39 protein-coding genes are annotated in these 46,493 nt (G+C 60.8%); 22 read left to right on the top strand and 17 right to left on the bottom strand.

Features of this window, described 5'->3' with window-relative positions:
* A partial coding sequence (locus ACKVY0_RS27380; RefSeq protein ID WP_409218055.1) for a sugar phosphate isomerase/epimerase family protein occupies positions 1 to 775 on the top strand: 775 nt, incomplete at its 5' end.
* Positions 776 to 1,203: 428 nt separating this feature from the next.
* Here ACKVY0_RS27380 and ACKVY0_RS27385 read toward each other — a convergent pair.
* The 8 genes from ACKVY0_RS27385 to ACKVY0_RS27420 all read right to left on the bottom strand — a co-directional run bounded on the left by ACKVY0_RS27385 (position 1,204) and on the right by ACKVY0_RS27420 (position 11,706).
* Positions 1,204 to 2,643: a DUF1501 domain-containing protein gene (locus tag ACKVY0_RS27385; RefSeq protein ID WP_409218056.1), complete on the bottom strand. Its 1,440-nt coding sequence runs from the start codon at positions 2,641 to 2,643 to the stop codon at positions 1,204 to 1,206.
* Positions 2,644 to 2,654: 11 nt separating this feature from the next.
* Positions 2,655 to 5,720: a PSD1 and planctomycete cytochrome C domain-containing protein gene (locus tag ACKVY0_RS27390; protein WP_409218057.1), complete on the bottom strand. Its 3,066-nt coding sequence runs from the start codon at positions 5,718 to 5,720 to the stop codon at positions 2,655 to 2,657.
* Between the two features lie 280 nt (positions 5,721 to 6,000).
* A complete protein-coding gene (locus ACKVY0_RS27395) occupies positions 6,001 to 6,396 on the bottom strand; it encodes a response regulator (RefSeq protein ID WP_409218058.1) in 396 nt (131 codons plus the stop codon).
* Positions 6,393 to 7,202, bottom strand: coding sequence for a sensor histidine kinase (locus tag ACKVY0_RS27400; RefSeq protein WP_409218059.1), 810 nt, complete (start codon positions 7,200 to 7,202; stop codon positions 6,393 to 6,395). The genes ACKVY0_RS27395 and ACKVY0_RS27400 overlap by 4 nt, the downstream gene beginning before the upstream one ends.
* Positions 7,203 to 7,211: 9 nt before the next feature.
* Positions 7,212 to 7,907: a hypothetical protein gene (locus ACKVY0_RS27405; RefSeq protein WP_409218060.1), complete on the bottom strand. Its 696-nt coding sequence runs from the start codon at positions 7,905 to 7,907 to the stop codon at positions 7,212 to 7,214.
* 15 nt (positions 7,908 to 7,922) lie between these two features.
* Positions 7,923 to 8,672: a sugar transferase gene (locus ACKVY0_RS27410; protein WP_409218061.1), complete on the bottom strand. Its 750-nt coding sequence runs from the start codon at positions 8,670 to 8,672 to the stop codon at positions 7,923 to 7,925.
* 25 nt (positions 8,673 to 8,697) lie between these two features.
* A complete protein-coding gene (locus tag ACKVY0_RS27415; protein WP_409218062.1) occupies positions 8,698 to 10,227 on the bottom strand; it encodes a lipopolysaccharide biosynthesis protein in 1,530 nt (509 codons plus the stop codon).
* A 15-nt stretch (positions 10,228 to 10,242) separates the two neighbouring features.
* On the bottom strand, positions 10,243 to 11,706 hold the full coding sequence (locus tag ACKVY0_RS27420; protein WP_409218063.1) for an outer membrane beta-barrel protein: 1,464 nt from the start codon (positions 11,704 to 11,706) through the stop codon (positions 10,243 to 10,245).
* Positions 11,707 to 11,797: 91 nt separating this feature from the next.
* Between ACKVY0_RS27420 and ACKVY0_RS27425 the strand changes: the two genes are divergently transcribed.
* A complete protein-coding gene (locus ACKVY0_RS27425) occupies positions 11,798 to 12,427 on the top strand; it encodes a polysaccharide biosynthesis/export family protein (RefSeq protein ID WP_409218064.1) in 630 nt (209 codons plus the stop codon).
* 17 nt (positions 12,428 to 12,444) lie between these two features.
* On the top strand, positions 12,445 to 13,542 hold the full coding sequence (locus ACKVY0_RS27430; protein ID WP_409218065.1) for an ATP-binding protein: 1,098 nt from the start codon (positions 12,445 to 12,447) through the stop codon (positions 13,540 to 13,542).
* A gap of 6 nt (positions 13,543 to 13,548) precedes the next feature.
* Here ACKVY0_RS27430 and ACKVY0_RS27435 read toward each other — a convergent pair whose 3' ends face one another.
* Positions 13,549 to 14,193 (bottom strand): hypothetical protein, encoded by a 645-nt coding sequence (locus ACKVY0_RS27435; RefSeq protein ID WP_409218066.1) that lies wholly within the window; start codon positions 14,191 to 14,193, stop codon positions 13,549 to 13,551.
* A gap of 127 nt (positions 14,194 to 14,320) precedes the next feature.
* Here ACKVY0_RS27435 and glpK point away from each other — a divergent pair, with 127 nt between their 5' ends.
* The 6 genes from glpK (at position 14,321) to ACKVY0_RS27465 (ending at position 23,122) form a co-directional block, all read left to right on the top strand.
* Positions 14,321 to 15,811 (top strand): glycerol kinase GlpK, encoded by a 1,491-nt coding sequence (glpK, locus tag ACKVY0_RS27440; protein ID WP_409218067.1) that lies wholly within the window; start codon positions 14,321 to 14,323, stop codon positions 15,809 to 15,811.
* Entirely contained in the window at positions 15,808 to 16,893 is a 1,086-nt protein-coding gene (locus ACKVY0_RS27445) for a GNAT family N-acetyltransferase (protein WP_409218068.1), read from the top strand. Before glpK ends, ACKVY0_RS27445 begins: the two co-directional genes overlap by 4 nt.
* A 70-nt stretch (positions 16,894 to 16,963) precedes the next feature.
* A complete protein-coding gene (locus ACKVY0_RS27450) occupies positions 16,964 to 17,764 on the top strand; it encodes a ParA family protein (RefSeq protein ID WP_409218069.1) in 801 nt (266 codons plus the stop codon).
* A gap of 113 nt (positions 17,765 to 17,877) precedes the next feature.
* On the top strand, positions 17,878 to 20,574 hold the full coding sequence (locus ACKVY0_RS27455) for a hypothetical protein (protein WP_409218070.1): 2,697 nt from the start codon (positions 17,878 to 17,880) through the stop codon (positions 20,572 to 20,574).
* A gap of 24 nt (positions 20,575 to 20,598) precedes the next feature.
* Positions 20,599 to 22,296 carry a hypothetical protein gene (locus ACKVY0_RS27460; RefSeq protein ID WP_409218071.1) on the top strand — a complete coding sequence of 566 codons (1,698 nt, stop codon included), beginning with the start codon at positions 20,599 to 20,601 and terminating at the stop codon, positions 22,294 to 22,296.
* 370 nt (positions 22,297 to 22,666) lie between these two features.
* On the top strand, positions 22,667 to 23,122 hold the full coding sequence (locus tag ACKVY0_RS27465; protein WP_409218072.1) for a hypothetical protein: 456 nt from the start codon (positions 22,667 to 22,669) through the stop codon (positions 23,120 to 23,122).
* A 48-nt stretch (positions 23,123 to 23,170) separates the two neighbouring features.
* Here the strand turns inward: ACKVY0_RS27465 and ACKVY0_RS27470 are convergent, their stop codons facing one another.
* From ACKVY0_RS27470 to ACKVY0_RS27495, 6 genes are all read right to left on the bottom strand, one after another.
* Entirely contained in the window at positions 23,171 to 25,324 is a 2,154-nt protein-coding gene (locus ACKVY0_RS27470) for a RecQ family ATP-dependent DNA helicase (RefSeq protein WP_409218073.1), read from the bottom strand.
* A gap of 47 nt (positions 25,325 to 25,371) precedes the next feature.
* Positions 25,372 to 26,451, bottom strand: coding sequence for a sugar phosphate isomerase/epimerase family protein (locus ACKVY0_RS27475; protein ID WP_409218074.1), 1,080 nt, complete (start codon positions 26,449 to 26,451; stop codon positions 25,372 to 25,374).
* Positions 26,452 to 26,734: 283 nt separating this feature from the next.
* Entirely contained in the window at positions 26,735 to 26,962 is a 228-nt protein-coding gene (locus tag ACKVY0_RS27480; RefSeq protein WP_409218075.1) for a hypothetical protein, read from the bottom strand.
* Positions 26,963 to 26,971: 9 nt separating this feature from the next.
* Positions 26,972 to 27,943, bottom strand: a complete 972-nt coding sequence (locus tag ACKVY0_RS27485; protein WP_409218076.1) for a hypothetical protein — start codon at positions 27,941 to 27,943, stop codon at positions 26,972 to 26,974.
* Between the two features lie 318 nt (positions 27,944 to 28,261).
* Positions 28,262 to 28,972: a glycosyltransferase family 2 protein gene (locus ACKVY0_RS27490; protein ID WP_409218077.1), complete on the bottom strand. Its 711-nt coding sequence runs from the start codon at positions 28,970 to 28,972 to the stop codon at positions 28,262 to 28,264.
* 17 nt (positions 28,973 to 28,989) lie between these two features.
* The gene (locus ACKVY0_RS27495) at positions 28,990 to 30,450 is read right to left on the bottom strand and encodes a glycosyltransferase family 39 protein (RefSeq protein WP_409218078.1); all 1,461 of its coding nucleotides are present in this window, start codon (positions 30,448 to 30,450) and stop codon (positions 28,990 to 28,992) included.
* 53 nt (positions 30,451 to 30,503) lie between these two features.
* Here ACKVY0_RS27495 and ACKVY0_RS27500 point away from each other — a divergent pair, with 53 nt between their 5' ends.
* The 5 genes from ACKVY0_RS27500 (at position 30,504) to ACKVY0_RS27520 (ending at position 35,924) form a co-directional block, all read left to right on the top strand.
* The gene (locus ACKVY0_RS27500) at positions 30,504 to 31,196 is read left to right on the top strand and encodes an outer membrane lipoprotein-sorting protein (protein WP_409218079.1); all 693 of its coding nucleotides are present in this window, start codon (positions 30,504 to 30,506) and stop codon (positions 31,194 to 31,196) included.
* 8 nt (positions 31,197 to 31,204) lie between these two features.
* Positions 31,205 to 32,416 carry a class I SAM-dependent RNA methyltransferase gene (locus tag ACKVY0_RS27505; protein WP_409218080.1) on the top strand — a complete coding sequence of 404 codons (1,212 nt, stop codon included), beginning with the start codon at positions 31,205 to 31,207 and terminating at the stop codon, positions 32,414 to 32,416.
* A gap of 67 nt (positions 32,417 to 32,483) precedes the next feature.
* Positions 32,484 to 33,881 carry an ATP-binding protein gene (locus ACKVY0_RS27510; protein WP_409218081.1) on the top strand — a complete coding sequence of 466 codons (1,398 nt, stop codon included), beginning with the start codon at positions 32,484 to 32,486 and terminating at the stop codon, positions 33,879 to 33,881.
* Between the two features lie 74 nt (positions 33,882 to 33,955).
* Positions 33,956 to 35,050, top strand: a complete 1,095-nt coding sequence (locus ACKVY0_RS27515) for an iron-containing alcohol dehydrogenase (RefSeq protein WP_409218082.1) — start codon at positions 33,956 to 33,958, stop codon at positions 35,048 to 35,050.
* 43 nt (positions 35,051 to 35,093) lie between these two features.
* The gene (locus tag ACKVY0_RS27520; RefSeq protein WP_409218083.1) at positions 35,094 to 35,924 is read left to right on the top strand and encodes a class I fructose-bisphosphate aldolase; all 831 of its coding nucleotides are present in this window, start codon (positions 35,094 to 35,096) and stop codon (positions 35,922 to 35,924) included.
* A 188-nt stretch (positions 35,925 to 36,112) separates the two neighbouring features.
* Here the strand turns inward: ACKVY0_RS27520 and ACKVY0_RS27525 are convergent, their stop codons facing one another.
* Together ACKVY0_RS27525 and ACKVY0_RS27530 are read right to left on the bottom strand one after the other, a co-directional pair.
* Positions 36,113 to 36,631: a hypothetical protein gene (locus ACKVY0_RS27525; protein ID WP_409218084.1), complete on the bottom strand. Its 519-nt coding sequence runs from the start codon at positions 36,629 to 36,631 to the stop codon at positions 36,113 to 36,115.
* Positions 36,632 to 36,683: 52 nt separating this feature from the next.
* Positions 36,684 to 37,709: a methyltransferase gene (locus tag ACKVY0_RS27530; RefSeq protein WP_409218085.1), complete on the bottom strand. Its 1,026-nt coding sequence runs from the start codon at positions 37,707 to 37,709 to the stop codon at positions 36,684 to 36,686.
* 112 nt (positions 37,710 to 37,821) lie between these two features.
* On the opposite strand from ACKVY0_RS27530, the gene ACKVY0_RS27535 reads away from it, so the two are divergent.
* The 8 genes from ACKVY0_RS27535 (at position 37,822) to ACKVY0_RS27570 (ending at position 46,347) form a co-directional block, all read left to right on the top strand.
* Positions 37,822 to 39,303, top strand: a complete 1,482-nt coding sequence (locus tag ACKVY0_RS27535; RefSeq protein WP_409218086.1) for an MFS transporter — start codon at positions 37,822 to 37,824, stop codon at positions 39,301 to 39,303.
* Between the two features lie 254 nt (positions 39,304 to 39,557).
* Positions 39,558 to 40,460 carry a PIG-L deacetylase family protein gene (locus tag ACKVY0_RS27540; protein ID WP_409218087.1) on the top strand — a complete coding sequence of 301 codons (903 nt, stop codon included), beginning with the start codon at positions 39,558 to 39,560 and terminating at the stop codon, positions 40,458 to 40,460.
* A gap of 291 nt (positions 40,461 to 40,751) precedes the next feature.
* Positions 40,752 to 42,230 (top strand): lysine--tRNA ligase, encoded by a 1,479-nt coding sequence (gene lysS, locus ACKVY0_RS27545; RefSeq protein ID WP_409218088.1) that lies wholly within the window; start codon positions 40,752 to 40,754, stop codon positions 42,228 to 42,230.
* A gap of 43 nt (positions 42,231 to 42,273) precedes the next feature.
* On the top strand, positions 42,274 to 43,512 hold the full coding sequence (locus tag ACKVY0_RS27550) for a serpin family protein (protein WP_409218089.1): 1,239 nt from the start codon (positions 42,274 to 42,276) through the stop codon (positions 43,510 to 43,512).
* A 359-nt stretch (positions 43,513 to 43,871) separates the two neighbouring features.
* Positions 43,872 to 44,177: a hypothetical protein gene (locus tag ACKVY0_RS27555; protein WP_409218090.1), complete on the top strand. Its 306-nt coding sequence runs from the start codon at positions 43,872 to 43,874 to the stop codon at positions 44,175 to 44,177.
* Positions 44,174 to 44,518, top strand: coding sequence for a type II toxin-antitoxin system RelE/ParE family toxin (locus tag ACKVY0_RS27560; protein WP_409218091.1), 345 nt, complete (start codon positions 44,174 to 44,176; stop codon positions 44,516 to 44,518). The genes ACKVY0_RS27555 and ACKVY0_RS27560 overlap by 4 nt, the downstream gene beginning before the upstream one ends.
* A 55-nt stretch (positions 44,519 to 44,573) precedes the next feature.
* Positions 44,574 to 45,524: a carboxylesterase family protein gene (locus tag ACKVY0_RS27565; RefSeq protein ID WP_409218092.1), complete on the top strand. Its 951-nt coding sequence runs from the start codon at positions 44,574 to 44,576 to the stop codon at positions 45,522 to 45,524.
* 28 nt (positions 45,525 to 45,552) lie between these two features.
* Positions 45,553 to 46,347 carry a DUF1080 domain-containing protein gene (locus ACKVY0_RS27570; RefSeq protein ID WP_409218093.1) on the top strand — a complete coding sequence of 265 codons (795 nt, stop codon included), beginning with the start codon at positions 45,553 to 45,555 and terminating at the stop codon, positions 46,345 to 46,347.
* Positions 46,348 to 46,493: the final 146 nt, after the last annotated feature.

Genomic DNA, 46,493 nt, shown 5'->3' on the forward strand with positions numbered 1-46,493 from the left:
CGAATGGTATGCGGGCTTCCTGGAGATGGCCGACGAGAAAAACTGGCCGCGTTTCCGCAAAGAGGTCGAGGACACCGGCAAGGTGATTCCGATGATGTGCTGTTCGCCCGATTTCACGCATCCCGAAACGGCGTTTCGCGAAAAGGAGATCGCCAAGCAGAAGCGCTGGATCGACATGACGCACACGCTCGGCGGCAGCTACTGCCGTGTGCTCAGCGGGCAGCGTCGGCCTGAGTTGACGCTGGATGAAGGTGTGAAACTCGCTGCGGACTCGATTTATGCCTGCCTGCCGTATGCGCAGGAGCGCGGCATCACGCTGATCATCGAGAACCACTACAAGGACGACTTCTGGGACTATCCCGAGTTCGCACAGAAGATGGATGTTTTCTGCAAGCTCGTCGATGCCGTGAATCACCCGAACTTCGGCGTGAACTACGACCCCTCGAACACCTACCTCGCCGGTGAAGACCCCATCGAGTTGCTGAAGCGCGTCTCGCATCGCGTCGTCACCATGCACGCCAGCGACCGCTATCTCGCCGAGGGCACTATTGAAGACCTCCGCAAAGAAGAAGGCGGCGCTCAAGGCTACGCCAAGCGCCTCCGCCACGGCGAAATCGGCAAAGGCCTCAATGATTACGACGCCATCTTCTCCGAGCTGAAGAGCAAAGGCTTCAACGGATGGATCAGCATCGAAGACGGCGTCGATGGCATGGAGCAGCTCGCGCGCAGCGTCGAGTTCTTGAAAAAGAAGATCGCGCAGCACTGGCCGCATTAGCCATCACAACCCATGTGTATTACGGCGCGATCAGCGTGTGGCCGGGCATCACGGTGAAGGCCGTGGCTTACAAGAGCGGCATGGAAGACAGTGCGGTGGTGCTGTAACTTCGAGCACCGCTCGAAGCTACTCTTTGCCCTGCGTCAGCCACGCGAGGTTATCAAGCCGCTCAGGCGGCTTGGGGTGACTGCCATGATGGCAGGCAGTAGAATGGAGGCGGCAGAATTGGGATTCATCCAAACATTCACCTCGCAGACATCACCACGCGCTGTGATCGAGGACGAGTTCGAGTAGGAGGACGAGGACGAGATGCAGAAGCTTCGCGCCACACTCCACACGCCGTTTCGAGGACGAAACCAACCGAGAACACCAACTCAGCCCGACGAATCGTCGGCTTTGAAAAGGCGACGACTCCTCGCCACTCCAGCTCACGCCAGTAGCTCGCTGATCACGCGGCCGCCGAGGTCAGTGAGGCGATAGTCGCGGCCACTGTGGCGGTAGGTGAGCTGCTCGTGATCGAGGCCGAGCAGGTGCAGGATGGTGGCGTGCAGGTCGTTGACGTGGACTTTGTTTTCGACGGCTTTGTAACCAAATTCGTCGGTGCTGCCGTGGTGGTAGCCACCCTTCACGCCGCCGCCGGCCATCCAGAGGGTGAAGCCGTTGGGGTTATGATCGCGTCCGACAGTGCCCTGCGAGTCGGAGGTGCGGCCAAACTCGCCACCCCAGATGACGAGGGTGTCTTCCAGCAGTCCGCGTGCGCTGAGATCCTTTAGCAGCGCGGCGGCGGGCTGGTCGGTGGCGGCGGCGCAACTGCGATGATTGGTCTCGATGTTGTTGTGGCCATCCCAGGGCACGTCGTTGACCGCACCGTCGCCTGAGGAGTTCTTGCCGGCGAAGATTTGTACGAAGCGCACGCCGCGCTCGACCAGGCGGCGCGCGGTGAGGCACTGGCGGCCAAAGACCTGGCAATGCGCTTTATCGAGGCCGTAGAGCTGCTTGGTGGCCTCGCTTTCCTGATTGATGTCGAGCGCCTCGGGGGCGGACATTTGCATGCGGTAGGCGAGCTCGAAGGAGTTGATGCGCGCGGTGAGGTCGGCCTGCGTGGGGCGCTTGATGGCGTGCTGCTGGTTCAAATCGCGTAGCAGATCCAGTGAGGCGCGCTGCTGCGAGTCGCTTTGGCTGGGCTGGCGCGTGAGGTTGTCGATGGCACCGTTGCGGCGGGCATCGAGCGTGAGCGCCTGGAAGGTTTTGGGCAGGAAGCCGGCGGACCAGATTTGATCGTCACCGCGAGGCCGCGTTTCGTGCATCACGACGAATGATGGCAGGTTTTGATTCTCGGTGCCGAGGCCGTAAGTGGCCCAGGCTCCGGCACTTGGCCTGCCGGGCAGGTTGACGCCGCACATGAGTTCCATGGCGGCCGGGGCGTGATTGTTGGCCTTCAAATACATGCTGTGGATGAAGGCGATCTCGTCCACGTGCTGCGAGAGATGCGGGAAGATGTCCGACACCCAGGAGCCGGATTTGCCATGCTGCTTCCAGCCAAAGGGCGAGGCCAGACATTTGCCGCTGGTGGTGAAAAAGCCGGTCTTGGGATCGCTGCCGGGCAGGGTCTGGCCGCCGCGCTTTTGCAGCTCGGGTTTGTAGTCCCAAGTATCGACTTGCGAGGGTGCGCCGGTCATGAACAACCAGATGACGGACTTCGCGCGCGGAGCGAACAACGGCGGGCGCAGCGCGAGTGGATCGGCGGCTTTGGCCTGTTGCTCATGGAGCATGGAGGCGAAGGCTAATGAGCCAAAGCCGAGGCCGGTGCGTTGCAGGAACTGACGGCGGCTGGGCAGGACGAGATCGCTGCTGGGGTGGTTGAACATGGCGATGGGATTCAGTCGATGTAAATAAACTCGTTGAGGCAAAGCAGCGCCAAACAGAACTCCCGCATGGCCTGGGCGGCGGAGTCGGGTTTGTTGCCGAGGAGTTGGGTTTGCTGGTCGATGAAGGCTTTCATGCGCAACGTTTCAGCCGGCGTGGGCAGCCGGCACAAGGCGAGTTCGTAGGCCTTGCTGATGGCGAGATCGACGCTGGCCGGGGCGGTGGCTTGGATGCGCTGTTGCAGGCGTCCGGCGAGTTCGCGCACAAAGGTAGAGTTCATGCTGGCGAGTGCTTGGGTGGGCACGGTGGTGCCGCTGCGGTCGCCGATGCTGAGCGTGGGCTCGGGGGCATCGAACATGGTCATGAAGGGGATCAGCTCGCTGCGCTTCACGCGCAGATACACGCTGCGGCGGCGGCTTTCGTGACTGGCCTCGGAGGGGCCGTAGAGTTTCTCGTCGAGCTTGCCGCCGACTTGCAGCAGCTCATCGCGGATGGCTTCTGCTTCAAGCCGACGCGCGGGACGCTGGGACCAGAGATTGTTGTCGGGATCGCGCTGGACGTTGCTGGCGTTGACATCGCCGGACTGCATGTAAACGGCGCTGAGCATGATGAGGCGCTGGATGGGCTTGAGGTGCCAGCCGTTGCGGATGAGTTCGGCGGCGAGATAGTCGAGCAGCTCGGGATGCGTGGGCTTCATGCCTTGCGTGCCGAAGTCATTGGTGGTCGGCACGATGCCGCGACCGAAGTGCTGACGCCAGAGGCGGTTGACGATGACGCGCGCGAGCAGCGTGCCGCCGCCGTCATGTGGATCGGTCATCCAGTTGGCCAAGGCGATACGCGGATGCGCCTCGGGTTTCTTGGCCACGGGATCAGCGCGCCACTTCATTTGCGCAGGCGCGCTCACCTCGCCGCTACGCATGAGCACCTGGATGAAATTGGGGCTGGCCTTGCCTTCCTTGCGATCGACTTCACCACGCCGCAGGTGATACACGTCCTGCCCGCCGTCTTTGGTCGAATAAACTTCGGTCAAACTCGGCTCGATGCGCTTGCGCTCGTGCAGGGCGAGCGCATCGACGACTTGCTTCGCGCGTGGGTCGAAGCGGCCGAACCAAGGGAGCAGCAATGAGCGCGTGGTGTCAGTGAGCGGCGTTTCATGGCCGGCGCTGAGGGTTTGAATTTCGCGCAGGTGTTGCATGTCCTGCTGGTCGTCGAGCTTCGCTTCCTGGACCGAGTTGCTAAAGGCGAGACTCATTTTACCGAGGCCGAAGAAGCCGCTGAAGCGCAGTTGGAACTCAAACTCGGTGCCACCCTCGAAGCCTGCGACTGCGCCCTCGATGGCGAACATCGCGGCGTGATCCCTGCCCATCTGCGGGGCGATGGCCCAGCCGGAGCTGGGGTTGTTATCCACCACCGAGGCGAGCGGGTAGCCCTTCTGCTCAAAGCTGACCTGCACTGGCTTCAACTTGAGCGTGATGGGCTTGGTCTTGTTGTTCGCGTCGAGTGGGCGGGCGATGATCTTCAAATCACCGAGCACGAAGTTGCCGTTTTCTGACAAACCGGGGCCTTTGGCCGGTGATTTGGCATCACTCAAGGCAGCGAGGCGGAAGGCGCGCACCCCTTTCTGGAAGGTGATGGTTTTGACGGTGTAGAGGTCGTCTTTGACCTTGTTGCTGTGGTAGAGCACATGGCCGTCGGTGTCAGCATCGAGCACGGCGCTCTGCGCGGAGACCTTGCGGGCGTCAAAAGTTTGCCAGGTCGTGTTAGAGGAGAGTTTTGGCAAATCACGCTGCTGCCAGGTCGTGAAGCGCTGGGTAAACTCAGCGCTCTCAAACTGCTTCAACGCGGCACGCAGCGGCGCGGCGGCTTGCTCATGCTGGGCTTGTTTGCGTTGCGTTTCGGCACGCGCGAGATCCAGCTTCACCGAAGCATGCGTGGTGGTCGCCAGTGCGGCGGCGATGCCGTAGTAGTCGCGCTGCGGCAGCGGATCGAGCTTATGATCGTGGCAGCGCACACAGGACATGGTGAGGCCGAGCAAGCCACTGCCGATAGTGGAGACCATGTCATCGAGTTGGTCATAGCGGATCTTCTCGACGGTCTTGACCGTGATTTGACCAGGGTAAGGCCCGGCGACGAGGAAGCCGGCGGCAGCGGCCCCTTCATAAGAGTCAGGCGTGAGCTTGTCACCCGCGAGCTGCATGCGCACGAAGGCGTCATAGGGCATGTCGTTGTTGATCGCCTTGATGACCCAGTCGCGGTAGTGAAACGCACCGGGGCGGAAGCCATCGAACTCATAGCCACCGCTCTCGGCGAAGCGCACCACATCCAGCCAGTGCCGCCCCCAGCGCTCGCCGTAGCGCTGACTGTCGAGCAGGCGATCAATGAGCCGCGCATAGGCTTGCGGGCTGTGGTCGTTCAAAAAAGCGGCGCGCTCCTCCGGCGTGGGCGCCAGCCCGGTGAGATCAAAGCAAGCACGGCGCAGGAGCTTCTCCTGGCTCGCTAGGTGATTGGCGGCAAGCCCCGCCGCCTCCTGTTTCGCGAGGATGAAGGCATCCACCGGCGTCCTCAGCCATGCCGTGTTTTTAACGCCAGGCACCGGCGGCTGCAGCATCGGCTTGAATGCCCACCACTGCTTGCCCTGGGCCACATCAATGACGCGCTTGAGCTTCGTCAGCGGGGCGGTGGCGATGCGCGGATCAGCAGCACCCAGCGCAATCCATTGCGCAAAGTCGGCGATGACGCTGGCCTCCAGCTTGCCCTTCGGTGGCATCTCGGCGTCTTTGATCTCATGCCTGAGCACCTTCATCAAGACGCTGTCCTGCGGCTTGCCAACGACGATGGCAGGCCCGGACTCGCCCCCGCTGAGGAGGCCCTCACGACTGTCCACGAACAATTCCGCCTTGAGCTTTCCCTGCGCCTGCGCCGCTGCCGAATGGCAGCTGTAGCACTTCTCCGCGAGCACTGGCCGCACCTTGTTTTCAAAAAAAGCGAGCGCCTCTGCCGCCGCTAAAGGCTCTGTCGCACGCGCCAGTGCGGCGGCGGCAAGACTGCTGAGGAGGACCAGGAAAAAAGCGTGCGTCATGAGATTCGGGCGGGGGAGGAGCCTCACACATCATGCGTCCTGGCTCCGTGAGCGATACGCCGCTGGCAGCGCAAGACTTCCAGTCATCAAGAATGAACCCAGCCGCAATCTGCCAGGGTTTACTGCCCAGTGATGGCGCGGCTGGCCTGCATTTCTCACACTCCCTGATGAAAGTGAAGCAGCGCGTCGGCTGCCTTACTTGTAGCTCGGTATTCTGATACCGAGTCGGTGCCGTCGCGGAATCGGGTGTCTGCCAGGCTCTACATTTAAGGCGCGGCGCTCACTTCGGCAGATGCTTCTCGATGAAGTCGATCATCTGGTCGGTGGTGGCGGGTTTGGCGAGGAAGGGGAAGCCGCTGATGATGCCGCCATGGGCGTGCAGCTCGGCCTCACGCACGGTGGCGGTGTGGAAGACGACGGCGATGTGCTTGAGCCGCGCATCATTTTTCAGGCGGTAGATGATGTCGGCACCGTCCAGATCGGGCATCATGACATCGAGCACGACGAGGTCGGGAACGAAATCCATGATCGTTTCGAGCGCCTTGAGGGAATCGTTTTGCTCACGGACCTCGTAGCGGCCGGAATCCTCGAGATTCATGGCCATGAGGCTGGTGATGAAGGGCTCGTCATCGATCAGCAGGATTTTTTTCTTCGCGGAATCGGGAGAGTCGCTCATGCAAGTGGTTGTGAATCAAGGTTGGAAGGTCCGGCGGCAGATTTCAAGGTCAGGACGGCCTGAACGCCACCTTCAGGCCGGTTGCTTATCTCCAGTCGTCCATGGTGCAAATCAACGACCTTTTTGGCGACGGTGAGGCCGAGCCCCGCGCCTTTGCCGGCGGTCTTGGTGGTGTAAAACGCCTCGAAGATGAGGGGCATCTGGCTTTTGTGGATGCCGTGACCGGTGTCGGCGATCTCGATGACGACCGCATGGTCGCCGGCACGAAACCAGGACTGGCGCTGCCAGCCTTCACGCTCGCTGCTGGTGAAGACTTTGGCGGAGGTGGTGATCGTGAGCGTGCCACCGCCGGGCTGCATGGCGTCGAGGGCGTTGGCACAGATGCCCGCCATGGCCTCGGTCATGTGCTTTTGATCGATCAGGATGGTGGACAGGTTCGACGCGAAATGTTTTTCCACCCGCACGCTGGCGTCCACGGTGAGGGAGTCGAGCGCTGCTTCGACGAGAGCATTGGCATCTGCGGCAACCATGCTGGTTTCAATCGGCGCGCAGGTCTGCAGCATGCTTTTCATCGCCTTGTCGATGCGCTCGGCCCCCTGGCGCAGGAAGGTGATGATTTTTTTGCGGAAGTCGTCCGTCATCGGCCGCGGACCGGCGAGCAAGTCGGTCGCCAGCACGATCTGGCTGAGCGGATTGCACACTTCATGCGCAATGCTGGAGGCAAATTGTGAGAGCGCCCCACCTTCTTCAAGCTGCTGCAGGGTGGATTGGGCCGGGGGAGGGCTGTCGGGTGGTGCGCTGTTCATGATGCGGGGCTATGACAAGAAGACGGGTTCACCCGTTGCATGATCCAAAAATCTTCTGGCCGTGGCGACGACGCCATCCAGCCGTGTGTTCGGACGGATGAAGCGGCGGCTCAGTACATAGGACTCGGTGATATGCGAACCGGCGGCGATGATGCATTCCTCGCCGATGACGGCATTGGGGCCGATGGTGGCACCGCTGATGGTGCAGCCGCTGCCGATCCAGCAGGGGGCGTTGAAGACGGTGTCCTTCGAGATGCTGCAATGATGACCGATGATGACACCGGGAGCGATCTGCGTCTCGATCTCGGGCAACTGCGTGCCGAACTTTTGCTGTTCGGCCAGCCATTTTTTAACCATGGCAAACCAAGTCTTGGTGGTGGGCTGATCGGGCAGCAGGGAGACGATGGTGCTGCCGCGTTGAAGCTGGATGGTGCCATTGGCATCGACATAGGTGCAGAAGCCGGTGGCGGCATCGGGGACACCACTTTTGACATCGACACGTTTGCAAAGCGGGAAGGTGTCGCGGATGACGGCGGCCAGTGCTTCATCGTCTTTCTCCAGCCAGAGGGTCATGGTGGCGTTGCTGCGGAAGAGATGGTCCATCCAGTGCTCAATGACACGGCGCTGGCCGATTTCCCAGAGCAGGAAGGGTTCGTCGTTGAGCGTCTGGCGTGGCTGGTCGTGAAGTATGGCGTCGCAGTTCATCGTGGGAAAAGAGGTTCAGTTGCCGCCGCGATTCTTGAGCGCGATTGGCACGGTCATGAGCAGGATTTTCAGATCGAGCCACAAACTCTGCTTGGCGGCATATTTTAAGTCGAGGCCGATGGCTTCATCGTGCGTGATGCTGTTGCGGTTGCTGATCTGCCACAGGCCGGTGAGGCCGGGCTTGATCTTGTGACGCAGCAAATCGCGCGGGGTGAACTCCGCCACCTCCCACATGGCGAACGGGCGCGGGCCGACGAGGCTCATGTCGCCGGAGACGATGTGGAAGAGCTGCGGCAGCTCATCGACGGAGAATTTGCGCATGAATTTGCCGCAGGGCAGGATGCGCGGGTCGTTGGGGTATTTTTCCGCGCTGGAGAACTTCAGCAGGGCATGCCGCAGCTTCATGACGGACTCGTGCTCGGGATCGACGAAGTGCTGCGCGGTCTGGCTGATCTTGTGCTCCTGGATTTTCTTTTCGATGGCCTCCGCATCGCGGCGCATGGTGCGGAATTTCATCATGGGGAAGAGGCGGCTGAACTTGCCGACGCGTTTGCCGGCGAAGGTGACGGGTTTGCCATCCACGATGATGATCATGAGCGCGGCGGTGATGAGCAGCGGGGAGAGCAGCAGCACCATGGTGAGGCCGACGGCGAGATCGAGACCGCGCTTGGCACCTTTGCGCAGGCCGTGACGCAGATGATGTCTGGCAAGCAGGGCGTAGGCGGCGAGATGCTGCCACAGGCTGGTTTGGGTGGTCTGGCTCATGGTGTCGTGGTTGGAAGGATGATGGTCAGGAAGCAGCGGGAGCTTTCGATTTGCGCAGCATTGGCAGCAACTGGCGCACGTCTTTGAGCGAGCGACGTGTGCCGGGAATCAGCAGGAGCACGAGCAAAAAGACGCTGCCGGTGATAGCGGTGGCGATGATGACGCCGAGCCATGGATTTGTGACGAGCGCGGCGTGCCGGAAACCGAACAGTGCCGCCAAGGCCAGCAGAGAGGCGAGAATGAATGGCAAGGCGATCCGATAAATCTCCAACGTGCGCACCGGGCCGGAGCGGCCCACATACCACAGCACAATCGGCGTGCGGATGAGCAGGCTGGAGATGGCGAAGCAGATGGCGACCATCTTGGTGCTGTACATGACCCCGATGACGATGGCGGCGATGAGGAAGATGCTGGAAACCAGCTCCGCGATGAACATCTCCTTCGTCCGGCCCTGCGAGATGAACAGATAACTGGTGGTGTAGCGCACCGGTTCGGCAAAGGCCATGATGCCCAGCCACATGAAAATGTCCGCCGCGGCGATCCATTGCCGGCCCAGCACGACTTCGATCACCCAGTCGGCGGCACCGACGGTCACGACGACGACCGGCAGCGTGAGCAGCAGCACCATCTGCAGCACCTTGCCATAGGCATCACGGTAACGCTGCACTTCGACCGTCATGCGGCTGAGTGCAGGGATCGTGACTTCGCCGATGGGCAGGTTGATCTGCGACAGCGGCATCACGAGGAGCTGATACGCACGCATGTAGTAGCCGAGGGACTGCGTGCCCCAGAAGCGACCGATGAGCACGTTGTCCACGTTTTGAATCCAGTAGCTTACCATGCGGAACGCCGCCAGCCAGCCACCGAGGCCGAGCATGTCGCGCACGCCGCACTCGCGATGCCAGCCGCCGGGCCGCCAGCCGCAGGCGATCCATGATGAGACCGTTGTCACAGTCATGAGCACCAACTGCAGCCACACCAACGCCCAATAGCCGTAACCGAGCCAGCCGGTGACCACCGCTGTCATGGTGCCGCAGCCGAGCGCGAGCAGATCGATCTTCATGATCGCACCAAAGTGCATCTGCCGCCGCAGTAGCGCCTGATGCTGCACCGAGAGGCCGGAGATGACAAAACCCGCCGCCAGCGTGCAGGTGACGATGAACAGCCGTGGCTCATGATAAAACGAAGTCACCAGCGGTGCTGCGGCCAGCGTTAGCACCGCCAGCAGCAGACCGAAGCCGGCATTCACCCAGAACAGCGTGCTGACCTGCGCATGCGTGATTTCAGGACGCTGAATCGTCGCCGCAGAAAGGCCGAGGTCTTTGAAGATGGTCAAAAAACCCACCAGACTCGTGACCATGCCGACGAGGCCGAAGTCATCCGGCGAGAGCAGCCGGGCGAGCACGGCCATGTTGATGATCTGGAACCCAAACTTGCCTACTTGGGCCAGCATCGTGATCACTCCACCACGCATGGCACGTCCGCCGAGATCCTGCTGCAAGTGCTCCGTGCGCAGAAAGCGCTCGGGGCCGTGGTCGGGTGATGCGATGCTCATGCGTGGTGTGGTGGATCAAAAATAGCGCGTGAGTTGCACGCCGACCTGCGTGCGCATGACGTCCGCATTCGGAATGTCGTTGCGGAGGCGTTCGTGCCACTGGAGGAACAGCTCGATGTTGGTGCGGTTGTGGAGCTTGTCATTGTCGTCCCGATAACCGAGGACAATGCGCACCGTCGGCTCCCAGTCACGTCGGCCGCTGTCGTACTGCCGCCGGGTGACGGTGGTTTCCATCGTGGTGTAATAATGCACGCCAAAATCATGCGTGAGGTCGGACCCGAAGCGCACCGCGCGGAACAGCGATCCCTGCGCAATCACGGAAGGCTCGTTATGCACCCGCAGCCGCAGATTGATGCGCGTTTTCTCCGTAGCCTGCCAGTTGAGGGCGGAATTGGTCACAAAGCTCGTCATCAGGCCGCGCGGCACCACCTGGGTGAACTCGCGCCATTCCATGCCGATGTACGTGGTCAGCCCCAGTTTGGCCGTGGGCTTCCAATCGACGGAAATCAGCGCCTGCTGATACCGCTGCGATCCGAGCGCCCGTTGCTCAGACATGATGTGGCCGACCTCGGCGTTGATGCCGACTTTGGTTTTCGGTGAAATCTCACGCACCAGCCCCGCCTCGCCGATCCACGTTTCGCGGCCTGACGTGCCCCGGGTCAGGGAAATGCTGCGGCGGCTGGCCTTGCCACGCAACGTGGTGAGCGGCGTGATGCGGTACTCCGTCAGCGCGGAGGCGTCCAGCAGCGTGTAGTTCTCCTCCGGCGAGGTGTTTTCCGACGATGCAAGGAGGCGCTCGTCATAATCCACGCGCAGCACGGAGCGGGACACCTCGTTCACCCGGCCGATTTCGCCGAGAAAATGCTGTGCGTAGTCGTCGATGTCCTCACTGAGATGGTAGAAGAACGTCGGCACATAAAGCAGGCTGGCGTAATACTCCGACTGCCTGGATCCCGCTCCACTGATCCCGCCCTGCGGGTCGCCGAGATCAAGTTTGATGATCGGGGAGAGTTCGAACATGGCCTGGCCCGTCGTGCGGCCAGGGGTCTGAAAGTACAGGTTGTCGGTGTAAAAGAACGTGGACTGCACCCCCAGCGCAAGTCGTGCGGTGACATCACCCGATGAAACCCAGGTGTAAGGCTGCATCCCGGCGGCGGACGCCACGGTCTGCCAGCGGCGCAGTTGCACGGTCGGGTCCACATCAGGATTCGCGGCACGACGCGAGGATGCGGAGCGCGTGACGGCCACGGCTGCTCCCTCACCATTCAGCGGCGGCAGCAGAAGCAACGGCTCCTGCTGAATTTGCCGCAATGCGTTGGGCAGCGGGGTGATGGCGTCGTCACTTTTCGGCGGCAGCATCGCCGGAATCGGCGGCAACACCGGCTTCTGCACGGGGGGCTCGACCGCGCCGACGCCTGTGCTGGTCAGCACAGAAACGGTCAGGCTGATTGTCAGCAGAAATGCAGCGCGGAATTCCACAAATCATTAAGTGTAGATCAGCGGAGACCGTCAAGACTTTTCACGATCCTTTATATTGACACTCTCAACTCAATCCAGTAACCACGAACCCATGAAGCTTTCGCTCACGTTCTGCCTGCCGGGTCTGGCACTCTGTTTGCTGCTCACTTCGTGTGCGACGAAATACGGTTCTGAGCTGCCGCCACCGCCACCACCGCCGCTTTCCGCCGCTCATTACAGCATCCAGCCGGGAGATCTGCTGACCATCACCTTTGCAGGCGAACCCGACCTTACCCAGCAGGTGCGTGTGGATTGGAATGGCATGATCAACGTGCCGACGCTGTCCTCCGAAGGCAATGCGGAGATCAAGGCGGCCGGATCGAGTCCCGCTACGCTCGCGGCGAAACTGAACTCGTATGCCGTGGAGAACCGCATTCTGGTCAAGGCTCGCGCCCAGGTGCAGGTGATCGAATACGTCAGCCTGGCGTATTCCATCCTCGGCCAGGTCACTCAGCCTGGTCGCTACAATTTTCCTCGCGGCGTGCAGCCACGCCTCACGCTTGAGGAGGCCGTTGCCCTTGCGGGTGGTTACACGCGTCTCGCACGGCAGTCACGCGTGCTGCTGAAACGTGGCAGCCAGGTCTATGCCGTCGATTTGAAACAACATGCCACGCTGCCAGGGCAGCCGCCGATCATCATCATTCCGGGCGATGTCATCACGGTGACGGAACGCACGTTTTAATTTCCGTCCACCACTCCATGAGCGCCGCCGAACCCAGAGCCACCTTTGTCAGTATCCTGGAGTCCGAACTGAAGCAGCAGCAGGTCGAGCCGGTCGTTCGCGAATACAAGGCTGGTGAGGTCATCTTCGAGGAAGGCGATCCCGGCGACGGCCTCTATGCCATCCTCGACGGCCTCGTTCGCATCTCTGCGTTCGTCAGCCAGTCGAACAAGCATGCGCTGCGTGAATTCGTGGCGGGTGATTTCTTTGGTGAAATGGCCATCATCAACAATGCGCCGCGTTCTGCCTCGGCGACAGCGCAGCAGGACTCGCGCCTGCTGTTTGTGTCGCGCGACCAGGTCACGCATCTGATGGAAGAGTCTCCCAAGCTTGTCTTCGCCTTGCTCCACGCCTTCAGCCATCGCATGCGCGAGACGAACAGCCATTTTGTGCAGGAAATGCTCGAAGCCGAGCGCCTTTCGCTCATGGGCCGCTTTGCACGTTCCATCGTGCATGATTTGAAAAACCCACTCAGCGTCATCGCTCTTGGCGCCGATGCTGCTGCCTCCGATCGCGCCAGTTCAGAGCTGCGTCAGAAGGCGAAAAAACGCATTCATCAGCAGGTGGAGCGGCTCACGCACATGCTCAACGAACTGCTGCGTGTCAGCGAAGGCTCCACCCAGCATGCGCTGGAGCCGACGAACTTCGCCGCTTACTTCGCCGAGGTGATTGATCAGACTCGCGACGAGTTGGAGAACAAAAAAGTCGTCGTCGAGGTGCAGACCGAGGTGCCTTCGGTGGTGATGCCGCTCAACATTCGTCGTCTCGACCACGTCTTCTTCAATCTCTTCAACAACGCCGCCGATTTCATGCCGGATGGCGGGCGCATCATGGTTCGCTTCGAGGAACGGCCGCGTGAGATCTATGCCGAGGTCGAGGACACCGGCCGCGGCTTCAAGCCCGGCATCGTTGACAAGCTGTTCACGCCTTTCTTCACCGACGGTAAGCCTACTGGCACTGGTCTCGGTCTTTCCATCTGCAAAAACATCGTCGAAGACCACGGCGGCCGCATCTGGCCGAAGGAAGTGGCCGGATGCGGCGGTGTGTTCTGCTTCACGCTGCCGTTGAAGGCGTGACGCGGCTTATTTGTTCAGTGCTAGGCGCAGCGTGCCATTGTGGATTTCCAGTGACTTGATGCCTGCGAGGAATTTTTGCAGCGCAGGATCGCTCTCCACATTTTCGGCCACCAGATCGACACCCTTGATGTCGCCGATCCAACTGTTCGGCAGCGAGATGCCGCCAAGGCTCAGATCGTCGAGCTTCAGCGACAGCTTGTGCTCCGGTGTCAAACTGGTGCCGAAGGTGAAGCGCAGGCGAATTTTCTGGTTCGGGAACACCGGAAAGTCTTCGGGAGCCGTGAAGATGACGGCGGCGGAGACAGTGCCTTCGCCAAACTTCACCTCCACGTTTTCGCCAAGCTGCTGCTGGGCCAAGTAGGCGTTCACCTCGCGTTCAGAGATAAGCAAGGTGCGGTTCACCTCGTCCGCAGGAATAGCGGCTGGATTGCCCAAGGTCTGTAGCTTGCTGTCGAACTCCGCCTTTTCGGCAGCGGTGAGACTCACGGGCGTGATCGGCGAAGGATAGAACGTGTGTTTGACCCAGAGACCGCCGGTGGCGGCGGCGATGCCCGCGCAGCCAAGAATGACGGCGAGGGTGATGAGAACGACTTTCTTCGTGGAACGCGCACGCGGTGCGGCGGGCGCAGCAGATTCAGTGATGGTTTGCATAATGGTGGGATGGGTTGGTTTCGCGGCAAGAGTATTCATTCACGGCGAAAAACGCCACCTACATGTTGCCCGGCTGTTTGTAAGCCATTGACTCCGCCCGCAGGTCTTGGGAACATAGTGATTAACCATGAAATTCATTCTCGCACTCGATCAGGGCACCACCAGTTCACGCGCCATTCTGTTCAACCACGACGGCGGCATCGTGGCGACGGCGCAGAAAGAGTTCCGGCAGATTTTCCCAAAGCCGGGCTGGGTGGAGCACGATGCGCAGGAAATCTGGGCCACGCAGGCTGGCGTGGCGGCGGAAGTGCTGCAAACCGCACGCGCCACAGCATCGGATGTGGCCGCCATCGGCATCACGAACCAGCGTGAGACGACCGTCGTGTGGGATCGCCAGACGGGAAAGCCGGTTTGCAACGCCATCGTCTGGCAGGACCGCCGCACAGCGTCTCTCTGCGACAAACTGCGTGCGCAGAAGCTCGACAAGCTCATCCAGCGCAAGACCGGCCTCGTGGTCGATGCCTACTTCTCCGCCACGAAGGTGCAGTGGATGCTGCAAAACGTGAAAGGCCTCAAAGCCCGCGCCGCAAAGGGCGAACTCGCCTTCGGCACCATCGACACCTGGCTGCTGTGGAATCTCACCGGCGGCAAGGTGCATGCCACCGATGTCAGCAACGCTTCGCGCACGATGCTCTACGACATCCGCAAAGGTGACTGGGACGACGAGTTGCTGAAGATCTTCGGCGTGCCGCGTTCCATGCTGCCGGAAGTGAAGGATTCGAGCGGCGTATTTGGCGAGACATCGCTGCTCGGTGGCAGTATTCCCGTCGCCGGCATCGCGGGAGATCAGCAAGCCGCGTTGTTCGGCCAAGTATGCACCAAACCCGGCATGGTGAAGAACACGTATGGCACCGGTTGCTTTATGCTGATGAACACCGGCACCAAACCCATCGCTTCCAAAAACAAACTACTCACTACCGTGGCTTGGCGCATCGACGGACGCACCGAGTATGCGCTGGAAGGCAGCGTGTTCATCGCCGGCGCGGCGATTCAATGGCTGCGCGATGGTTTGTGCATCATCAAGACCTCCGCCGATGTCGAATCGCTCGCCTCGAGCGTGCCGGACACGGGTGGCGTCTATCTTGTGCCTGCGTTCGCTGGTCTCGGTGCCCCGCATTGGGACGCGTATGCGCGTGGCACGCTCGTGGGCATGACACGCGGCACCACGGCGGCACACATCGCTCGTGCAGCGCTGGAAGGCATCGCTTTGCAGGTCATGGACATCTTGAAGGCCATGGAAGCTGATGCAGGCATCAAGCTGAAGGAACTCCGCGTCGATGGCGGCGCCTGCGTGAACAACCTGCTCATGCAGATGCAGTGCGATCTGCTCGGCGTGCCCGTGGTGCGACCCAAGGTGAATGAAACCACCGCGCTCGGTGCCGCCTGTCTTGCGGGACTTGCCGTCGGCTTTTGGAAGAACGTGGCCGACATCGCGAAGCACTGGCAGATGGATCGTAAGTTCAAACCATCCATGAAAGCCGCCGCTCGCGCCAAAATTACCCATGGCTGGAATCGTGCGCTCACCCGCGCCAAAGCGTGGGAGGAGAAATCCGCGTGAAGCACACTGCGTGGATCAATCCGCCCTGTCCGCTGCTGCCGGAGGAGAACCGCCATTACGATCACACGGATGTCGAGGCGCTGAATCACGAGCGTGGGCCGCTGTTCTATGAAACGGCGCTGCATTATGCGCAGAGCCTGTGGCGCGAAGGTTTTCCGGCCAAAAGCATTCTCCTGATCAACCGGGCTCTCTCGCTGCCGTTGAACGCTGACGAGCCGATCATCGCGAAATGGCCGCTGCCATATCAGGCGCTCCTGTGGATCTTGCAGAATCGTGTGGAAGGCCAGTTCATCGGCAATCCACGCCGCCACTGGCAGCATCTGGCCACACGCATGGTGGAACCGAACAAGGAACTGCGCACTTGGCGTGCCTGGGCCTGCTGGTATCTCGCGAAAACGATCCTGCCGGCGATGGAATTTCCCGCCGACGACAAGCAAATCCGCGAGGAACAGCTCGTGAAGCCCACGCGCGATCAGATCGCCACAAATCTTCAGCGTCTCTCACCGGCCAATGACCTCGAAGTCTGGCAGCAGACGTTGCAGACGATTCAAGCTGCCATCGAGCCGCTTGCCGCACGCATCCGCCGCATCGGTGCCGATGAACTGCCCATGGTGCAGCAGCTCGGGCACGCCATCTGGTTCGCGTATTACCCCGGCATCATCAGCGACGCGCAGATCCGCTACATGCTCTCCATCTGGTATCAGCCCGGCAACATGGCACACGAGATGCAGGCGCGGGATGTGTGGTATGCGCTCATCGAGGTCGAGGAGCGTGGCGCCGTCGGCTACATCTCGTTTGAAAAGCTCGCCATGGAGCCCGTGCTCTTCATCAACAAGCTCTACCTTCTGCCCCAGGTCCACGGCCACGGCCTCGGCGGCCTCACCCTGCGCTGGGCCGAGGACCGCGCCCGCGACCTGCGCTGCAAGATCGTGCGCCTGCGCGTGAACAAACGCAACGCCCCCGCCATCCGCGCCTACCTCCGCCACGGCTTCCACTTCACCGAAGACGTGTGCAGCGACATCGGCAGCGGCTTCGTCATGGATGATTATGTGATGGAGAAGGCGGTGACTGTGGTGCGCTGAACAAGACGCACGATCAGCCATCGACTCGTCCCGCTTTCATGCTACTGAACCCCGCCACCATCTGAGCGTCATGCGCATCATCGCCATCTCCAATCAAAAAGGCGGCGTGGGAAAAACCACGACCAGCGTCAATCTCGCCGCCTGCCTGGCCGAGCGTGGGAAGCGCGTGCTGCTGGTGGATCTGGATTCGCAGGGGAACACCACGAGCTGGCTTGGGCTGGCCAAGGAGGAGGGTGGCAGCCTCTATTCGGCGCTGGTGGATGGCACCCCGGCTTGGGACGCCGTGCGCAGCACGCGGTTGGAGAATCTGTTCATCATCCGCTCCCACCGTGAGCTTGCCGGCGCGGAGATCGAACTCGCCCAACGCGGCCAGCATCTGACCCGCATGCGCGATGTGCTGGCCGAGCTGCGCCCCTGCCCCGTGTTCGACCTCATTCTGCTCGACTGCCCGCCTTCCCTCGGCGTGATCATGACGTCGGCCCTGGCGGCGGCGGATGAGCTGCTGGTGCCGATCCAGTGCGAGTACCTGGCCCTGGAAGGCTTCTCCGACTTCCTGCAGATCATTCAGCAGGTCATCGCCAGCGGTGCCAATCCCGGCCTGCTCCTCGGCGGCGTCTTGATGACGATGTTCGATGGCCGCAACAGTCTCTCTCAGCAGGTCGTCAATGATGTGCGTGCCTACGTTGGGCAGCACTTCCCCGGCGATGTCATGTACCAGACCGTGATCCCCCGCACCGTGCGACTGGCGGAGACGCCAAGCTTCGGCAAAACCATCCTCGAATACGACCCCAATGGCAAAGGCGCCGAGGCGTATCGCGCTTTGGCAGAGGAGTTTCTTCAGCGCCAGCCGCCACAAGTCGCCGCGTCTTGAGTGCGGCTTTGAGGGTGGTAAGTGTTTTGTAAACGAATCATCAATTATTGCTTCTATAATACGAGACTCTAAAATGCCAGCGTTCGCAAATTTGAAAGCCCACGCACGCTGTCATGCCTCCCGCATCACCCACTCCACGGTTTCCGAAGTCATCGTCCCGCCTGCTCTCCCAGCTTTTGGCCGGCCTGCTGACCAGTCTGACCGCGATCACCGGAATGGCGGCGGAACTGCCCGCGTTTCGCAGTCTGTGGGTGGATCAATCTCTGCGTCCTGATGCCCGCTCCCTCGCCGCCTTTGACCTGAGTATTTTGAACCCCCATGCCGAACTCGACATGGAACCGGGGCATGCGCAGGGGAATCGCTACCTCGCGCTGCTCGACCTTGCTCATGTACGCACTGGCTCACGTGAGGCCATGCTCGTCGCTGACCGTCAGGTGGCTTCCAAGCCCTCCGCTACAGAGAAACACACCCGCATCGTGCATCCCGCCGATCCGCAATGGATCGCTTGGGTGGTCGAGGCACTGGCCGATCCGGTGGCAAAGAAAGGCTTCGACGGTTTCGTACTCAGCCTCGGAAATGAGCAGGCGGACCCGGCATCACGCACCAGCGTGGTCACGCTCGCCGCCACGCTGCGTCAGCGTTACCCCGACAAGCACATCCTGCTCGACCTGCATATCGGCCTTGGCACCGAAGCCATCCATGTCGCCGATGGCTTCCTCGCTCTTGGCGTTTACACCTGCGAAGGAAAAAACAGCACGGTGGACTGGAGGCCCATTGCCGAGGCGCAGCGCCTCACACGCCTCATCCGCACCGTGCAGATGCAGGGCATGCGTGTCTTTGCGGTCGATTACGCTCCTGCCGAAGACCGCGCCGCCTGCCGCGAAGCCGCCAAGCGCCTCACCGCCATCGGCACCCTGCCCTTCATCACCACGCCCGCATTGGTTGGCGTCAATCTCGGCCCGCTGGAGGAAATCTCCCGCCGTGTTCTCGTCCTGCATGGCTGGGATGAAAAACACGTCGGTGAAAAAGCCGCCGCGCCTGCAACCACCCTCACCTCCCGCGTCCTGCGTCAGTCACTCGAATGGCTCGGCTGCGAACTCACTTTCCAAGCAGCAAACGGCGCAGACTTCCTGCCAAAAGACCACGACTTCGCCGCAGTCATCCTCGATTCCAGTTTGGTGCTCAGCGCCGATCAGCAGCGCACGCTCGCCGCATGGCTGCCTTCGTTGCGTGCCAGAAACATCCCGCTGCTGCTCACCAGCATGCCTTGGACCGACAGTGCTGCCCGGCAACTCGCCATGCAGCATCTCGGCCTCGGCGGCCGGGCTCAGCCTGCCTCGCGTCTGGTCAAAACCAGTGTCGCCAGCATGGATTCCACCCTGCTGCGCCCGAATGCAAAGATCACCGCTCGCTCGCTCGGCTTTCTCGACCTCGAAGCACCTGCGGATGCACACATCGTGCTCGCCTTGCACGGTCAGGATGCGCTGGGGTCCGATCATCGCTTTGATCAAGCCTTCCTCGCTTCCTGGGGCGGTGCGTGGATCGATCCCGCCGCTGAAGCGGCAGACCCCCAGCTCAATCTGCCCGCCTTCCTCGAACAATGCCTCGGGGCAGATCACGGCGCTCCCGTGCCTGATACCACCACCCGCGAAGGCCGCCGTATTTTCTACAGCCACATCGACAGCACCGGTTTTTCTGAACCCTCCACGCTTCCTGGCTTTCCGCTTTGCTCCGAAGTCATGCGTGATCGCATCCTCAACCGCTACCTGCTGCCCGTCACCGTTGCCGTGTGTGAAGCCGACCTGCGTTGCTGGCTGCCAGGCCAGCAGGCCGTGGATGCACCGCCTCTGGAGCATGTCGCCCGCAGCATTTTCGAAATACCGCAAATCCAGGCCGCCTCGAACTCCTTTTCCCGCCCATCGCAATGGACCGCCGGCATCGACATCACCAGCAAGCTTAACGAACGCGCCAAATCCGCCCGTCACGACATGGAGCGCGAGATCGCCGGCTCCATGAACTACATCCATCGCCGCCTGCTGCCGCTTGGCAAAGATGTGAACCTCATGCTGTGGCCTGACAATGCGGCACCCACACCCGAGGCATTGCGCTTCTGCCGCACCATGAATGTCGAACAGCTTCCCTCCGCATCTGACTCCGCCCCGGCTGCCTCAGATTCGATCCGCATGGCACCATTGGCCGTGCGTTGCCGCTTTGCTGACGTGCGCACTGAGCAGGGCGTCGCCGCACTCGAAAAAACCTTCGATGCCTGCGCCGGGGAGCCGCTGCACGCGATGACCGCCGCCACCTACGCCGCCAGCGTTCGTGATGCTCGCCGCACGCGCATCCTGAGCGCCGGTGACAATCGCTGGATCATTCTGAATGCAGGCGCCTCACGCACACTGCGCCTCGCCGCAAGCGCTGGCGTTCCCGACATGGCACAGTGCCAGGGTGTGTCCGGTTACACAGTCCATCAGGGCCAGATTTACATCCACACCATGGGCCGTGCGCGCACTGAACTGGTCCTCACCAAGACCAAACCCTCACAGCACCTCCATCTCGCCGAAAGCAGCACCACGGTCGAGTTCATGGAGCTGTCCTCGCGTCGCGCCACCTTCCAGGTGCGCGATCTGCGTCCCGTTGAAATCGTCCTCGGTGGCTTCGAGCCGCGTGGCCAGTGCGCCTACCTCGAAAACGGCCGCCCTTACTCTGCGAATGCGGATGCCAACGGCGTCGTTCACCTCGAACTCGCCTGCCGCGCCACCGTCTCCCTCCAATCGCTGCCGCCCGCCATCCAGGCTGTGATGCGCTGATCCTTCCACCCTTCCCGAGCCTTCATGACACGCAGTTCACGTCAGATTTTCCTGCTCATCGTTTCCTACACTGCGCTCGCCATCGTCTGGGGCTGGCGTTTGCATGCGGACGATGCTGTGCCGGTCAAAGAGGACGCCGTGCTCGAACTCACGCGCACCGACATCGCCACGCGCCTCGCCAATGCGCCCAAACACTTGCAGCAGGCCGCCATATTTCAGCTCGCCATGCTGCCCGAACGTGAAGTGCGTGCTTTGAACGACTGGCGTCAGGCACCGCCGGAACAACGGCTGCGTCAGCTCACCGTGCAGCAAGGGCCGGTTCACGCCCCATGCCCGCTCAACACCGCGCTCCTGTTCGCTGAACTCATGCGTGCTGACGCCCCGCTCGTCGATGACAGCCGCCTGCTCGTCTCCGCCTCCGGTGAGCGCCTCGAAGAACCGCACAAGATCGAAGCCTTGGAACTGCTCGCCTCCCAGGCCATCGACAACAACGAACTCAGCCTCGCACTCGCAATCCACGAACGCGCCTGCGAATCTCCCATCGCAAGCTGGCAGAACGTGCTCAACCTCGCCGAGGCCGCACGCCTTGCCCGCCGTCCCGCCGCCGCCTTGCGTGTCGTCAACTTCTGGCTCGACGACGACAAGCCGCGCCTCGAAGCCGCGCAACGCGAGGACGCTCTTGATCTGCAAACCACGCTGCTGCTCGAAGGCACCCGTTATGCCGAAGCCGGCCGCATCGTGCTCGATGCTCTGCGTGCATTGAAGCCCGCTGAGGCCATTCCAGCGCGCCTCATGCAGCGTGCCGTGCTTGCCACCCATGCCGCCGCGGAATCCGACGAACTGCTCCCCTGGATCGAGCGCCAGCTCCGCACCTATCCCGATCATCAGTTCACGCTGGAACAAATCGCCGCAGGAACCGCCATCGCCGCCGCCTACCGCCACTGGCTCAGCGAAGCCGCCGCCATCGCCGATCTCAATCAGCAGACCAGCATCGCCTGCGACATGTTCTTCCGTCTCGCCGCAGCAGGTGAAACCCGCGTGCTTGCCCGTCTGCATGCCCTCGCGACACAAATCGGTCGGGGCAAAGAACTCTCAAAGTTGCTCACCACGCTGCAAACTCGCCCGCAGCACCCAATATCGGCCCCACAGCTCGCCCAAGCCCTCGCCACCGGCAATGTTCCTTCCCCTGCACGCGATCTTCTCGCCGCTCATCTCAAAGCATCCGCGAATGATCGTGAAGGCTGGCGTCTGCTCACTCAAATCGATGTCACCCTGCGCGGCAGCGGCTCCGCACCCTTCTTGTGGGAAAGCTTCCTCAAACGCTTCCCCGGCGATGCTCCCGCCTTGCGTCAGCTCGCCCAGCTTCAGTTCGATGCCGCGCACTATTCCCAGACCCTGCGCACCTTGCAGCAGATTCCCGGTGATCAACTCGATGAAGCCACCCTGCGTCGCATCATCGCCCTTGCCATCCAGCTCGACGCCATCACCATCGCGCATCGTGCCCAGCAGCTTCTCGTCGAATCCGCAAGCCATCCCGCCGTCAACGATGTTCTCGCCCTTGCCAGCCTCACCCACCAGCATCCCGATGCCGAAGCCGCTCAGAACACCCTGACCGAAGCCGTCGCAAAACTTCCCGCTCAAACCGCCTTCCACAAAGAACTCCTCGCCACCCCACAAACCGGCGAAGCATCCGCGTTCAACACAGCGGTGAAGACGAAGTGATTTCCAGCATGCTGGTCTGCTGCGCAGTCTGAAGACGCCCCCTCACCCGGCCTCTCCCCGAAGCCATCGTGCAAAACATCCGCACTCTCGACGGGGAGAGGAGGATGCATTTCGTTCCATCACGCTTTCAAAATCGCACAAAGCGAATCTCCCTCTCCCCGCCCCATGCTGTATTGCTCCAAGATTAACTTCGGGGAACCGTAGCGGAGCGGAGATAGACTGCCGTAGGCAGCCCGCAGGGTGAGCGCAGCGAATCAAAGGGCTGGGGTGAGGGGCCAGCCTCAAGAATACGAACCCAGAATGTTCATGTCTTTGCCCTGCATGTTGAACGCAGGCTTGCTGATTCCAGTCCATCCAGCACAATCAGCGCATGTCGAAACATCTCCACGCCCTCCTGCTCCTCCTCTGTCTCACCGCAGGCTGCACCATGCTGCCGCAGGACGAATTCGGCCGCCGTCAGGTTTACGAGCGGCGTTTGCACCGCCTCGAATTCCCCGTCACCCGCGCACACCTCTATAAAACCCTGCGTCCCGCCTCACCGGCGCGTCCCACGGGCAACAGCGGCTCCGGCTTGCTGACGGGCAGCGAGTTCTACCGACTCGATGACATTTTCGTCGTCGAACTGTCCGTCGTTTATAAAGCCGTCGCCGGAGCTGCGGATTACTTCAATCCCGCCCCCACCATCGGCGGCCAGGTGCGAGCCATCCTCGACGCCTCTCAAAGCATCGACAATTTCATGGATCGCGGCACGCCAGAACATCCAGCAGACATCATTCAGCGAGCACACATCGTGAAACGCCCAGCGTATCGGAGCGCGAGTTTTTAACTCGCCTGACTTTCCTCCCACCCCGCTCCACCCAAAGCTTTCGCTTGGTCACCCGTGCTGCTTGATGATCCGTATAAAGTCCGGCAAATACTCCTTCGCCTTCTTCTCGCCCACGCCCCGAATCTTGAGTCCGGCCTCAATCGTTTTCGGCTTCAACCGCGTCATGAACTCCAGCGTCTGGTTGCTGAAAATCACATAGGACGGCACGCCTTCCGACTCCGCCAAGGCCGTGCGATGACGTTTGAGCTTCTCGAACAACGCATCGTCAAAGCCAAGCTCACGGGCAGCTAGTTCTTCATTCTGCGCCGTCTTGCCCTTCGGCTTTGCCATCGGCGCATGCATCGACGGCCAGCGCATCTTGACGTTCTGCCCGGCCTTCATCGCCGCGATTCCCTGTGTGGTAAGTGAGACAATGGGATATTCACCGCTGCTGGTCTCGATCAGCCCCAGCTTTTCCAGTTCGGCGAACAACGGATGCAACGCCTGCGTGCCGACGTGCTGGAGCAGACCGTAGGTGCTGAGTTGATCATGCCCGGCATCGACGATCTCCTTCGACTTGCTGCCCACCAGCATCTGGATGATGCGGCCTTTGCCAAAACGACCTTCCCAAGTGCCGTCCGCATGCTTGGTGGACATGCGGGCGATCCCACTGAGCGCCTGACGCAGCATGGTGACTTCTTCCGCCGTGCCTTCACGCGGTGGCTGCACGCCTTCAGCCCGGCACACATCGCAACTGCCGCAGGGAGTGCTCTCCGTTTCACCGAAGTAGCGCAAAATCTGCTCCTGGCGGCAGGCTTTGTCGTCGTAGCACAGTTCGATCATCGACTTCAGCTTCGAGCGGTCGCGCCGGTCCTTTTCGCGCAGCGCCTCCATGTCGATCTTCAAATCGCGCGTCAGCACCTGCGGTTGCAGTAGCCGCGTGCCGCGAATGCGCTTCCCAGGAATGTCAAAACGCTCGATGTAGCCATTACGTGCGAGATGACCGAGCGCCGAACCGATCGCCATGCTGTTCTTGGCTCCGGTACGATCCGTGATGTCATCGATCGAGGCCTGCACCTCGTGATTCGAATCTGCCGCGTTCAGCAACGTCTGATAAACGTTCCGAATGATGTCCACGCTCGGGTTGTTGCCGTCGATGAAGAACTCCTGCGTCTTCGTGTCGGCAAAATTGAAGAACAGCTCGCACTGCGATGGCTCGCCGTCGCGCCCCGCACGCCCCGCTTCCTGATAATAGGCCTCCACGCTGCCCGGAACATCGAAGTGGACGACAAAGCGCACATCCGAGCGGTCAATGCCCATGCCAAACGCATTCGTCGCCACCGCCACATCCGCTTTCTTCGTGATGAACTTCGTCTGGCGCGATTCGCGTTCCTTGTCGTCGAGTCCGCCGTGATACTCGATGGCCTTGAGCTTCCAGTCGCGCAATTCGCTACCGACTTCCTCGACCCGCTTGCGTGTGGAGCAGTAGATGATGCCCGTCTTGTGCTGCGCGATGATTTTTTTCAGCCGCTCGTATTTGTCGCCGCTGCTTTTCGTGTGCGAGATGTTCAGGCTCAGGTTCGGCCGCTCGAAGCCGCGAATGACCACGTAGGGATCACGCAATTGCAGCGTCTTCAAAATGTCGCCCCGCACCTCCGGCGTGGCCGTGGCCGTCAGTGCGATGACTTGTGGGCGATCCAGATGCGCCAACGCCTCGCCCAGCCGCATATAATCCGGCCGGAAATCGTGGCCCCATTGCGACAAACAGTGCGCTTCATCCACCGCAAACAGCGCGATCTGCACCTGCCGCAGCGCGTTCGTAAACATCCGGCTGCGAAAACGCTCTGGCGCGACATACACGAGCTTGTACTCGCCTCGCCGCAGCGCTTCGATGCGTTCCTGCTGCTCGCCGAGCGAGATCGAGCTGTTGATCAGCGTCGCCGGAATGCCGCGTCGCTCCAGTGCATCCACCTGATCCTTCATCAGCGCGATGAGCGGACTCACCACGACGGTCACGCCATCCATCACCATCGCCGGAAGTTGATAGCACAGCGATTTGCCGCCACCGGTCGGCATGATCACCATCGTGTCGCGCCCGCTCAAGATGCCTGCCATCACCGTTTCCTGACCATCGAGGAACTCGCGAAAGCCAAAATACTTCTGCAACGCCAGTTTGGCGTCGTGGATGGGCGTGGAGTCAGCGGTTGGAAGGAGGTCGGACACGGGCGGTGCATCATGGCTGCGCTGCGCGGTTCATCAACTCGGCAGACTTACTTCTCTTCCTGTCCTTGCTCGTTGCGCACCACGACCTTGTCCAATCCCAGCCTGTTCCCGGCATAGTGCAGGCATTTCACGATGTTGGCCTCCTCGTAGTCCAGCGCCTCCTCCATGCCGAGGCCGGTGACCTTGGGCAACTTGGCCGCCTTGCGTTCACGCACCAGCGTGAGCATGCGCGCGAGATCGGTGCCTGATTTGTCGGGAAAAGTGGCCCAGTAGCCGGGTTTGAGGCAGGGAATGTCCAGCGGATCGCGCGTGATCATCTCCAGGTGGTAGTCGATCTGCGGATTGTGCTTCTCAAACAGCGCAAACATGCGCGGCAGATCGAGCACTCCCTCGCCTAGCGGCACTTCGGAGAGCAGGAAGCCGGTGGGCGTCTCCTGCACAGCCACGTCCTTGATGTGTGTGGTCACGGCAAAGGGCGCGAGCGTTTCGACGACGTGCATTGGATCTTCGAGCAAGGCCATGCTGTTGCCGGTATCGACACAGGCACCGATGTGCGGGCTGCTGAGGCGTCCCAGCAGCTCCGCCAGCTCCGCCGCTTGGAAATCCTTGTGATTCTCGATGCCGATCCGCACGCGCTGCCGCCGAGCGACCGGTTCCGCGAGCTGCATGGACTTGAACGCGCTCGCTTTGAAGTGCTTGAAGTCCTCCAGGCTGGAAAACAGCTCGTAGCGCCGGCCACCAGTCGCGGAGCGGAAGATCGTCGCGCCCGCTTCCTTGCCGAGACGCAGTTCCTTCTCGAAGCGGTCCACGTCGTTCTCGTTCTTCGGCAGCGTGATGCTGCCTTCGAGTTTCAGGCCGTAGGATTCACAGGTGTCATGCACCTTGCGGGCCAGTTCGCCCGTCCAGCCGTTGACCATAATCTGCAACGCGCCCACGCCGAAGCTGCGCACATGATCCAGCACATCCAGCGCGTTCTCAAACGGCGGACTCTTGAGGCTCGAGTACTTCCCCTGCCAGCGCTTCCAGTACGAATGAATCACAATCCCCATCCGCTTCCCACGCAACGCCGCCGGCAGCGGCAGGGCTACCAAAGCAGCGGCGGAAGTCAGAAAAGTGCGGCGCGTCATGAGGGTTCAAGGAACGTGAACGAAGTTACCCTCATTTCCAGCAAGCTTCCTGCCAAATGAAGATTGCTGAACGTAGGATGGGTGTGGCGACAGCCCGCCCGTCTGTTTGGAAGCTTACGAACGCCAGCAAGCCCCCAAACCGTCGGGCGGTGCTGCGATGCGAGCCATGCTGTTTCACGAACACCTTCGACGCAGCACACACCCAACCTACGTTCCAGCGATTTGCGATTTCAGATTTGAAAAGATGCCAAGCAGCCGGGTTTTGCATTGGGTGGGCGTGCTTCTACCACCAAGGAAACCACTTGGACAAGCCATGCCAGAATTCATCGCCTTGGCACATGGCGCAAAAGCCGAAGATGAGTGCGACGCCGATGACGACGGCCCAAAAGGTTCCAGTATAGGCTTCAAGTTCCCGTAATCCTACGAAGAAGGCGATCACAGCACCAAATGAAAAACCGCATCCAAACCGGAGGCGTTTTTCAAATGCATCTGGATGATGGCAGTCGCTCATATAACGTGCTCACCTCACCGTTCCACCCACCCACTCTGGCTGTCGCTTCGCGAGGCAGTCGGAGAGCCAGCGGACGAGGTCGGCGACGGAGTCGTGCTTTTTGCGCAGGGCGTTGAGCGCGGGCCAGTCGATGCTGTGGCGGGGCGTGGGCAGGGTGATTTTTTGGATGCGCAGCAGATTGTGTACAGCCTCGAACTCGGCGGCGCTCATGGCGCGGAGTTCTTTGGCGGAGGGCAGTTCATCGAGCTGGGTGAGCTGGATGCCGAGGCTACTGATGCCGACGCCGAACTGATGGCCGAGGCTGCGCAGGGCATCGACCAGCGCCTCGTCGTTGAGGCCTTCGGCGATGACGATCTCGCTTTGCAGCGTCCAGCGGGTGGCACTGAGGGCCTGGAAGAAGTCGGCGCTGAAGTTTTCGATGGAGACGTTGAGCTTGAGCTGCACGCCGGTGATGCCGACCTCGGGGCCGCCGAGATGACGGCGGAGATCGAGCATGGCGGCGTCGAAGCGCGGTGCTTCATCGCTGCCGGCGTCGAGATCCCAGTCGGCGACGACGAGATCGGGGATGTCCCATTCGCCCTCCATGCTGGGTGCGCCGCTGCTGTTGCGGTTCAGCAGGAAAGGATAGCGCGAGCGCTGAAGGCAGAGCCGCTCATAGATGGCGACGAGGCGTAGGTAGCGCGACCAGCATTGATCGCTTTCGTTTTCGCTCTCGAAGAGGTTCTGGCGGGCGACGCCGTTGGGGCCGCCGGCGGTTTTTTTCTGCCGCTGGTAGTAACCCTGGCCTTGATCGACCTTCGCGATGGGCGAGGTGGGATCGTAGCTGAGAATGGAAAAATGGTAGCGCAGCGTGGCGTCGCTGTAGCCGTCGCCGAGGCGCAAGCGCACAAGGCGGATGAGTTCGGTGCCCTTGATGGAATCCGCCGGATCATCGGGCAGGATTTCAGGGAGCAGTTGTCGCAGTTGTTCGCGCAGGTTCATCCTCGTGTGTGGTCACAGGATGCACGCGGGCGTGTGTGATGGTCAAGGTGGAAAACGGCGGAGAGCGGAGAGCAAAGGGCGAAGGGTTTTCGCGAAGCGGCTGAATCGTCCTCGTCCTCCTACTCGAACTCGTCCTCGATCAAGTCGCTTCGAGAGCACCCAGCGTTACCAAGCCAATGCAGCGGATATTTCATGGACGCTTGGACGATCACATCGCAATCTTGCGCCTTGATCGAGTTCGAGGACGAGTTCGAGGACGAGTTCGAGTGGGAGGACGAGTGCTGCGCTCGAAAGCGCGGTGGCGCTTGGTCCTTTGCTCTACGCTCTGCGCTCCTCTTTAATCGTGTACCTCGTGCGACGGCTGTTGAGCCAGCGCACGCCGAACATGTCCGTCGTGGCACGCAGCGCACGATTGCCGAAGCCGTACTTGCTCACGCCGTGGATGCGCGGGCGGTGATTCACCGGCACCTCGGTGACACGCCAGCCCATGTTGCGGATGAGCGCGGGGATGAAGCGGTGCATGCCGTTGAAGAGCAGCAGCGCCTCGCGGCAGTCGCGGCGCATGGCCTTGAGTGTGCAGCCGGTGTCGCGCACATGGTCGCCGACAAAACGGGAGCGCACGAAGTTGGCGATGCGGCTTTGCAGACGCTTGAACGGCGTGTCCTTGCGCTTGGCACGATAGCCGCAGACGAGGTCGAAGCCTTCATCGAGCTTGGCGATCAAAGCAGGAATGTCGGCGGGATCGTTTTGCAGGTCGCCGTCGAGCGTGACGATGACATCGCCCTTCGCGCCGTTGATGCCGGCATGCATGGCGGCGCTCTGGCCGCTGTTCTTTTCAAAGATGATCACGCGCACACGGTCGCCGCGTTGCACGCGGGCGAGCGTCTGGTCTTTGGAGCCGTCATCGACGAGCACGAGTTCGTAATCACGCCCGGCCAGCGCGGCGTCGATCTGCTTTTGCATCTCCACGACATTATCCTCCTCATTATAAAGAGGCACGACGACAGAGATGGCGGGTGAAGATGGCATGGGCGGGCAAAAGGGCGTCAAAAGTCGGGCGCTCGATAATCGTGGCAAGCGAAGATTTTCAGCCAGCGCACCTCATTGCCCGCATGCATGACACGGGCGACGGAAAGCACCTCGAAGCGTGCGAACCGGGCCTGCAAGGTCGCAGGCGGCGCAATGGCGGCAGGATCATCGGTGACAAAGATCGCGCTGCGGCCGCCGTGCCCGCGCAGATCGTCGTGGAGCGACTTCACCGGCTCGTTTTGGCCGAGATAGTGGTCGAGTTCGACCGCAAGACGCCAGTCGCTCGCGATGACAAACCACGGCCCATCGCCCCTCGTGTCCTTCAGCACGGCAGCAACGAGTTTCGCGCTCTCCCGCCAGCCGCGCATCGCCTTGGAGGGATCAGCGGTGAAGAAGTGTGTGTATTCGGAACCGGGCGTGATCTGACGCGAAAAACGCCACGGCAGTCCCAGCGTGCGCGGGAGGTCGGTTTGCAGCAGAAAGGCGCTTTGCAGTGCCGCGAGCACGACGGCGATGGTGCGCAGGCTGATTTTCTCCTCGCTGGCGACACCACCGAGCACCGTGCCGCGATGCGCGAGCAACATCGCCGCGAACAGCATCCAAACTGCGCCGCCCATGTCCGGCCAGCGATCGTGCGGGCCGTAAAGCAGATCAATCGTCGCCAGCGGCAGCAGCATCGCCAGCGGCAGGCTGCGCTGTGACATCAGCGTGGCACGCTCAAACGCCAGTCGTGCCGCCATGACGAACAGCATGAGCAGCAGCGGCGATGCGAGCACGATCCAGCGAAACAGATTGGGAACAAGCCGCCACTCCGGCCAGCCGAAACCGTTTTGGCATGTGAGCCAGTAAATCATCGCCAGCACCCAGCCCGCGACCACCACGATGAATCCTGATGCATGCAGGTGATGCCGCAGCCGTTCCGGCAGCACAAACACCAGTGTGATTGCGGCCAGAGTTCCCAGCGCAGGCGGTTGTACGAGCACCGTGCCCATCACGCATGCCGCTGCCGCCCACCAGGCCCAGTGCAACGGCTGCGCATGCAGCAGCGCGATGCGCAGACACAGCGCCAGCGTCGGCAGCAGCGCGAACATCAACGTGCTCGGCGTCAATGTGACGGCGGCGAGATTGAAAGCGGGCAGCACATTCACGATCACCACGGCCCAGCCGGCGATCTGCGCATCAAACAGGCCGCGCATCAGCCGCCACACCGCCAGCGATGCCGCCAGCGCGAGCAGTGGCGCAAAGAAACGCACGCCAAATTCGCACGCACCGCCGATGAGCATGCCCAGCTTCGCGCACAGCGGCACCAGCGGCCCCATTTCGAGAAATCCGCCGATTTGCCCGTGTTTTACACGAAAAACTGCCAACGCCTCATCTGGTGAGAGCTCCAGCGTCGGCAGCAAGGCCCAGCGCCAGAGCGTGAGCAGGCCGAGGGCGGCAAAGAGAAAGCGCTGGCGCTGCATGGTGGTTGAGCGCATTGAATAGTGGACGCCGCCGCCATGTCAAAGCGTCGCTCACCCCTGCCACCCTTATGAAACGTTTCATTCTCCCCCTCCTGCTGCTCACCTCGCTGGTTCATGCCGAGGACGCCCAGCCCAAAACCGCCGAGCAAATCCTGCGCATCGTGCGCCTCAGCTACGCCCTGCAAAATCACAAGATGAACGGCGAACTGCGCGATGACGCCACCGGCCGCCGCGAACCCATGGAACTCACCATGGACAACAAGGTCATGCGCTTCCGTTTCAAAAACGCACCGCCGGAGATCGTCCACCTCGACCTGAACACGGAGCCTGCCACGCTGTATCAAGTGCGCCCCGGCGGCTCATCCGAGGTTCCCGCCAGCCAGCATGGCGACAAGGTGCGCGGCATGGAATTCAATTATGAAGACCTGTCCCTGGGCTTCCTCTACTGGCCACGTCCGCAGTTAATGGGTGAAGGCCGCGTCAGCGCGCAAAAATGCTGGATCGTGCGTGTCACCAACCCAAGCCGCGAAGGCCCCTACTACGTTGTCGATCTTTATGTACATCAGGCCAGCGGCGGCGCTGCCAAGATGGAAGCCTACGACCGCAACAGCAAGGTGGTGAAGCGTTATCAGGTCATCAAGGTGCAGAAGGTTGAGGGCGCGACGACTTTGAAGGAACTGCGAATCGAAAGCCTGAATCCCTTCAACGGTGACGTCAAAGGCCGTACCTATATGACGATGGATGATCCGGTGAAGAAATAAGGCGACGCATGGAACCGCCACGCAAATTCAATCCGCATCCCTTCGCCTACCATCAGGAACTCGATGTCAGAATCGAGAACCTCACCAACGAGGGCGCTGGCGTGGCCCGTGTCGATGGCTGGGTCATTTTCGTCCCTTTCACGCTCGCCGGTGAGTTCGTGAAGTGCCGCGTCTTCCGCAATCACAAAAACTACAGCGAAGCCGATCTCATCGAGGTGCTGGAACCGGCACCGAATCGCGTCACGCCTCAATGCAAACTCTTTGGCCAGTGCGGCGGCTGCCAGTATCAGCACCTCGCATATGCTGAGCAGCTCGAATCGAAGCAGCGCCAAGTCGCCGAACTGCTCAAGCACATGGCGAAGATCGAGCATCCGGTGCGCGAGGTCATCGCCTCGCCCGTCGAATACGGCTACCGCTCCAAGATCACGCCGCACTTCCATCGCCCCAAGAGCGGCGGCATCGGTGCCATCGGTTTCCTCCGCGCCCGCACGCGCAATGCCATGGTCGATGTCGAGCACTGCCCCATCGCCATACCCGCGCTGAACGCGCAGCTCGCTGCCGTACGCGAACGTGCCCGAGCCAACTCCGACACCTTCAAAAACGGTGCCACGTTGCTCATGCGTGCCGCGAAAAACGGCGTCCTCACCCGCAGCGATGAAATCGCCGTCGAAGACGTGGATGGCATCCGCTTCGAGTTCCAGGCCGGTGATTTCTTCCAGAACAATCCCTTCATCCTGCCCAAGTTCGTCCGCCATGCCATCGACGAAGCCAAGGCCACCGGCGCGAAGCATCTCGTCGATGCCTACTGCGGCAGCGGCCTCTTTGCGATCAGCGCCGCCCGTGACTTCGAGCAGGTCATCGGCGTCGAGATCTCCGAGAGCGCCGTTAAAAAAGCTGCGCACAACGCCGAACTCAATGCGCTCACGAACTGCCGCTTCATTGCCGCCGATGCGCAGCATGTCTTCAAAGACGTTCCGCATGCCGGGGCCGACACCGTCGTGCTCATCGACCCTCCCCGCGCCGGTTGCAGCCCCGAGTTCCTGCAACAGCTCTTCGCCTTCAGCCCGAAAGGCGTCGTCTATGTCTCCTGCAATCCCGCCACACAGATGCGCGACCTCGTGCTCTTCACCGAGGCCGGCTACCAGCTCGGCACCGTGCAGCCTTTCGACCTCTTCCCGCAGACCAAGCACCTCGAATGCGTCATGACGCTGAGCCGCTGAGGCTGGCTCGGCCAAAGTCATCAAAACACGTTTTGACAAAACATGCTTTGATGACTTACACTTCGGCATGATCGACTTCCGTGGCCGCCATCGTGAGATCGCCGCGCTCGACGCCATGTGGCGCGGGCCGGACTCCGTGTTCCTGCCCGTCTATGGCCGCCGTCGTGTCGGCAAGAGCGAGATGATCGTCCACTTCATGGAGAAGAAGCCCGGCATCTACTTCGTCGGCAAACGCGCCCCCGGTGAGACGCAGATCACCGAGTTCCTCGAAACCGCCGCGCGTGCGCTCAATGAGCCGCTGCTCGCCCAGGCCCGCGTGAACGGCTGGCGTGAGGCGCTCGACCTCGTGGTAAAGCGCCACACCGGCAAACAGAAGCTCATCCTCGCCCTCGATGAATTCCAGTGGATGGCCGAAGGCGCGACCGAGCTGCCCTCCGTCATCCAGGAGCTGTGGGACCGTCATTGGGCCAAGTCCGGCCGCGTCATGCTCATCCTCTGCGGCTCCTACCTCGGCTTCATGGAGCGCGAGGTGCTCGGCAAAAAAAGCCCGCTCTTTGGCCGCCGCACCGGGCAGATTTTGCTCAAGCCCTTCCAGCACCTCGAAGCCGCCGAGTTTCATCCGCGCTGGTCCGTCATCGACCACGCCAAAGCCTACGCCATCTGCGGCGGCATCCCGATGTACCTCCTCGCCTTCGATGAAAAGCTCTCCATCGAGCAAAACATCATTGCTCGCATCCTCGACGAAATCTCCGTGCTCTTTCGCGAGCCAGAGTTTCTGCTGCGCGAAGAATTGCGCGACCTCATGCCCTACCACGCCGTGCTCATGGCGCTGGCGCAGGGCAAGACCGCGCCCGCGCAGCTCTCCAGCACCACCGGCATCGACGTGCGTGGCCTGAACTACCATCTCAGCACCCTCGTCGAACTCGGCTACGTCCAGCGCCGCTACCCGCTCACCGAGGACAAGCCCGGCGTGCGCACCGTGCGCTACGCGCTCGACGATCCCTTCCTGCGCTTCTGGTTCCGCTTCCTCTTTCCACATCAGAGCACGCTGCGACTGCTCGGCCCCAAACAAGGCTTCACCGAAATCATCAAGCCCGAACTCGACGCCTACTTCGGCCGCTGCTTCGAGCGCCTCTGCCGCGAATGCCTGCCCATGATCTATCAGGCCGAAGGCGTTCGCGCCGCCTTCACCTGCGGCGAGTATTGGGATAAAAACACGCAGATCGACGTCGTCGGAGTGCGCCAGGACGGCTGGACCGACCTCGGCGAGTGCAAATGGAAAGACATCACCGCCATCAAGCCACTCGCTGATGAACTGGAGGCCAAAATCCCGCTCTACCCCAACAAACGCAACGCCACCATCAGTCGCCGCTTGTTCGTCCGCTCCATCAAATCCAGCACCAAACTTCCCGGCGTCCGCGTTCACACGCTCAAAGACCTCTATGCTCTCAAAGCCCCGCCGTAGCTCGGTATTCCGATACCGAGTGAACGCCGTCACGGAATCGGAATTCCGCGCTACAACCGAGCCTTGCTGAAATCATGAACCGTTTTGAATTCGCCACCGCCCAGCGCATCATCTTCGGACGCGGCGTGATGCGCGAACTGCCTGCTCTCGCTGCCGAATTCGGCCAGCGACCACTCCTCATCACCGGCAGCCGCCCAGCACAATGGCAAACCCGGCTGCCTTACGTTGGCTTCAAATCGATTTGTGGTGAACCGACGGTCCAAGAAATCCAAAACGGTGTCGAACTCGCGAAACAACATCAAGCTGATGTCATCATCGCCATCGGCGGCGGCAGCGTGGTCGATGCCGGCAAGGCGATCGCCGCCATGAGCACGCAACCGGGCAATTTGATGCGCTACATCGAAGTCATCGGCGCAGGCAAGCCACTCGAAGCCACGCCGCTGCCCTTCATCGCCGTGCCCACCACCGCCGGCACCGGAGCCGAGGCCACGCGCAACGCCGTCATCGCCAGCGAGGAACATCGCGTCAAAGCCAGCCTGCGCCATCTCTCGATGCTGCCACGCATCGCCTTGATCGATCCCGACCTCGCCATCGATCTCCCGCCGAACGTCACCGCCGCCAGCGGCATGGACGCGCTAACGCAATGCCTCGAAGCCTTCGTCTGCTCGCGTGCGCAGCCGATGACCGACGCTTTGTGTCTCGACGGCATCCAGCGAGCCGCACGTTCCCTCGAACGCGCTTTTGAAAACAGCCACGATCTTGGCGCTCGCGAAGACATGGCCCTCTGCGCTCTCAACAGCGGTATTGCCCTCGCCAACGCCGGTCTCGGTGCCGTCCACGGCTTCGCCGCACCGATTGGCGGCATGTTTCACGCGCCGCACGGTGCTGTGTGCGCCGCGTTGCTTGCTCCCGTGTGGGAAGCGAACTCCAAACGTGTGCAAAACCGCGCCAAGTTCGATCAAGTCGATGAGATGCTCGATGGCGATGCCATCGCATGGCTGCACGGCATCACCCAGCGCCTCCACATTCCCAAACTCAGCGCCTGGGGCATTCAAGACGCCGATCTCGATGAAATCTCCCGCAAAGCCGCCGCCGCGAGCAGCATGAAGGCCAATCCTGTTTCGCTGACACATGACGAACTCATTGCAGTGCTTCGCGCCGCTTTGTGAAAGTTGACCGCGCCGCACATCGCTTTAAACAACCCTTCCCACCATGAAATCCTTCCGCCTCAAACGCCTCTTCAACGCCAAGTCCAACCGCTGCTTCGACGTGGCCGTCGATCACGGCTTCTTCAACCAAGCCGGGTTCCTGCAAGGCATCGAAGACATGCGCACGGTCGTGAAGACGCTGGTCGAGGCCGCACCAGACGCGATCCAGCTCACGCTCGGCATGGCGCGTCATTTGCAGGAGATTCCGGGCCGCGAGAAGCCCAGCCTCGTGCTGCGCACCGATGTGGCGAACATTTACGGCAAGACGCTGCCGGAAAACCGCCGCTTCAGCCTCATGCTGGAAGACTGCATGCTCCAGGCAGTGCGCTACGACGCCGCCTGCGTGTGCGTGAACCTGTTCCAGATCCCCGGCGCGCCCGAAGTACATGCCGAATGCGTCGAAAACATCCTCAAACTCAAGCCCCAGGCCGACTATTATGGCATGCCGATGATGGTCGAACCGCTCGTGTTCCAGCCGAATGAAAAAGCCGGCGGCTACATGGTCAATGGCGACGAAACCGCCATCACCTACCTCGTACGTCAGGCGGTCGAACTCGGCGCCGACATCATCAAGGCCGATCCGACCGACGACGTGAGCATCTACCACAAAGTCATCGAAGCCGCCTCCGGCATCCCGGTGCTCGTGCGCGGTGGTGGCCGCGTGAGCGACCGTGAAATTCTCGAACGCACGCAGGGCCTGCTTCAGCAAGGTGCCTCCGGCATCGTCTATGGCCGCAACGTCATCCAGCATCCGAATCCCAAGGGCATCACGCGTGCGCTGATGGCGATGGTGCATGACGGCGCGAGCGTCGATGCCGCGCTGGCGATGGTGTGAGTTCCGAGCCCCGTTCGGAGTCCCGGCTTTAGCCGGTGCAATCACCGCCTGCTGATGAAGTGGACGAGTTGCATCTTGTTCCCGCCGGGGTTTGCCACCCCTTTCCGCCTAAAGGCGGGACTCCGTACAAAAAGAAAGCCGGGGTCGCTTTCGCAAGCCCCGGCCCCGCTCGTTGTTGGTTGCGGTGATTATTTGATGTCGCCAGCGAAGCCAGCGGCATTGAGTGCGGCGGTGAGATCAGCCTTGGCGAATTCACCTTCGACGGTGAAGGACGTGGCCTTGGCGACGATGTCATACTTCGTCACTCCGGCGACAGCTTTCACGGCGTCAGTGGCGGCGACTTCGCACTTTTTGCAGCAGAGATGCACTCCTGAAACGGTGGCTTTGGTAAGCTTGACTTCAGGCTTCGCAGCAGCGGCTGGCTTGCTGGCGGACTTTGAAGCAGCTTCATCACCTTCGATAGTGCCGAAGTAACCGGCAGCGATGATGGCCTCGGCCGCTTTCTTCGCGTCGCCCTTTTTCTTCGAGACGATGGTCACCGTTTTGCCTTCGGGCGTGACGGTAACATCTTTGAGATCAGCAGCAGCCTTGATGATGCCGTTCGTGCAGCTCTTGCAGCAGTTGTGCACGCCGGTCATGGTGAGTGTGGTCTCAGCACGCACAGATGCGGTGAGAGCGAGAAGAGAAAGCAGAGTGATTAATTTCATAAGCGAACTCTGAGACGATACGACAACTCTGTTTCTTTGCACAATTTAAATTTTAACAACGAATCGCTGTCATGAATCCACGTGCGACAGCGGTGTCATGATACTCACCCGGTGTGAATCCCGCTTCATCAAGCAGCGCCGCGTACTCGCTCGTGCTGTAGCATTTCCCCTGCGTGGAGTGCATGAGCAGACACGAATACTCTGCGACATGCAGCGGTCCGCTCTTCGTCGCATTGATAAACGCATCGTGAATGATGAGCATGCCGCCCGCAGGCAGTGCGGCATGCGAAACAGCCAGCAGCTTCTTCACTTCGGCCACACCCCAGTCGTGCAGCACGTTGGAATAGAGATGCACATCGCATCCCGACGGCAATCCATCAAACATGTTGCCAGTCGCCACGCTCACACGATCCGCGCAGCCGCGTTCAGCGATCAATTTGTCCGCGATGCGATCCACGGGTGCTTGATCAAACGCGATGGCCTTCAGATGCGTGTGCTGTGCGGCAATGGAGCACGCGTAGATGCCGGAACCGGCACCGATGTCGAGCAAGCAGGTGCGTCCGCTGAGGTCGAGCTTCTTGGCGAGTGCCTGTGAGAGATACAGGCCGCGACAATCCATCGCGGCGGTGAACTTGCGGGCAAAATCCTCCTGCTCCATCGCCTTGTGCCAGTCGAAGGCCGCCTTGTCGCCGCTCCAGCCTGCGGGCTTGTCGGACTTGAGCACTTCGATGAAGTCGCGTGCGATGGGGCGATCATGCAGCGAGGCATAATAAGGCCGCACATCCCACACCGAGCCTGCGCGCAGGTGCTCTTTGGCTGTTGCTGATGCGTGAAACGTCCCGCTATGATCTTCCACCCAGCCATTCGCCGCGAAGAGGGTCAGCATCACATCCACTGGCCGTTCTTTGAAACCAAAGTGCGCGCAAATGCCGCTCAAGGTCGATGGAGTCGCCGACAGCCAGGTGAAGAAGTCCAAGCTCAGTGCCGCAGTGATCAAATCGACCGCGTAGAGGCTGTCGCGGTAGCGGTAGATGTTGAGCGGATCAGTCTGTGGCGCGGAAGTGAGGTCGTGGGGCATGGCGGGTCGAAGATTCCCAGATGGTGGCCGAAAGAAACGAAAGAAATGAAAAAAGAGTTCCTGCATGCCACGCGTTGACTTGCCTCCGAACTCCTGACAGCATCGCCTCGCCATGTCCACTCCCGCACCCAAATTCACCACCACACACTGGCTGATCATCCTCATCGCCAGCATCGGTTTCCTCTTCGATACGTATGAACTGCTGATGACGCCGCTGGTCGCTGCGCCAGCGATTGCGGAATTGCTCAAGGTGCTGCCGAGTGATCCTTCGGTCACGGAGTGGGTCGGCAAGCTGCTGTGGATCGCGGCGCTGTGCGGCGGCGTGTTTGGTCTGCTGGGCGGCTGGCTGGTCGATAAATTTGGCCGCAAGACCATCATGGCGGCGAGCATCTTTGTGTATTCGTTCTCGCCATTCTGCGCGGCCTTCGCCACCACGCTGCCGATGTTCATCTTCTTCCGCTGCACGACGTTCATCGGCGTGTGTGTCGAGTTCGTGGCCGCCATCACCTGGCTGGCGGAAGTCTTTACTGACAAGCATCAGAAGGAAAAATGGCTGGGCATCACCCAGGCCTGCGCCTCGCTGGGCGGACTGCTGGTGACGGCGGTGAGCGTGTGGATCAGCAAGAACCTAGACACCTTGCCGCACTGGGGCCTGCCGGCTGGCAGCACGGGCATCGCTGCATGGCGCTACACGTTGATGTCGGGCATCCTGCCTGCGATTCCGATCGCGCTGCTGCTGCCGTTTGTGCCGGAGTCTAAGGTATGGAAGGACAAGAAGCTGGCGGGAACGCTCAAGCGCCCGAGCTTTGGTGCGTTGTTCGCGCCTGAGCTTCGTCGCGTGACATTGGTGACGACGATTCTCTCCGCGTGCGCCTACGGCATCGCGTTCGGCGCGTTGCAGGTCACGGTGGCGCGGGTGACGCCGGGATTGCCAGAGATGAAGGTCGAGGCGGGTGAACTCGCCGCCTTGAAGAAGACTGACATGGAGATCAGCGCGAAACTGAAGGCCCCAGGACTCGACGACACGGCCAAAGCAGCTCTCAAGGCCGAGATGAAGGCGAATTTCGACAAGCAGAAGCCGGTGAACGCGAAAGTGAAGGCGATGGCCGACAAGGTGCAGTTCCATCAGGAGATGGGTGGTCTTGCTGGACGCGTGCTGCTGGCCGTGCTGCTCATCGTGGGCATCAGCCGTGTGAAGCTGCTGAAGGTGTTTCAGATTCCCGCGCTCATCATTCTGCCCGTGACCTATTTCGTGCTGTTCAAAGATGGCGGGCAGGCCTTCCTGTGGGCTTATGCGCTCTGCGGACTCGTCACCGTGGCACAGTTCAGCTACTTCGGTGAATATCTGCCCAAAGTGTTTCCGATGCATTTGCGCGGCACGGGCGGCAGCTTTGCCACGAACGTCGGCGGACGCATGGTCGGCACCTGCATGGCCACGCTGAACACGAGCTGGCTCGCGCCAATGCTCGCCGGTGGTGCGCTGGCCGTGCGGCCGATGCATGTCGCCATGGCCGCCGGTTACATCGCCACGGCGATGGCGGTGATCGCATTGCTCGTCGGTTTCTTCCTGCCGGAGCCGAAGGCGGAGGAGTGATTTGTTGGTGAACGTCTCAGCAGTTCGTTTTGCCACAGAGATGCTGAGTGGCAGAGTTTATGTGCCTACGGAACACACGGAATGACACGGAAATAATGAGTTGGTTCTGCTCTGAATTCGGTTCCTTGCCTTCCGTGTGTTCCGTAGGCCGTCCCTCTCTGCCTCTCTGCCTCTTTGCCCCTCTGCGGTATAATTCATGACGCCGTTGACGGTGCCCGACATTTTTCCTGTCGATGCGGCGTAATCCTGCCGCCATGATTCGCTCCCTGCTCACACTCGTCGTCTGCCTCGTCTCATTCACACTCCACGCCGAAGACAAAGGCGATGGCAAACTTCGCATCATCGTCTTCGGCGCACACCCGGATGATGCGGAATACAAAACGGCCGGCGTGGCCGTGAAGTGGGCGCGGCTGGGGCATCATGTGAAGCTGGTGTCGGTGACGAATGGCGACATCGGCCACTGGAAGGAAGCGGGCGGGCCGCTGGCGATTCGGCGTGCGACGGAGGCTGCTGCATGCGCGAAGAAGCTCGGCGTGACCTCCCAAGTGCTCGACATTCACGATGGCGAGCTGCTGCCGACGCTGGAGAACCGCAAGCTCATCACGCGTGTCATTCGCGAGTGGAAGGCGGACATCGTGATCGCACACCGGCCATGGGATTATCATCCCGACCATCGTTATGTCGGCGTGCTGATTCAGGACGCAGCGTTCATGGTCACCGTGCCGTTTATTTGCCCGGATGTGCCCCATTTGAAGAAGAATCCGGTGTTCCTGTATTCGAGCGACGGCTTCCAGAAGCCGTATCCCTTCACGCCTGACATCGCGGTGAGCGTGGACGACTCCTTTGAGCAAAAACTCGACGGCATTCATGAACTGACTTCGCAGGCCTATGAAGGTGGCGCCAGCGGCTCTGAGGAGTCCGTGAAGACAGTGCCACCCGCCAGCGATGAGGTGGGACGTCGTGCGTGGCTGAAGCGCCGCTGGGGTGCGCGTCAGAGCAACGAGGCGAATCAGTATCGTGAGCTGCTGATCAAACTCTACGGTGAGGAAAAAGGCAAAGCGGTGAAATACGCCGAGACCTTCGAGGTCTGCGAATATGGACGCCGTCCGAGCGCGGAGGAGATCAAGCAGCTCTTTCCGTTCTACGACGCGAAGTGAGCCGGAGCGCGAGTATTTGACGAGCCTGACTTTCCTGCGGCGTGGTGGGCCAAGCGATGGGCTTTTGAGCTTGTCGTGAGCGCTGAGGAAAAGTGGCGAGTAGGCTTCCACCTTCGCCAATCCGTCCTCCGTTCCATTCTCCGTAGCAAACTTCGAAGGATGAAAGCAAGACTGCGAAGGATGATGGCTACGGCGGACAGGTTCGCCATACTCGCGCTCCATGGCTGCGGCATTTGCGGTGGCAAATCGTGTGGGAGCGGCTAAAGACACGCCCCACTCATCCGAACGACCATGCAACCGACGCCAGCCCCTGCTCCCGAACAGTCCGAATCCGAACTCCTGCAAATTCGCCGCGAAAAGCTCGATGGACAGGTGAAAGCGGGCTTGGACCCGTTTGGCAGCCGGTTTGACACGACGCACCAGCCGGGTGCGCTGAAGGCAGACTTTACCGAAGCACTCGATGTGCGCGTGGCGGGCCGCATTCTGTCCCGTCGTGAGATGGGCAAGGCGACGTTCTTTGACCTCGGTGACATCAGCGGGCGCATGCAGTGCTATTTGAGCAAGGGTGATGTGGGTGACGAGGCGTATGCGCAGTTCATCCAGCTCGTGGACATCGGGGATTTCGTCGGCGTGGAGGGTTTCACCTTCATCACGAAGCGCGGGGAGAAATCGATCCACATCAAGAAGCTCACGCCGCTCTCGAAGGCGCTGCGTCCGCTGCCGGACAAGTGGCATGGCATCGCTGACAAGGAGATCAAGTATCGCCAGCGCTACTTGGACCTCATTTCCAATGACCGCAGCCGTGAGATCTTCGTGACGCGCAGCAAGATGGTCGCGGCGATCCGCAACTACATGCAAGAGCGCGGCTTCCTCGAAGTGGAAACGCCGATGATGCAGGACGTGCCCGGCGGTGCCGCCGCGAAGCCGTTTGAGACGTTTTTCCATGCGCTGAACCAGCCGATGTTTCTGCGTATCGCGCCGGAGCTGTTCTTGAAGCGGCTGCTGGTGGCTGGGTTCACGCAGATCTTCGAATTGAACCGCAATTTCCGCAATGAAGGCATGAGCCGCCGCCACAACCCGGAATTCACGATGCTGGAGGCCTACTGGGCCTACGCGGACTTCGAGAAGATGGCCGATCTCGTCGAAGGCATGATCTGTCATCTCGCGGAAACCTTCTGCGGTGGCCTCAAGATCGAGCACAAGGACGAGGACGGCAATGTGACGCGCACGATCAATCTCGAGCGGCCATGGAAGCGTGTGCGCTACACGGATCTGCTGAAGGGTGTTGATCCGAAGTGGTATGAATACACGCCGGAGCAGCGCAAGGTGCGGGCGAAGGAGTTGGGTGTCGAGATCGGGCCTAACTTCGAGGACTACGAGGTCACGCAGCATGTGTTTGAGCGCTTGGTCGAGGCTCCGCAGTTCGATCCGCTCTTCGTCACGCATTGTCCGAAGCAGCTCGTGCCGCTGGCGAAGCAGAACGTGGAGGACGATTCCATCGTCGATGTGTATGAACTCATCATCAACGGCCAGGAGATCAGCCCCGGTTACTCCGAGTTGAACGACCCCATCGTCCAACGCGAGCGCTTGGAGCACCAGGCTGGTGAGGAGACGCAGAAGATCGACGAGGAGTTCATCCTTGCCCTCGAACACGGCATGCCACCCGCCGGTGGCATCGGCATCGGCATCGACCGCCTGATCATGATGCTCACCGGTGCCGAAGGCATCCGTGATGTGGTGCTGTTCCCGCAGTTGAAGAAGAAGGGCTAAAATTATCTGGCCTTCACTCCGGCGAATTGGCAAGATGGCCGCGATGAAAACGCTCATTGCTGCACTTTCACTGGTCGCTGTCTCCGAGTGCTTGGCTGTGTCGCCTGAGACAGCGGCGATGGCGGTGAACCAGCTCGGACTCGATTTGCATCGGCAGATGCCAAAGCGGGGGAATCTCTGCCTTTCGCCCTACTCGATCCAGTCAGCGCTGGCGATGACCTATCTCGGGGCCAGCGGAGTCACACAGGAGGAGATGATGCGAGTGCTACATTTCCCGGCAGACAAGGAGAAACTCGGCAAGTCCTTCGCGGCGTTGAATCAAAGTCTGAACAAAGCGCAACAAACCTCCGCAAGGTATGATGCCCCTGCCAAGGCACTGCAACTGCATGTGGCCAACCGGCTATTTGGACAATTGGGATATGAGTTTCGAAAGCCGTTCCTCTCGGGTGTGCAGGATCACTTTTCCGCCCCATTGCGGCCAATGAACTTCCGCAAAGACCCCGGCAATGCGAGGGCGGAGATCAACGGCTGGGTGGCAGAGCAAACGCGTGATCGGATTCGTGATTTGATCCCCCGTGCTGGTGTAACCAACGCCACGCGGCTTGTGCTGGTAAACGCGCTCTATTTTAAAGCCGCCTGGTCGGCAGAGTTTGCCCTGGAAGCCACCCACCCGAAGCCATTTTATATCAACGGGGGTAATGAGGTGGTGAATGTACCGACGATGAACAATTACAAATACATGAGCTACCACCGTGGTCGCGGCTTTCAAGCGGTCACACTGCCGTATATCGGAGATGAACTGCACTTCTTGCTCATCGTCCCGGACAGCCTAAATGGCTTTGCCAGCGTGGAGCAGACTCTCACCCCAAAGATTCTTCTCGCCTGTGCGAATGCCCGGGAGCGCCCAGTAATTCTCCATCTGCCGAAGTTCAAGATCACCCCGCCCACGGTTCCTCTTGGCAAAGTGCTGCAAACGATGGGATTGACCACCGCGTTCGACAAACCACGCGGCAGCGCTGATTTCGACGCGATGGCTCCGAAGAAGCCAGGTGACTATCTCTGCATCTCCGAGGTGTTTCACAAGACCTTCCTTGAACTCGACGAGAAAGGCACTGAAGCAGCGGCGGCAACTGCCGTGGCAGAGGACACGGGTGGCGGAGGAGGTTACCAAGAACCGGAGAAGCCCATTGAGATCAAAGCCGACCGCCCTTTCATCTTCGCCATTCAGCATGCGGCGAGTGGTGCATGCCTGTTTCTCGGGCGGGTGAATGACCCCCGGTGAGAAGTGGCGCGATAGCGTTTTGGAGTGCACCAGCCCTCTGGAGCTTTTCATGCGCCTGCGGACGTTCGAAAGCGGCGGAGGGCCGCCGCACTCCAGATTGAGAAGTCGGGCATGTTCTGGATTTGCACTATGGAAGCGTTTAAACCGCCTCCATGAAACTCGCGTTCTCCCTATTCCTGCTCATCAGCATTGCCTTCGTCATCAAGCTGAAAGCTGAAAGAGCCAATCACAACGGACCGCAAGTTTGAGGACGTGATCAAGGACGTGGAGCAGGCCGCTGTTTTGGTACTGGTGTATTGAGATTCCCGCGCACCATTTGCGGCTTGATGACGCAGGGGTGGTTGTGATAGCCTTTGCCTATGAACATGGTCCTCAACATCGATGTCCTCAGCATGGCGGAGTTCGCCTTGAACACGCGCGAGCATTCAGCGCGTCTCAAACAGAGGGGCCGGGCGACGGTATTGACCCAGGATGGCGAGGCGGCGGCGGTGCTTGTGCCGGTGGAGGCGTATGAAAAAATGGCCTGGGAGGCCCATGAGCATCAGATGGACCAGCGGCTGAAGTCGGCAGTCGATGCCTATGCCCAAGGCGAGCGCGGCACGCCTGCGCGTGAATTTTTCGACAGCCTCTACCGCGAGGACGAAACGACGACGGAAAGTGTATGAGCTACTCGTTGGCTCTTGCGACTGAAGCCAAGCAGAGCATCCGGCAGCAACGGCAGTGGTATCGCACTGAGTTGGAAGACGGCGATGAATTGGCAAAGCGGTGGACACGCGAACTGGACCAGGCCCTCGAAAAGCTCTGCGAGCATCCTGAGCGTCACGGCTTGGCCGCTGAAAACGGCAGATGGCATCCCGAGGCCGTGCTGCGCCGGATGCTGTTCCGCCCGTGGAAGTCAGGTGTGGGCTGGCGGGTGTTGTTCACGGTGGATGAGCTGGAGCAGGTGGTGACGGTGCTGCAAGTGCGGCATGAGCACCGGCCGCCACTCGAAGAAAGCGAAGAGTGATGTTTGGCATCAGCCTGTGAGATGGCCGGTCGCACCGACGTTTGATCGGTCCACCATGAAACTCGCATTCTCCCTCTTACTGCTCACCAGCATTGCCTTTGCCGCCGACACACCGGCGAAGAAGGCTGAAGCGCCCAAGGCTCCGGCCAAGAAAGTTTATCCGAATAACCCGCCGAAGACGGTGGCTGACTTCAAATATGGGCCACATGAGCGGAATGTGCTCGATTTCTGGCAGGCGAAGTCGGACAAGCCGACGCCGCTGCTGTTTTTCATTCATGGCGGTGGCTGGATGGGTGGGGACAAGGCGGGGATCGCGGTGGAGCCGTTTTTGAAGGAGCGGATTTCGGTGGTGTCGATCAACTACCGCTACATCTCGCAGGCGCAGGACGTGGTGCCGCCAGTGAAGGCACCTCTGACGGATGCGGCGCTTGCCCTCCAGACCGTGCGCAGCAAGGCGGCGGAGTGGAACATCGACAAGCAGCGCATCGGTGCGAGCGGCGGCTCGGCGGGTGCGTGCAGCAGCCTGTGGCTGGCGTTTCATCCTGACATGGCCGATCCGAAGAGCGACGATCCCATTGCGCGTGAATCGACACGTCTTTACACGGCAGCCGTGAATGGTCCGCAGACCACGCTGGATCCGAAGCAGATGCGCGAGTGGACGCCGAACAGCAAGTACGGCGGCCATGCGTTCAGCAAGAGCGGTGAGTTCAAGAACTTCGATGACTTCGTCGCGGCGCGGGAGAAAATCCTGCCGTGGATCGCCGAATACTCACCTTATGCACTCGTGTCCTCCGACGATCCGCCTGTGTATTGCTCCTTCGGCGGCCCTCCCGCCATCGGCCAGGAGCAGAAAGACCCGACGCACACGGCGAACTTCGGCGTGAAGCTGCAGGAGTACTGCAAAGCGAACGGTGTGGCCTGTGACGTGGTTTATCCCGGTGCGCCGGACGTGAAGTTCAAGACGATCAACGATTACCTGATCGCGAAGCTCAAGGAAGTGAAGTGAGGCCGTCATCCAAGCACCCATCATGATCATGAAACTCAGCACACTCACCGTCGGCGGCCTTGCGCTCGCTGTTTGCCTCGTCTCCTGCGACAAAGCAGGCAAACCCGCAGCGTCGTCCACGCCTGCTGCAGCGGCTCCGGCTCCATCCGCGCCTGCAGCCGCTTTCCGACCCATCTTCAACGGCAAGGACCTCAGCGGCTGGCATGGCCTGAACCCGCATTCCGTCGTCAAACTTGAAGGCGTGAAGAAAGAGGAAGCCCTCAAAAAGATGCGCGAAGAGTTCGCGGAGCACTGGAAGGTCGAGAACGGCGAACTGGTCAATGTGGGCACCGGCCCGTATGCGACGACGGACGAGGAGTTCGGCGACATCGAACTGCTCATCGAGTACAAGACTGTCGCTCATGCCGACAGCGGCATCTATCTGCGCGGCACGCCGCAGGTGCAGATTTGGGACAAGAGTCAGATCTTTGACCCTGCCAAGCCGACGCGCATGCCGCATCTCGGTTCCGGCGGTCTGTTTAACAACACCCCGGACACGCCCGGCCGCGATCCGCTCGTGGTGGCGGACAAACCCTTCGGCGAGTGGAACAGCTTCCGTATCCGCCAGATCGGCGCCCGCACCTGGGTGTGGCTGAACGACAAGGTGGTCGTGGATGGCAACGTGATGGAGAACTACTGGGACAAAACGCAACCGCTGCCCCCGAAAGGCCCAATCATGCTGCAAACTCACGGTGGTGAAATCCGCTGGCGTAATCTGCAGGTGCGCGAGATCGGCGCGGAAGAAGCGAAGAAGATTCTCGCCGAGACCGACGCGAAGAAGTGACCCACGAGGTCATCAAGCTGTCAATGTCATTAAGTTAAGAAGGAGTTCCCGCAGATTCAGAAAACCCGCAGATTGGGATCCGGAAAAAAATCTGCGGGTTATCTGAATCTGCGGGAACACATCTTGAGAAGTGCCTTAACTTAATG

Origin of the sequence: Prosthecobacter sp., assembly GCF_046154365.1 — a bacterium.
GTDB lineage: Bacteria > Verrucomicrobiota > Verrucomicrobiia > Verrucomicrobiales > Verrucomicrobiaceae > Prosthecobacter.

Bases quoted from the DNA above. Each gene is read 5' to 3' on its own strand.
- ACKVY0_RS27535 (WP_409218086.1), top strand. From the start codon at position 37,822: ATGTCCACTCCCGCACCCAAATTCACCACCACACACTGGCTGATCATC.
- ACKVY0_RS27460 (WP_409218071.1), top strand. From the start codon at position 20,599: ATGACACGCAGTTCACGTCAGATTTTCCTGCTCATCGTTTCCTACACT.
- ACKVY0_RS27490 (WP_409218077.1), bottom strand. From the start codon at position 28,972: ATGCCATCTTCACCCGCCATCTCTGTCGTCGTGCCTCTTTATAATGAG.
- ACKVY0_RS27515 (WP_409218082.1), top strand. From the start codon at position 33,956: ATGAACCGTTTTGAATTCGCCACCGCCCAGCGCATCATCTTCGGACGC.
- ACKVY0_RS27550 (WP_409218089.1), top strand. From the start codon at position 42,274: ATGAAAACGCTCATTGCTGCACTTTCACTGGTCGCTGTCTCCGAGTGC.
- ACKVY0_RS27435 (WP_409218066.1), bottom strand. From the start codon at position 14,193: ATGCAAACCATCACTGAATCTGCTGCGCCCGCCGCACCGCGTGCGCGT.
- ACKVY0_RS27495 (WP_409218078.1), bottom strand. From the start codon at position 30,450: ATGCGCTCAACCACCATGCAGCGCCAGCGCTTTCTCTTTGCCGCCCTC.
- ACKVY0_RS27565 (WP_409218092.1), top strand. From the start codon at position 44,574: ATGAAACTCGCATTCTCCCTCTTACTGCTCACCAGCATTGCCTTTGCC.
- ACKVY0_RS27390 (WP_409218057.1), bottom strand. From the start codon at position 5,720: ATGACGCACGCTTTTTTCCTGGTCCTCCTCAGCAGTCTTGCCGCCGCC.
- ACKVY0_RS27385 (WP_409218056.1), bottom strand. From the start codon at position 2,643: ATGTTCAACCACCCCAGCAGCGATCTCGTCCTGCCCAGCCGCCGTCAG.
- glpK (WP_409218067.1), top strand. From the start codon at position 14,321: ATGAAATTCATTCTCGCACTCGATCAGGGCACCACCAGTTCACGCGCC.
- ACKVY0_RS27485 (WP_409218076.1), bottom strand. From the start codon at position 27,943: ATGAACCTGCGCGAACAACTGCGACAACTGCTCCCTGAAATCCTGCCC.
- ACKVY0_RS27510 (WP_409218081.1), top strand. From the start codon at position 32,484: ATGATCGACTTCCGTGGCCGCCATCGTGAGATCGCCGCGCTCGACGCC.
- ACKVY0_RS27425 (WP_409218064.1), top strand. From the start codon at position 11,798: ATGAAGCTTTCGCTCACGTTCTGCCTGCCGGGTCTGGCACTCTGTTTG.
- ACKVY0_RS27505 (WP_409218080.1), top strand. From the start codon at position 31,205: ATGGAACCGCCACGCAAATTCAATCCGCATCCCTTCGCCTACCATCAG.
- ACKVY0_RS27405 (WP_409218060.1), bottom strand. From the start codon at position 7,907: ATGAACTGCGACGCCATACTTCACGACCAGCCACGCCAGACGCTCAAC.
- ACKVY0_RS27415 (WP_409218062.1), bottom strand. From the start codon at position 10,227: ATGAGCATCGCATCACCCGACCACGGCCCCGAGCGCTTTCTGCGCACG.
- ACKVY0_RS27465 (WP_409218072.1), top strand. From the start codon at position 22,667: ATGTCGAAACATCTCCACGCCCTCCTGCTCCTCCTCTGTCTCACCGCA.
- ACKVY0_RS27475 (WP_409218074.1), bottom strand. From the start codon at position 26,451: ATGACGCGCCGCACTTTTCTGACTTCCGCCGCTGCTTTGGTAGCCCTG.
- ACKVY0_RS27525 (WP_409218084.1), bottom strand. From the start codon at position 36,631: ATGAAATTAATCACTCTGCTTTCTCTTCTCGCTCTCACCGCATCTGTG.
- ACKVY0_RS27560 (WP_409218091.1), top strand. From the start codon at position 44,174: ATGAGCTACTCGTTGGCTCTTGCGACTGAAGCCAAGCAGAGCATCCGG.
- ACKVY0_RS27500 (WP_409218079.1), top strand. From the start codon at position 30,504: ATGAAACGTTTCATTCTCCCCCTCCTGCTGCTCACCTCGCTGGTTCAT.
- ACKVY0_RS27540 (WP_409218087.1), top strand. From the start codon at position 39,558: ATGATTCGCTCCCTGCTCACACTCGTCGTCTGCCTCGTCTCATTCACA.
- ACKVY0_RS27570 (WP_409218093.1), top strand. From the start codon at position 45,553: ATGAAACTCAGCACACTCACCGTCGGCGGCCTTGCGCTCGCTGTTTGC.
- ACKVY0_RS27520 (WP_409218083.1), top strand. From the start codon at position 35,094: ATGAAATCCTTCCGCCTCAAACGCCTCTTCAACGCCAAGTCCAACCGC.
- ACKVY0_RS27400 (WP_409218059.1), bottom strand. From the start codon at position 7,202: ATGAACAGCGCACCACCCGACAGCCCTCCCCCGGCCCAATCCACCCTG.
- ACKVY0_RS27480 (WP_409218075.1), bottom strand. From the start codon at position 26,962: ATGAGCGACTGCCATCATCCAGATGCATTTGAAAAACGCCTCCGGTTT.
- ACKVY0_RS27450 (WP_409218069.1), top strand. From the start codon at position 16,964: ATGCGCATCATCGCCATCTCCAATCAAAAAGGCGGCGTGGGAAAAACC.
- ACKVY0_RS27555 (WP_409218090.1), top strand. From the start codon at position 43,872: ATGAACATGGTCCTCAACATCGATGTCCTCAGCATGGCGGAGTTCGCC.
- ACKVY0_RS27395 (WP_409218058.1), bottom strand. From the start codon at position 6,396: ATGAGCGACTCTCCCGATTCCGCGAAGAAAAAAATCCTGCTGATCGAT.
- ACKVY0_RS27410 (WP_409218061.1), bottom strand. From the start codon at position 8,672: ATGAGCCAGACCACCCAAACCAGCCTGTGGCAGCATCTCGCCGCCTAC.
- ACKVY0_RS27430 (WP_409218065.1), top strand. From the start codon at position 12,445: ATGAGCGCCGCCGAACCCAGAGCCACCTTTGTCAGTATCCTGGAGTCC.
- ACKVY0_RS27530 (WP_409218085.1), bottom strand. From the start codon at position 37,709: ATGCCCCACGACCTCACTTCCGCGCCACAGACTGATCCGCTCAACATC.
- ACKVY0_RS27455 (WP_409218070.1), top strand. From the start codon at position 17,878: ATGCCTCCCGCATCACCCACTCCACGGTTTCCGAAGTCATCGTCCCGC.
- lysS (WP_409218088.1), top strand. From the start codon at position 40,752: ATGCAACCGACGCCAGCCCCTGCTCCCGAACAGTCCGAATCCGAACTC.